47 protein-coding genes, 12 tRNA genes and 1 pseudogene (1 of these 60 running past the window's edge) are annotated in these 57671 nt (G+C 43.8%); 18 read left to right on the top strand and 42 right to left on the bottom strand.

Annotated features, from left to right (window positions below; all coding sequences use genetic code 11):
- The 3 genes from H539_RS0104735 to H539_RS0104725 form a co-directional block, all read right to left on the bottom strand.
- On the bottom strand, nt 1-425 hold the 5' end (the start) of the coding sequence (locus H539_RS0104735) for an arsenic transporter (RefSeq protein ID WP_026692582.1). Its footprint begins 874 nt before the window's first position; 425 of the gene's 1299 nt are visible here — the first part of the coding sequence; its start codon is at nt 423-425; its stop codon lies off the left edge, out of view.
- Between the two features lie 17 nt (nt 426-442).
- Nucleotides 443-787, bottom strand: coding sequence for an ArsR/SmtB family transcription factor (locus H539_RS0104730; RefSeq protein WP_026692581.1), 345 nt, complete (start codon nt 785-787; stop codon nt 443-445).
- A 187-nt stretch (nt 788-974) separates the two neighbouring features.
- The gene (locus H539_RS0104725) at nt 975-2390 is read right to left on the bottom strand and encodes a SpoVR family protein (protein WP_026692580.1); all 1416 of its coding nucleotides are present in this window, start codon (nt 2388-2390) and stop codon (nt 975-977) included.
- 1458 nt (nt 2391-3848) lie between these two features.
- On the opposite strand from H539_RS0104725, the gene H539_RS0104710 reads away from it, so the two are divergent.
- Entirely contained in the window at nt 3849-4088 is a 240-nt protein-coding gene (locus H539_RS0104710; protein ID WP_026692579.1) for a YhdB family protein, read from the top strand.
- 130 nt (nt 4089-4218) lie between these two features.
- Here the strand turns inward: H539_RS0104710 and H539_RS0104700 are convergent, their stop codons facing one another.
- The 3 genes from H539_RS0104700 to H539_RS27730 form a co-directional block, all read right to left on the bottom strand.
- Nucleotides 4219-5955, bottom strand: a complete 1737-nt coding sequence (locus H539_RS0104700; protein WP_026692578.1) for a phospho-sugar mutase — start codon at nt 5953-5955, stop codon at nt 4219-4221.
- 141 nt (nt 5956-6096) lie between these two features.
- A complete protein-coding gene (locus tag H539_RS0104695; RefSeq protein ID WP_155889942.1) occupies nt 6097-7641 on the bottom strand; it encodes a bifunctional GNAT family N-acetyltransferase/carbon-nitrogen hydrolase family protein in 1545 nt (514 codons plus the stop codon).
- Between the two features lie 259 nt (nt 7642-7900).
- Entirely contained in the window at nt 7901-8320 is a 420-nt protein-coding gene (locus tag H539_RS27730; RefSeq protein ID WP_051348436.1) for a DUF5365 family protein, read from the bottom strand.
- A 188-nt stretch (nt 8321-8508) separates the two neighbouring features.
- Between H539_RS27730 and H539_RS0104685 the strand changes: the two genes are divergently transcribed.
- Nucleotides 8509-9414: an RluA family pseudouridine synthase gene (locus H539_RS0104685; RefSeq protein ID WP_026692576.1), complete on the top strand. Its 906-nt coding sequence runs from the start codon at nt 8509-8511 to the stop codon at nt 9412-9414.
- 132 nt (nt 9415-9546) lie between these two features.
- Here the strand turns inward: H539_RS0104685 and H539_RS0104680 are convergent, their stop codons facing one another.
- A complete protein-coding gene (locus tag H539_RS0104680) occupies nt 9547-10110 on the bottom strand; it encodes a GNAT family N-acetyltransferase (RefSeq protein WP_035321938.1) in 564 nt (187 codons plus the stop codon).
- Between the two features lie 156 nt (nt 10111-10266).
- On the opposite strand from H539_RS0104680, the gene H539_RS0104675 reads away from it, so the two are divergent.
- The 3 genes from H539_RS0104675 (at nt 10267) to H539_RS0104660 (ending at nt 15575) form a co-directional block, all read left to right on the top strand.
- Complete coding sequence (locus tag H539_RS0104675) at nt 10267-11490, top strand: ATP-grasp domain-containing protein (protein ID WP_026692574.1); 1224 nt, start codon at nt 10267-10269, stop codon at nt 11488-11490.
- 106 nt (nt 11491-11596) lie between these two features.
- The gene (locus H539_RS0104670; protein WP_026692573.1) at nt 11597-13564 is read left to right on the top strand and encodes a hypothetical protein; all 1968 of its coding nucleotides are present in this window, start codon (nt 11597-11599) and stop codon (nt 13562-13564) included.
- Between the two features lie 241 nt (nt 13565-13805).
- On the top strand, nt 13806-15575 hold the full coding sequence (locus tag H539_RS0104660; protein WP_026692572.1) for a hypothetical protein: 1770 nt from the start codon (nt 13806-13808) through the stop codon (nt 15573-15575).
- A gap of 58 nt (nt 15576-15633) precedes the next feature.
- Here the strand turns inward: H539_RS0104660 and H539_RS0104655 are convergent, their stop codons facing one another.
- The gene (locus tag H539_RS0104655) at nt 15634-16287 is read right to left on the bottom strand and encodes an SDR family oxidoreductase (protein ID WP_026692571.1); all 654 of its coding nucleotides are present in this window, start codon (nt 16285-16287) and stop codon (nt 15634-15636) included.
- 884 nt (nt 16288-17171) lie between these two features.
- Between H539_RS0104655 and H539_RS0104650 the strand changes: the two genes are divergently transcribed.
- Nucleotides 17172-18713, top strand: a complete 1542-nt coding sequence (locus H539_RS0104650) for an ATP-binding protein (RefSeq protein ID WP_026692570.1) — start codon at nt 17172-17174, stop codon at nt 18711-18713.
- Between the two features lie 113 nt (nt 18714-18826).
- Here the strand turns inward: H539_RS0104650 and abc-f are convergent, their stop codons facing one another.
- A complete protein-coding gene (abc-f, locus tag H539_RS0104645; RefSeq protein ID WP_026692569.1) occupies nt 18827-20620 on the bottom strand; it encodes a ribosomal protection-like ABC-F family protein in 1794 nt (597 codons plus the stop codon).
- Between the two features lie 595 nt (nt 20621-21215).
- Here abc-f and H539_RS0104640 point away from each other — a divergent pair.
- The 4 genes from H539_RS0104640 to ald all read left to right on the top strand — a co-directional run bounded on the left by H539_RS0104640 (nt 21216) and on the right by ald (nt 25550).
- Nucleotides 21216-21839, top strand: coding sequence for a DUF47 domain-containing protein (locus tag H539_RS0104640; protein ID WP_026692568.1), 624 nt, complete (start codon nt 21216-21218; stop codon nt 21837-21839).
- Nucleotides 21840-21853: 14 nt separating this feature from the next.
- Complete coding sequence (locus H539_RS0104635; RefSeq protein ID WP_026692567.1) at nt 21854-22852, top strand: inorganic phosphate transporter; 999 nt, start codon at nt 21854-21856, stop codon at nt 22850-22852.
- Nucleotides 22853-22961: 109 nt separating this feature from the next.
- Complete coding sequence (locus H539_RS0104630) at nt 22962-24233, top strand: PucR family transcriptional regulator (RefSeq protein ID WP_245602129.1); 1272 nt, start codon at nt 22962-22964, stop codon at nt 24231-24233.
- Nucleotides 24234-24416: 183 nt separating this feature from the next.
- Nucleotides 24417-25550 (top strand): alanine dehydrogenase, encoded by a 1134-nt coding sequence (gene ald / locus H539_RS27725; RefSeq protein WP_035321937.1) that lies wholly within the window; start codon nt 24417-24419, stop codon nt 25548-25550.
- A gap of 68 nt (nt 25551-25618) precedes the next feature.
- Here the strand turns inward: ald and H539_RS0104615 are convergent, their stop codons facing one another.
- The 3 genes from H539_RS0104615 to H539_RS0104605 are packed head-to-tail and all read right to left on the bottom strand — an operon-like array spanning nt 25619 to nt 29128.
- Nucleotides 25619-26701 (bottom strand): Ger(x)C family spore germination protein, encoded by a 1083-nt coding sequence (locus tag H539_RS0104615; protein ID WP_026692564.1) that lies wholly within the window; start codon nt 26699-26701, stop codon nt 25619-25621.
- Nucleotides 26698-27777: a GerAB/ArcD/ProY family transporter gene (locus H539_RS0104610; RefSeq protein ID WP_026692563.1), complete on the bottom strand. Its 1080-nt coding sequence runs from the start codon at nt 27775-27777 to the stop codon at nt 26698-26700. Before H539_RS0104610 ends, H539_RS0104615 begins: the two co-directional genes overlap by 4 nt.
- The gene (locus H539_RS0104605; protein ID WP_026692562.1) at nt 27770-29128 is read right to left on the bottom strand and encodes a spore germination protein; all 1359 of its coding nucleotides are present in this window, start codon (nt 29126-29128) and stop codon (nt 27770-27772) included. The genes H539_RS0104610 and H539_RS0104605 overlap by 8 nt, the downstream gene beginning before the upstream one ends.
- Before the next feature lie 522 nt (nt 29129-29650).
- Between H539_RS0104605 and H539_RS0104600 the strand changes: the two genes are divergently transcribed.
- Together H539_RS0104600 and H539_RS0104595 are read left to right on the top strand one after the other, a co-directional pair.
- Nucleotides 29651-31021, top strand: a complete 1371-nt coding sequence (locus H539_RS0104600) for a peptide MFS transporter (RefSeq protein WP_026692561.1) — start codon at nt 29651-29653, stop codon at nt 31019-31021.
- A gap of 189 nt (nt 31022-31210) precedes the next feature.
- Nucleotides 31211-31798 carry a DNA-3-methyladenine glycosylase gene (locus tag H539_RS0104595; RefSeq protein ID WP_026692560.1) on the top strand — a complete coding sequence of 196 codons (588 nt, stop codon included), beginning with the start codon at nt 31211-31213 and terminating at the stop codon, nt 31796-31798.
- A 79-nt stretch (nt 31799-31877) separates the two neighbouring features.
- Here the strand turns inward: H539_RS0104595 and yhbH are convergent, their stop codons facing one another.
- The 7 genes from yhbH to queG all read right to left on the bottom strand — a co-directional run bounded on the left by yhbH (nt 31878) and on the right by queG (nt 39792).
- Nucleotides 31878-33047 carry a sporulation protein YhbH gene (gene yhbH / locus H539_RS0104590; protein WP_026692559.1) on the bottom strand — a complete coding sequence of 390 codons (1170 nt, stop codon included), beginning with the start codon at nt 33045-33047 and terminating at the stop codon, nt 31878-31880.
- Between the two features lie 352 nt (nt 33048-33399).
- The gene (locus H539_RS32390; RefSeq protein WP_169816025.1) at nt 33400-33570 is read right to left on the bottom strand and encodes a hypothetical protein; all 171 of its coding nucleotides are present in this window, start codon (nt 33568-33570) and stop codon (nt 33400-33402) included.
- A 92-nt stretch (nt 33571-33662) separates the two neighbouring features.
- Nucleotides 33663-35558, bottom strand: a complete 1896-nt coding sequence (locus tag H539_RS0104580; RefSeq protein ID WP_026692557.1) for a PrkA family serine protein kinase — start codon at nt 35556-35558, stop codon at nt 33663-33665.
- 517 nt (nt 35559-36075) lie between these two features.
- Nucleotides 36076-36825, bottom strand: a complete 750-nt coding sequence (gene nfsA, locus H539_RS0104570; protein ID WP_026692556.1) for an oxygen-insensitive NADPH nitroreductase — start codon at nt 36823-36825, stop codon at nt 36076-36078.
- A 321-nt stretch (nt 36826-37146) separates the two neighbouring features.
- Nucleotides 37147-37620 (bottom strand): tRNA (uridine(34)/cytosine(34)/5-carboxymethylaminomethyluridine(34)-2'-O)-methyltransferase TrmL, encoded by a 474-nt coding sequence (trmL, locus tag H539_RS0104565; protein WP_026692555.1) that lies wholly within the window; start codon nt 37618-37620, stop codon nt 37147-37149.
- 72 nt (nt 37621-37692) lie between these two features.
- The gene (locus tag H539_RS0104560) at nt 37693-38544 is read right to left on the bottom strand and encodes an amidase domain-containing protein (RefSeq protein WP_026692554.1); all 852 of its coding nucleotides are present in this window, start codon (nt 38542-38544) and stop codon (nt 37693-37695) included.
- Nucleotides 38545-38652: 108 nt separating this feature from the next.
- Nucleotides 38653-39792, bottom strand: a complete 1140-nt coding sequence (queG, locus tag H539_RS0104555) for a tRNA epoxyqueuosine(34) reductase QueG (protein ID WP_026692553.1) — start codon at nt 39790-39792, stop codon at nt 38653-38655.
- Between the two features lie 92 nt (nt 39793-39884).
- On the opposite strand from queG, the gene H539_RS0104550 reads away from it, so the two are divergent.
- Entirely contained in the window at nt 39885-40553 is a 669-nt protein-coding gene (locus tag H539_RS0104550; protein WP_026692552.1) for a B3/B4 domain-containing protein, read from the top strand.
- An 86-nt stretch (nt 40554-40639) separates the two neighbouring features.
- On the opposite strand, the gene H539_RS0104545 is transcribed toward H539_RS0104550, so the two are convergent.
- From H539_RS0104545 to H539_RS0104510, 7 genes are all read right to left on the bottom strand, one after another.
- Nucleotides 40640-40713, bottom strand: a tRNA-Gly gene (locus tag H539_RS0104545).
- 233 nt (nt 40714-40946) lie between these two features.
- Complete coding sequence (locus H539_RS0104540; RefSeq protein ID WP_026692551.1) at nt 40947-41378, bottom strand: general stress protein; 432 nt, start codon at nt 41376-41378, stop codon at nt 40947-40949.
- 602 nt (nt 41379-41980) lie between these two features.
- Nucleotides 41981-42877: a carbohydrate ABC transporter permease gene (locus H539_RS0104530; RefSeq protein ID WP_026692550.1), complete on the bottom strand. Its 897-nt coding sequence runs from the start codon at nt 42875-42877 to the stop codon at nt 41981-41983.
- Between the two features lie 25 nt (nt 42878-42902).
- Nucleotides 42903-43775 carry a carbohydrate ABC transporter permease gene (locus H539_RS0104525; protein WP_026692549.1) on the bottom strand — a complete coding sequence of 291 codons (873 nt, stop codon included), beginning with the start codon at nt 43773-43775 and terminating at the stop codon, nt 42903-42905.
- Between the two features lie 77 nt (nt 43776-43852).
- Nucleotides 43853-45127: an extracellular solute-binding protein gene (locus tag H539_RS0104520; RefSeq protein WP_051348445.1), complete on the bottom strand. Its 1275-nt coding sequence runs from the start codon at nt 45125-45127 to the stop codon at nt 43853-43855.
- Between the two features lie 153 nt (nt 45128-45280).
- Nucleotides 45281-46063 carry a response regulator transcription factor gene (locus H539_RS0104515; RefSeq protein WP_035321935.1) on the bottom strand — a complete coding sequence of 261 codons (783 nt, stop codon included), beginning with the start codon at nt 46061-46063 and terminating at the stop codon, nt 45281-45283.
- A 13-nt stretch (nt 46064-46076) separates the two neighbouring features.
- Nucleotides 46077-47807, bottom strand: coding sequence for a cache domain-containing sensor histidine kinase (locus tag H539_RS0104510; RefSeq protein WP_026692546.1), 1731 nt, complete (start codon nt 47805-47807; stop codon nt 46077-46079).
- Between the two features lie 198 nt (nt 47808-48005).
- Between H539_RS0104510 and H539_RS0104505 the strand changes: the two genes are divergently transcribed.
- The gene (locus H539_RS0104505; protein WP_026692545.1) at nt 48006-48635 is read left to right on the top strand and encodes a YesL family protein; all 630 of its coding nucleotides are present in this window, start codon (nt 48006-48008) and stop codon (nt 48633-48635) included.
- Between the two features lie 29 nt (nt 48636-48664).
- On the opposite strand, the gene H539_RS0104500 is transcribed toward H539_RS0104505, so the two are convergent.
- The 3 genes and pseudogenes from H539_RS0104500 to H539_RS0104485 all read right to left on the bottom strand — a co-directional run.
- The gene (locus tag H539_RS0104500) at nt 48665-49294 is read right to left on the bottom strand and encodes a polysaccharide deacetylase family protein (protein ID WP_026692544.1); all 630 of its coding nucleotides are present in this window, start codon (nt 49292-49294) and stop codon (nt 48665-48667) included.
- A gap of 260 nt (nt 49295-49554) precedes the next feature.
- On the bottom strand, nt 49555-50538 hold the full coding sequence (locus H539_RS0104490; protein WP_026692543.1) for an aldo/keto reductase: 984 nt from the start codon (nt 50536-50538) through the stop codon (nt 49555-49557).
- A gap of 103 nt (nt 50539-50641) precedes the next feature.
- A pseudogene (locus H539_RS0104485) lies at nt 50642-50845 on the bottom strand (hypothetical protein); the annotation flags it as partial.
- A gap of 275 nt (nt 50846-51120) precedes the next feature.
- Between H539_RS0104485 and H539_RS0104480 the strand changes: the two are divergent.
- The 4 genes from H539_RS0104480 to H539_RS0104465 all read left to right on the top strand — a co-directional run bounded on the left by H539_RS0104480 (nt 51121) and on the right by H539_RS0104465 (nt 55705).
- Nucleotides 51121-52281, top strand: a complete 1161-nt coding sequence (locus tag H539_RS0104480; RefSeq protein ID WP_245602128.1) for an ROK family transcriptional regulator — start codon at nt 51121-51123, stop codon at nt 52279-52281.
- A gap of 291 nt (nt 52282-52572) precedes the next feature.
- Complete coding sequence (locus H539_RS0104475; RefSeq protein ID WP_051348435.1) at nt 52573-53337, top strand: polysaccharide deacetylase family protein; 765 nt, start codon at nt 52573-52575, stop codon at nt 53335-53337.
- Nucleotides 53338-53425: 88 nt separating this feature from the next.
- On the top strand, nt 53426-54583 hold the full coding sequence (locus H539_RS0104470; protein ID WP_026692539.1) for an endo-1,4-beta-xylanase: 1158 nt from the start codon (nt 53426-53428) through the stop codon (nt 54581-54583).
- A gap of 129 nt (nt 54584-54712) precedes the next feature.
- Nucleotides 54713-55705 (top strand): glycoside hydrolase family 43 protein, encoded by a 993-nt coding sequence (locus H539_RS0104465; protein WP_026692538.1) that lies wholly within the window; start codon nt 54713-54715, stop codon nt 55703-55705.
- Nucleotides 55706-55933: 228 nt separating this feature from the next.
- Here H539_RS0104465 and H539_RS32730 read toward each other — a convergent pair whose 3' ends face one another.
- The 13 genes from H539_RS32730 to H539_RS0104405 all read right to left on the bottom strand — a co-directional run bounded on the left by H539_RS32730 (nt 55934) and on the right by H539_RS0104405 (nt 57666).
- Entirely contained in the window at nt 55934-56131 is a 198-nt protein-coding gene (locus tag H539_RS32730; protein ID WP_026692537.1) for an N-acetyltransferase, read from the bottom strand.
- A complete protein-coding gene (locus H539_RS32725) occupies nt 56094-56318 on the bottom strand; it encodes a GNAT family N-acetyltransferase (RefSeq protein WP_245602127.1) in 225 nt (74 codons plus the stop codon). Before H539_RS32725 ends, H539_RS32730 begins: the two co-directional genes overlap by 38 nt.
- 249 nt (nt 56319-56567) lie before the next feature.
- Nucleotides 56568-56648 (bottom strand) — tRNA-Leu (locus H539_RS0104455).
- An 8-nt stretch (nt 56649-56656) separates the two neighbouring features.
- Nucleotides 56657-56730: transfer RNA gene (locus tag H539_RS0104450), tRNA-Cys, on the bottom strand.
- An 11-nt stretch (nt 56731-56741) separates the two neighbouring features.
- Nucleotides 56742-56813: transfer RNA gene (locus tag H539_RS0104445), tRNA-Gly, on the bottom strand.
- Between the two features lie 4 nt (nt 56814-56817).
- Nucleotides 56818-56892 (bottom strand) — tRNA-Gln (locus H539_RS0104440).
- A gap of 19 nt (nt 56893-56911) precedes the next feature.
- Nucleotides 56912-56987, bottom strand: a tRNA-His gene (locus H539_RS0104435).
- An 8-nt stretch (nt 56988-56995) separates the two neighbouring features.
- Nucleotides 56996-57069, bottom strand: a tRNA-Trp gene (locus H539_RS0104430).
- Between the two features lie 4 nt (nt 57070-57073).
- Nucleotides 57074-57157, bottom strand: a tRNA-Tyr gene (locus tag H539_RS0104425).
- A gap of 8 nt (nt 57158-57165) precedes the next feature.
- Nucleotides 57166-57238, bottom strand: a tRNA-Thr gene (locus H539_RS0104420).
- Between the two features lie 5 nt (nt 57239-57243).
- Nucleotides 57244-57319 (bottom strand) — tRNA-Phe (locus tag H539_RS0104415).
- 51 nt (nt 57320-57370) lie between these two features.
- Nucleotides 57371-57446: transfer RNA gene (locus H539_RS0104410), tRNA-Asp, on the bottom strand.
- A 146-nt stretch (nt 57447-57592) separates the two neighbouring features.
- A tRNA-Met gene (locus H539_RS0104405) sits at nt 57593-57666 on the bottom strand.
- Between the last annotated feature and the right edge of the window lie 5 nt (nt 57667-57671).

Here is a 57671-nt window from a genome sequence, read left to right as displayed (position 1 = left end):
AACGGAAAAATAAATGTATCTTCCAGCTTTAAGTTTCGAACCATGGCTAAAACAATAGGAGTTAAAATCAGAGCTGCACCGTCGTTCGCAAAAAACGCTGACACAAGTCCTCCTAAGATGCTGACGTAGATAAACATCTTAATGCCATTCCCTTTGGCTGCCCTTGCCATATGAAGAGCGGCCCACTCAAAGAAGCCGATCTCGTCCAAAACTAATGAAATAATAATAATGGCTATAAACGTAAGTGTTGCATTCCAAACGATATGAGTTACGCTGACAACATCATGGAAGTCAACGACTCCAGCCACAAGAGCAAGTATAGCCCCGCCGCAGGCAGTCCATCCGATCCCCAGCCCCTTTGGCTGCCAAATGACAAGCGTCAAAGTGATCAGGAAGATCACACACGCTAAAATTACAGAAACCACTATATGTATCCTCCTATTTAGTCACAGCAGATCCGTTTTGCTTGTGCTGCTAATTCATCTAATTTGTATGTCTGATTCGGAATCCGTTCAATGATGGAACGAACAAACCCAAACTGTGGATGGTCAGAATTCAAGGAATAGAAAATCCATTGCCCTCTTCTCGTTTCCCTTACTAACCCTGCATCCTTTAATTTTCTTAGATGCTGGCTGACGGCAGGCTGGGTCATCTGAAAGAGCTCCACAAATTCACAAACACAGCATTCCTGTTCGGAAACGACTTTCATGATGCCTAGACGGGTTTTATCGCCCAACAGCTTTAATAGGTTCGCGGCCGTTTCAATATCAGCAGAAGCTGTTTGCATATAGTTCACCTCCATATAAGCAGATCATATTTTCCTGGAGTTATTCCGTTATCATTATATAAGTATATGCTTATTTATTGAAATTTGGAAAGTAAAGGAGTCACTGCAAGACACGGGCAGCGCTCTCCCCTGCAAATAAAACAGCGGCAATAAGGAAATGTTCCTTATTGCCGCTGGATTCATACGTTTAAATATACTTCCGATGAACACCCTTGCCCTCATAACTGAACACGATATTCCTTCCCTCAAAAACACTCTCCATGTGGACCGTCCTTCCCCAAAGCTGATGCAGGTACGGCAGCACTTTTTCTAGGTATTTAACATCCAGTTCAATATCCTCATACCAATGCTTCAAATACAGCTCCCCATTTTTTAAATAATCCCCGTCATTGACGGTTATATAAGGAAAACCGCCATTCACGCGCATGCCTACAAGCTGGTCCCTGACATGCTCCCATTCCTTGTCAACCACTTTGTATTCCTTGCCCTGTTTTTGGAAGAGATACATATCCTCGCGCATGACGAGATCTTTGGTCAGGTAATTTCTTAGGAAGGAAATATCTGATTCAATCTCCCTCACTTCGAACATTTTTTCCCGGCCAGATCCCTCTTTAACGCCTCTTTCCTTCATTTGCTTGGTCGGCTTATCATACCGCTCTTCAATGTCTTCAAATATCTTAAGCCCCAGATAATAGGGATTAATACTGGTTTTAGAGGGCTGTACGACTCCGGCGTTCAGCTTGGCAAATTCAATTGATTCGGAGCTGGTAAGGTCAAGCTCCCTTAAAATCCTCTGATGCCAGTAAGAAGCCCATCCTTCGTTCATGATTTTAGTTTCGAGCTGAGGCCAGAAATACAGCATTTCTTCCCGCATCATCGTAAGAATATCACGCTGCCAATCCGTCAGTTCGCGGCCGTACTGTTCTATGAAAAGAAGAACATCTTTCTCAGGCTGCGGTGGGAATTTTTTTATTTTTTTCTTATCTTGATTATTCTTGCCCCTCTCATCTATAGACCATAAATCATCATAAGGAGTTGCTGGGCGGGCATCATCATCCTCTTCTTCTACAGCATCCTTCAGGGTCCATGAAAGCTTGGGCCTCATGAGGGAAGGATCAATATGCTCCTCCACGGCAAGAACTGCATCAAGAAAAGATTCCACCTCGTCCTTCCCATGCTCTACCTCATACTGCCTGACCCGGTCAGCCGTCGCAGCCATACTCTCTACCATATCCCGCTTCGTATTCTGGAACCGGATATTATTCTTGAAAAAATCACAGTGAGCAAGCACATGAGCCACAATCAGCTTATTCTGGATCAGCGAATTCGAATCCAGCAAAAACGCATAGCAGGGATCCGAATTGATCACAAGCTCGTAAATCTTGCTTAATCCTAAATCATAATGCAGCTTCATCTTATGAAACTGCTTGCCGAAACTCCAATGGGAAAAACGAGTAGGCATTCCATAAGCACCAAATGTATAAATAATCTCAGAAGGACAGATCTCATAGCGCATCGGATAAAAATCCAGCCCAAAACCTGTAGCAACCTCCGTTATCTCATCAATCGCATACTCAAGGGCCCTTTGATCAACCTCTTTCAACAGCCTCTCCCCCTCTTCTCTCCTTACCACAATGTATGTGAAAAGATAGAGATAATACCACTAAAAGCGGAAAGCGGTGCCTTCCTAATGTTACTAGTCAGAAGAATAATGCTGCTGAAAACCATTAGGAAATTAACCTAAGAGGAAGGCAGACACCTGACAGGCATAAGACAAGCGGCACTAAAAGGCGCTTTTTGCCTTTAAGTGGCGATTGGCTTATGACCGAAGGTGTCAGCTTGGAGCTGGATACCTAAAAGCGGAGAACGGTGCTTTTCGAATAAAACAAATGTAAAGCAGGATGATGTATAGCTTTTTTAAAAACACGACTCTTTGAAAAGCAGCCTTCCGACTAGCATAAGACGGGGTGGCTATGGGAAGTGCTTTTCCTTCCCATAGACAGCCTGGCTTATGACGGGAGGGAGGCAGTTCGCAGCTGGATAATACCACTAAAAGCGGAAAGCGGTGCCTTCCTAATGTTACTAGTCAGAAGAATAATGCTGCTGAAAACCATTAGGAAATTAACCTAAGAGGAAGGCAGACACCTGACAGGCATAAGACAAGCGGCACTAAAAGGCGCTTTTTGCCTTTAAGTGGCGATTGGCTTATGACCGAAGGTGTCAGCTTGGAGCTGGATACCTAAAAGCGGAGAACGGTGCTTTTCGAATAAAACAAATGTAAAGCAGGATGATGTATAGCTTTTTTAAAAACACGACTCTTTGAAAAGCAGCCTTCCGACTAGCATAAGACGGGGTGGCTATGGGAAGTGCTTTTCCTTCCCATAGACAGCCTGGCTTATGACGGGAGGGAGGCAGTTCGCAGCTGGATAACCCTAAAAGCGGAGAACGGTGCTTTTCAAAAGCGGACAAGTACGCAGCAGGATGTACATTAGATTATTTTCATTTTAATAACAATTATTGAAAAGCAGAGACCTGAAAAGCATAAGATGAGCGGGCCGTGGGAAGCGCCCTCCTTCCCATGGACTGATTGGCTTATGCTCGAGGGTCTCAGTTCGGAGCTGGATAACCCTAAAAGCGGAGAACGGTGCTTTTCGAATAAAACAAATGTAAAGCAGGATGATGTATAGCTTTTTTAAAAACACGACTCTTTGTAAAGCAGCCTTCCGACTAGCATAAGACGGGGTGGCTACCGCATATGGCCTCATTTGGACAACTTTGAACCCTAAAAGCTGTCCGTATGCGAGGGCCTTTCGGACAGCTTCTCCTGCCGAACCATTTCAAATACCGTCTTCATACCTAATTCCAAATGCCGCCCCATGCACACATACATGCACACATATTGGTATCTCCCGGCCATCCAGTCATTAAAATTCCCTGCCAGCAGCCATTCTACTCAGCCAAAAATAAGCAATGCCCTTTTGCCGGGATGTCAACATTTTCTGTGAAAGCATTGCAAACAACCGCATACACTAGTAACAACTCCTTTAAAGGAGGAACCAACATGGGTAAAGTGGATTATGATCGTGCTTTGTATTATACTCACCGATCTGAGTGGGATAATCTCCTTATTTTGATGGTGAGGACCAAGGATCAATTTTTATCCAAGAAAATTGAGATGTTCCTTCACTCCTACCATTTTGAGAAGGATTATTCCATTATTGAAAAGCACCTTTACGGGCTGCTGAGATATATTGATCATGCTTCAGCGCAGTTAACCGGCTCCATTGCTTTATACGGGTGATCTTCATGCTTCTTCGGCATCCGAGCTTAAGCTGCTTCATATAAATGAGTTGGCACTCCCTTATGCCTCGTTTGCGAAGGAAAGCCAATTTAAAAAAACTCAGCTGGACCGGAGCCAGCTGAGTTTCATTTTATAGATAGCGGGAGATTGCAGGAAGGCCGATAAATGCGCTTTCGAGCTCTTTTATCTTTTCTTCTGCTGCTGCCCTGGATGAGTCTTTCACACCAAAGTAGAATTTGATCTTTGGTTCAGTGCCCGAAGGTCTTAGGCAGATCCATGATCCGTCTTCCAGGAAGTATTTCAGTACATTGGACTTCGGAAGGTGGATTTCATCTTCTGTCTTGTTCTCAAGATCATAACGCAGGCTCTGCTTATAATCCTCCATAGCCGTTACCTTGAGGCCGATCAGTTCCTCTGGCGGGCTCTGGCGGAAAGAGGATAAAATCTCCTGGATCTGCTGTGCCCCGTCTTTTCCTTTCAATGTCAGTGAACGAAGTCCCTCAAGGAATGTTCCATACTTTTCAAATATCTGCAGGAGGGCTTGGTACATCGTCATTCCCTGCTCTTTATAAAACGCGGCCACTTCCGCGGCAAACAGGACGGCCTGGACAGCGTCTTTGTCTCTCGCAAAATCACTGATTAAATAGCCATAGCTTTCCTCATATCCAAAAAGGAAGCTGTGATCTTTTGTTTCCTCATAGCCTTTGATTTTTTCAGCGATGAATTTGAAGCCGGTCAGGACATCCTCGGAGGCCATTCCATAGGCTTCAGCAATAGCCTTGCCGAGATCTGAGGTCACGATGGTTTTCAAAACAATGCCATTGGCAGGGAGAGTGCCTTTTTCCTGCTTTTGGGAAAGCAGGTATTCCAGAAGGATGGCGCCGGTCTGATTTCCTGTCAAAACCTTGTATTCCCCGCTCTCATCCTTTACTGCAACCCCAAGGCGGTCAGCATCCGGATCTGTCGCAATGAGGATATCCGCATCCACGTCTTTGCCTTTTTTGATCGCCAGTTCAAATGCTGCATGCTCTTCAGGATTAGGAGAGGCCACTGTGGAAAAGTTTGAATCCGGCTCTGCCTGCTCGTCCACAATGTAGACATTCTTAAAGCCCATAGATTCAAGTCCTCTCCGTACTGGCAGGTTCGCAGTTCCGTGAAGCGGTGTAAATACAATTTTGATATCTGATTTTTTTGCGAGCTCTGGATTCTGAGAGATGGTCATCAGTTTCTGATTATAAGCTTCGTCCAGCTCGCTGCCCACGATTTTAATCAGCCCTGCTTCCTTAAGCCCTGACTCTTCTTTCACCGAAATGGTCAATTCATTTTCAATGCTGTTTACATGGCGGATGACTTCATCAGCTTGAAGCGGCGGCAGCTGGGCTCCATCCGGCCCGTATACTTTGTATCCGTTATATTCCGGAGGATTGTGGCTGGCCGTCACCACGATGCCTGCATAGGCATTCAATTCCCTGACTGCAAAAGAAAGTTCAGGTGTCGGTCTGAGGCTGTCAAATAAATATACCTGAATTTCGTTGGTAGCCAGGGTTTTGGCTGCCTCCATGGCAAATTCGGGAGACTTGCGTCTGGAATCATACGCAATGACAACTCCCCTTTTTTTCGCTTCGTCCCCAAAAGAAGCGATATAACGGGAAAGTCCTTCAGTGGCTTTGCGGACCGTATAGATATTCATTCGGTTTGTCCCGGCTCCGATTTCCCCTCTCATGCCTCCTGTGCCGAATTCCAGGTTCTTATAGAAGGCATCCTCCAAGCTTTTCTCGTTTTCCTTTAGGATTGCAAGCTCACCTTTTATTTCCTCGTCCAGTCCAGAAAAGGTCTCCCATTGCGAAGCTGTTGTTTTGTAATCCATCCAAATCATCTCCCAGTATAAATCGTTTTCATATTGTCTATTATCCTATATAAGTGCTCATTTGATAAAGCAGAAACCCCTTAAAAAAGGAAAGAAATTAGAATGCCAGGAAGAATGGTGGAATCCACCCTTCCCAGCCGGTCATTTCTTTTTATACTGAACTTTATACACATCATGGCGGCGGTCTTTCAACTGATTGACTGTTCCAGACTGGCGCTGGCGGCGGAGGATCTCAAGATCAACATCCCCAATCATCACCATTTCAATATTCGGATTGGTCTCCCCGACAATGCCATCTCTTGCAAATTCAAAGTCTGAAGGAGCAAAGATTCCCGATTGGGCATATTGAATATCCATATTTTCTGTTTGCGGCAGATTTCCGACCGTCCCGGAAATGACGGTATAAATCTGATTTTCCACTGCCCTGGCCTGGGCGCAGTATCGCACGCGCAGATATCCCTGCCGGTCCTCCGTGTTGAATGGCGTGAAGATAATCTTCGCCCCCATGTCTGTAGCGATGCGGGCAAGCTCCGGAAACTCGATATCGTAGCAGATTTGGATGGCAATCTTTCCGCAGTCGGTGTCAAATACCTTGACTTCGTCTCCAGGGCTGATTCCCCACCACTTTCTTTCGTTCGGTGTAATATGAATTTTATATTGTTTCTCAATGGTTCCGTCTCTTCTGAAGAGATAGCCGATATTATAGATATTATCATCGTCCTCCATGACAAAATGGGAGCCGCCGATAATATTAACGTTATACCTTACTGCGAGATCTGTGAACAATTCAATATACTGCTCTGTATACTCCGTGATTTTCCTTACCGCCATGCTCGGCGTTTTTTCGCTGAGGAAGGACATAAGCTGGGTGGTAAATATTTCTGGAAAAACAGCAAAATCGGCACCCGCATCTGAAGCTACATCCGTAAAATATTCTACCTGGTTCGCAAAATCATCAAAGGATTCAATCTGGCGCATCATGTACTGCACCACACAGATCCTGACAGGCTGCGATGTCTTGAAGAATCTGTTTGTTTTCGGGTGATAGTCAATATTGTTCCATTCCATCAATGTCGCATATTTCCCGGATTGCTTGTCGTCAGGCAGGTAATTGGGATTGATCCTCATCAGTCTGAATTCATTGAGGAGCTGGAAGGACAGCACAGGATCATAAATTTTATGAAGGATGACTTCCTGAACATATTCCCGCGGGGTATATTCAGCAGCAAATTTGTGGTAATTAGGAATTCTTCCTCCGATGATGATGCTCTTCAGATTCAACTGTCTTGCAAGTTCTTTTCTCGCTTCGTACAGCCGGTGGCCGATCTTCATCCTGCGGAAATCCGGATGGACCATGACTTCGATGCCATACAGATTATATCCGTCTGGGTTATGGTTGGTAATATATCCGTTGTCGGTGATATCATCCCATGTATGGCGGTCATCATATTCATCAAAGTTAATAACCAGGCTGGAGCAGGATCCAATAATTTTGCCCTCGAATTCCGCACAGAACTGCCCTTCCTGAAATAAATCCAGGTGACTTTCCAGGTGCTCCCGCTTCCATGGAGTCATTCCAGGAAAACACAGCTGCTGCATTTCCAGGATTTCATCTATATCCTCTAACTTTATATTTCGTATAATCAGCTTTTTTTCAAATTTATGCAAATCAAGCTCATTCATTATTTTTCTCCCCTTAAATCTTTAAAGTTCTTCATAAATACATTAAATACCCCCTGCAGGGATGATTAAAACTATGCAAAAAGATGGCATCCATACTATAATTAGACTTTCCTTTAAAGCGTTTTTTATTGACTCAGTTTCGTACTATCATTCATACATAGAATATGACCTTCCATCCTCTTTCGGCCTGATCTTACAATGACAAAAAAAAAGACGCCCTGCACGGCAGGACGCCTTTAAAGTTCCGTGTCTATTTATCATGTCAAATAAGCAGCTGATTAGCAGGAGCAGTGAATAAATTCAAATCTTTTGCTGGATTATGTAAATAGCTGAATTGATCGAAGGAAAGCGGAAAATAGATTCCGTACTTATTCAGCAGACTGGCATTGGTAAAAAAAAGCTCCTCCAAACGGTCTTCAGCACAATCCAGGTTATCCAGGTTCATTCTCTTTTTTTCAAGGACTGTCAAAATGACATTCAAGCTGGTCATTACATGAAAAGCATCTTTCAAGGTACCGAAATAATCATATGTCTTTGTCGTCGTCTGTAAAACACCCATCTCTTTAAACTTCATAATGTCTTTTTTGGTAAAATAAAGCGGGAAAACTGATTCATAAAAAAATTGGACAAGTTCAGCAATTTCCTGTTCCTGTTCAGTCGTAGAAGCATAAACCACTCTCACGAAAAAAACCACCCTTAAGCATATTCCTGTTTTTTCTGTATATTAAGATTCCTTTTTTCAGGATAACATAAAACCATTCAAAAGTAGGGTGGAAATTTAAACCACATGGGAATTTTATAGTCAAATAGACTCTAAAACCTGGTATATATCTGGTTATTTATTGACTTGTTCAGGAAAGGAGCGGCAGCATGATAAAGGCAGTAAAAAAAGGCCCGATACTCGAAATAACAGTGCCCAAAAAATGGGCGGGCATCACACTGAATCATCTCTTCCAGGATGACTGGCATGCACCTAAGAAATTGGTCCACGAATGGAGGATGTCCAGGACCGCCGGAATTAAGGGGCGTACAGAAGGATGGGAAGCCCCTCTTTCACCAGGTGACATCATTCAGCTCCCTCTTTTCTATTCAGAGCAGCCCCCCGATTTTGCTGAATTTATGGACATAGATGTTCTGTATGAGGACGATTTTGTGCTTGTTCTAAATAAACCGGCAGGTATGGATACGCATCCCTCCCAGCCGGGAGACAAAAACTCGCTGCAGAACGCAGCTGCCTTTTACTTGATGATGAAAGGTGAACCCATCCTTCCCTTTCACATTCATAGACTGGATAAAGATACGACTGGAGCCATATTATTCGCAAAGGATCGTTTATCAGCTGCTATTCTCGACCAGCAGCTGGAAAAAAGAGAAGTGAAACGGACCTACCTTGCCCTGGTGCACGGTCTTATGAAAAAAAAGCAGGGTACCATCAAAGAGAAAATCGGGAGTGACCGCCATCATGGTTCAAGAAGGCGGGTTTCTGCTTCAGGAAAAGATGCAGTTACCCATTATGAGGTGGTTAAGCTCTTCCCGGAAAAAAATATGACGCTTGTCAAGTGCCGGCTCGATACAGGCAGGACCCATCAAATCCGGGTGCATTTAAGCTTTATCGGGCACCCTCTTGCAGGGGATGTCTTATACGGAGGCAGGCCCATACTTCCCCGGCAGGCTCTTCATGCCTGGAACCTGAGGTTTCCGCATCCTCTAACGGAGGAATGGATCGAGGTGCATGCGCCTGTTATGGATGGGATAATCCCAGAGGAACAAAACTAAAAAACTGGATGGCAGCAAAAAAGGATCCTCATGCTGGATCCTTTTTTGCTGTTTGCATAACCTCGCCTGCAGTCCTATTGTTCAGTTATTTAATGGGTTTTACAGCTTCTTCACAAATGGCAAACGCTTACATTATTTAGCTATCTTGTACCTGTCAGTCTTAAAGGATAATACCTCTGACGCAGGCTGCATTTTTTTCCCGTATACCTCTTCTGCTTTATGGCAATGTATCTCCGAATATATCTCTCTCATTTTCGAATAAATCCATTCCTCGCTTTTTCTCTGGGGTGCCCAGCAATAAATTTCCATGTCATTCAGTTCATCGGTTATCACATGCCTCCGCTGATACAGAATGGTGCCTGCCCGTTTAAAGCCGTTGCGTTCATAAAACTGGATCCGTTTTTTGGAATCCTTATCTGTGTCATTCTCTGGTTCTACTTCCAGCAGGATGGGTTTATTTTTCTTTTTTAAACGGCTGATCAGGGAACTGCCCATCCCGTTTCCCCGGTATCGCCCGCTGATCAGAATATAATCCACAAAAATAAAATCTTCCTTTTCCTGATAAATCAGTACATATTCCGGCCCTGCATCACGCTTATATGTTTCATTATCTGCAAATAGCTGCAGCATCTGCTGCTCTGATTTCATCTCTCTTTCCGGAAAGTATTCCCTAAGCTTCGCATACCAATCGGCCATAGTAAGGTGCACTCCTTAAAATGTTTTTTCACTTTTTACATACCTTTTATATCCAAAAAGTAAACCTCTTACATTTTGAAGTTTAGAATTTAGAAAAAAAGGAAATATAATCCTCGTTATCTATCTTTTACTTTATAAAAAGGCAGGGACTGTGGGATGGCAAATAATCAGGATGGAAAAGTAACGGCAATACTCGGGTGGAGTCTGCCCGCTATCGAGGCAATCGATAAACTGGACAGGCCATACGTGGTTGTAGGCCCTCCAAGCTTCCAGGAGTTTGCGGATAAGAATGGGATCCAGTTCATACCCTGGGATTTTGAGCAGCTGAATGAGCGCTCCATTGAACTCTCAGAAAAGCTTGCAGCTTTAAATACAAAGGTGGCTGTACCGATTTATGAGGAGACCGTAGAATGGGCGGGGGCTGTAAACGCTTATTTAAATGACGATCCCCGGATTTTCAATCGTTCACTTCTCTTAAGAGATAAAGGTCTGATGAAGCGCAAGGCACAGATGGCCGGCATAAGAGTCGGAGTTTTCGAAGAGGCCTACACGAAAGACGATGTGTTCCGCTTTTTAAAGCGAATGAATGAAGCCTTGATTAAAATGGACGGGGATGTGAATGATCCCATCCATGTTAAGCCTCTCAATAAGGCTGGAACTGTAGGACACCGTCTAATCCGCGATGCGCATGATATTGATTTAATGAGCGAGCAGGAGTTTCCATGTTTGATGGAAAGCCATCTTGATGGCCAGGAATTCTCCTGCGAAGCCTTTATCCATGAAGGAAAAATCATGTTCTTAAATATTACGGAATATGTCCAGCTTGGCCATTCCAACTTCATTCCAGCCTCCCCGGCCCTTGAAGAGTGGCGGCCGCAAATCCACCAGGAGGTGCAGAAGCTTGTCGATGCTTTTGAAATTAAGTATGGAGTGATTCACCCCGAATATTTCATCGCAGCTGACGGTACGCTTAACTTTGGCGAAGTTGCCGCACGGGTTCCGGGCGGACACATTTTTGAATTAATTGAACGCGCTTACGGCTTCAGCGCTTTTCAGGCACAAATCCTCTGCAGCGATCCCGAGACTGCCCAGGAGGAGCTCCAGGATTTCTTCCCTGAGGAGGTTACGTCTGCAAAAGGCTATGCCGGAAGCCTGATGGTATATCCCCGCGTAAAACTGATCGAAAAGCTTAATGTACCTGAGGAGCTCAAATCCAATCCATATTTTGAGCGTCACGATATGTTCATTCCTGTCACCTCAAAGGTTGCAGAACGAGTCGGCTTCGGGAACCATTACGGGACCATCTTCTTCTTCGGCCAGGACAGCGAGAAAATGCGCGGCCTTTTGAAGCAGTATGAAAAATATGACTTCTATCTATAAGAAACCTGCTTGGAAACTGTTTTTAAAAATACGATTGCCAAGGATAAAACATTTATTTACCACAAACCATCCAACTTTACTTATAGCGAATGGAGGACATGAACCAATGGGCACTGAAACTATGAGTGTGGCCGAAAAATTCCAAGCAGCCCTTGAATCTCTGCAGCAGGCGAAGCCGTTTGCAAAAAGCATGTATCAAACCAATGTTTTTCAATTGGCCATTGAGCTGGCAGAAACCGATGAGGGACTCGATATTCTTTATCAGCAAGCTCCGATGTTTGACGAAGCCGGCGTATTCCACAGCGGTCCGTGGGAAGATGCTTCCAAACTCCAGCCGCCGCTTGTAGGAGGCTCCCTTAAGGTAAAAGGCGTAAACTCAATCATCGAGCTGTTAAGTGAAATGAGAATGCTCTCCATTGCAAAAGGAGACTATGAACATAGCAGTCTATCCCAGGAAGAAGCTAAATCGTTCCTGAACGAAGTACTTGCCCTGAATCTCGACCTTCTTTTCCCTCCTGAAACAGAAGCCGCGCGTGTAGAAGGCGGAGAGCATATGCAGCGCGCAGAGAGGCTTTTTAAATACTTAGGTTCTGAGCTTTCCTATAATGCAATAGCTGATAAAATTGTAGGAGAAATTGAACGCCTGACTGTACAGCGGCCGATCATGGTCGACAAGATCAAGCATATGATCGTTATGGCAAAAAATATGGTGGATTCCAATATTGATGAAGCGGTCAAAGGGTCACTCAAGAAATTCCAGAAAGCCATCGATGCACCTACACCTTTGAGCGAAGAAGCCGAAGGGATCCGCGAATATCAGAGCAGCTTAAGAAATATGGAGGCATCAGATCTGGAAAGTGAAGCAAAAAGCTTTGCCTCTTCCATTCGTGAAACCGGGCTTGTATCACCCTACCATGCAACCTTTATCCGATTTATTAACCGGGCAGATCCCGGCTTGATTCCAGCAGCTCTTGGTTTATCTGAAACAGGCACCGCGAGCTTTAATCAACAGAAGGATTTAGTGCATGACATCATCCTTCTGGCCATATTCCCGCAGACGTGCCAGGCCATTTATGGTCTCGGAAAAATGCTCGACAGGGGTGTGCTGACCCAGGATCCAATTGTTCCGGCTCTCCGCCGCTTATTGGAGCTTGATATTCACCAGAGGGTCAAAAGGGTCCTGTTAAAACCTGAATTCAGGAAAGCAGGCATTTCCGCAAACGGCATTCTTGTTGCTGGAACGATCAGTGCTCTCGGACAGCCCCTCGGGGTTGGCCAGGGTTTAAATCCTACATGTCAATCTGCAAGGGCAATCAGTCTTTGGGCCCAGCATGGAATCGGCCAGCTTCTTGAAAACATTGCCCGAGGAGCCCGCGACAATGATATCGACATGACTTTTGAAGGAGAGGTCATCCACTCCAGCGAACTGGAGGATGGTGTCGCCGGCGGAGACATCCACCAGGATTTAGATCCTGTTTCCAAGGTCCTAGTCCCGCATCTGGATAAAATCTACAATGAAATGATGAAGAAAACTCTTTTGCGCGGAGAAGACGGCCATAAATGGGTGAATCCTGAATTTTATGGAGAATGGATCCCTAGAGGCTTCTTGAATTTGATTGATCCTATAACCGGCTATGTAACCGAGTTTGACGCATTTGTCCGATTGTTTTATGCCACCCATCATCCCGACTATAACGAAGGCTACCAATTGATTTATCCGAACCCGGTGGGTATTTATATCACAAATGTTCACGCAAGCCTGCTCGGGCTCCATGCAGTCTCCATCCAGCGTATTGCTGAGGATCCGTCAGGGGAATACAGGATTTATTTCTACAATCCTAACAATGACAGCGGGCAGAATTGGGGGCAGGGTATTGAACCGAGCGTAGCAGGAAATGGAGAAAATGAGGGCGAAGCCTCTCTTCCGTTTCACCAATTTGTCTCCCGTATGTATGCCTTCCACTATAACCCGTATGAACAGGGCGATACCTATATGGTCGAGGACAGCATCGTCGAGGAAATTAAAAATATTGCGAAGGAAAGCTGGGGCGAATCCTATACATGGGCTGAATAAAAGCCAAACTTTATATGGCGGCAAAAGGGTTCAGAATGAGACCATTCTGAACCTTTTTCTTTTTCTTTTTATAGGAACAAAGGAATTTTCTTTAACTGCTTTGGCAAGTCTTCTTACAGGAGACTTGCTTTTTTTAATCAAGAAAAACATAATTTAGGAATTATCAGAAAATTCTCCTGTAGATTTTCTCTGCGTGATGTCTATAATATAATAACCTTCCAACTGAAAGGAACGAATTCTAATGGGCCTGAACCAATTCCGGGAGGAAGAACTCCCTTATCTGATAAACCTATTCATAACGGGAAATGGGCCCCATCGCATTCGCAATCAGATTCTTGCTAAAGCCCATGAACTCCTCCACAGCCGTTCAGGAATGGAAATTCTTTATAATCATGCTCCCGAGCTGGACCGCCATCATTTCTTTTCGGGCACTCCCTGGCATGATATAAGAAGTCTGAATCCTCCACTTGTCAGAGGCACTTTGGAAGCAGATACAGCAGACTCAGCCGCAGAAGTTATCAGCAATCTTAGGATTCTCGCAATTGCCCTGGGCGCATACAGCCATCACACAGTTTCGCCGGGGGAAGCCCAGCTTTATCTTGATAAAGTGATCGCACTGAATATAGATCTTCTTTTTGAAAAGGAAACAGAAGAAGCAAGAGTTAAACAAAAGGGGCAAAGGCATCCCGGACGGCTCATGATGGAGTTTATTACGAAACGGTATTCCAGCCTCGAAGTCTTAAACTCAATCATAGAAGAAATAGAAAAACTGGAAGTACAAAGGGGAATTACAACAGCGAAGATCGAGTCCCTGATTTATTCCGGCCTGGAAATGCTGGATAAGGGCCGTGACTGTCCCGAAAAATTCATCAAGTATGCAAAAGCAGTGAGTTCTCGTTCCGCCTCTTTTTTGACTAAAGAAGAATTCAAGATGGAGGCCCTGCACTGCAGTAAATCCATGCTGGATACAGGAATTGTGTCAGCAAGCCACGTGTCCCTGATCCAATTTATTAATGTTCAGTACCCGGATCTTCTCCCTGATGCCCTGGGTTTGACTTCATGGGGAAGGGATAACCTTCAGAAGAATATCCCTCTTATCAAAAAACTGATAACTTCTGCGGTTACTGTGGATACAAAACAGACAGTTTATGCTTTATCAAGAATGCTGGAAAGAGACATTTTGACGGATGAGATGGTTTCCCTTCTTGAATTGCTCCTGATCACGGCTCCCTGCTCCTCTGTTAAACATCGTTTAGAACTCATATATAGAAATGAGAAAAATGCTGATATTCACGCACATCTTGTTTCAGGCATCATTCTGGTTCTGGGCCAGCCGCTTGGTGTCGGGCAGGGGTATAATCCATCCTGCCAATCGACACGGGCAATCAGTTTCTGGTCTCAGACGGACCCCGTCCATTTGGCTAGGCTTTATCTCAAAGCCATTTCTGACAATGAAATCAGCCTCTTCTTCGAGGGGAGCCTCCTTCTCTCCTCCCAATTAAGAATGGAAGAATTAAATTATTCGATCCCAATGGACCCGGTTTCAATCGTTCTGCTCCCGCATCTTAATGCCCTGTATGGGGAGTGTCTGAGGCTGGCAGGATCCCGGGATGAAGATCCCCATAAATGGGTCAATCCTGCTTTTTATGGCCCTGGAGTATTGGCTGGATTTGCTGATTTGCACAGCTGCCCTTCCTTTTTGACTCTTTTTTATCGATACTACCATCCAGCCTCCTTAGAAAACATCCAGCGCATGCTTCCGCAGCCAGCCGGGATCTTGATTTATGATAGGGACGAGAAAGCATTGGGAGCTCATGCAATTCTGATTCAAAGAGTAGCTCCAGACCCTGAGGGAAATATAAGAGTTTATTTTTATAATCCGAATAACGACAGCTCACAGGTTTGGGGCCGGGATATGGAAGTTCAGGTGCAGGGACATGGCGAACTGCCTGGCGAGGCTTCCCTGCTTTATTACCACTTCACTAGATGCTTGTATGCATTTCATTACTAATCATTCAAAAAAGAGGCTATTCCTCAGGGTAATGCCAGAAGAACAGCCTCTTTCTTATTTATTCCTTTTTAAAACTCTGTAAAGCTTCCTTAATTGCCTTCCCGCCATTTATAAGATCGAAGGACGCATTGTATACGGCTTCCTCATCAAGGGCCGCCATGATCGTACTGGCCACATCATCCCGTGATATCGTTCCCCGCTCAAGGTTTTCAGCTGCTTCAATCAATCCTGTCCCCGGCTCATTCAAGAGTCCTCCCGGACGGATAATTGTATAAGTCAGATTACTCTGTTCCAGAACCTTGTCCGCATAATGCTTTGCGACGTAATATGGCTTTATATCCTGATTCCAATTTTCCCTCTTATGTGCCTGAAAGGCACTGACCATGATAAAGCGGCGGATACCTGCCTGCTCAGCGGCTTCTATTGATTTTACTGCTCCATCCAAATCAATCAGAAGAGTTTTATCGTAGCCTGTTTTCCCGCCTGATCCTGCGGTAAAGATGACGGCATCGCAGCCTTCCATCGCCTTTGCCAGCTCCTCAGGCTTCCCTTCTAAATCTGCAAAAACAGCCTCTGCGCCAATTCCTTCAAAGTATTCTGCCTGTTCCTGTTTCCTGACCATAGCACGGACTGAATGATCCTGATTTTCACTGAGCAGCCGCATAAGATGCTGCCCGATCTGCCCATGGGCTCCTATCACTAACACCTTCATGGATTATGCCTCCCCTTCTCTCGGCCAAGCGATATCGGCCGCGAACTTTCCTGTTTATTTTTATACAATCCCGAAATATTATCAGCCTTGTATCAGCTTTGGGACATTATTAAGACATTCTTTTTCCAATACCCTGTCATTCCCTTCCTATAAACATACAGAGAAGGATGGAATATTTTGAATTGACACTACTATTTGAAGTACTCCACTATTGGATAGTCACCTTTAACCAAAACGATAATAGTTTTTAATACATTCTTACACAGCAATACAAATTGAGAGAACCTGTTGATTGGAGTGGAAGGTGCGAAGACTCCTTGATCCAGCTGCGAGACTTTAGACCCTCGAGTCATAAATCAAACAGGCCATGGGAAGGAAAACGCTTCCCACGTCCTGCTCGCCTTATGCTTGTCGGGTCTCTGCTTTTCAACATGTGATATTTTCTAATTAATTTACATGTTCATCCTTCCCTCCATTTATATGGTTAGAAAAGCACCGTTCTCCGCTTTTCTCAGCGGGATTAGGGACAGGTGAGACCCCGCAGGCGCTTGCGGCGAGGAGGCTCACCGCCCGCCCCGCGGAAAGCGAAGCATCTGGAAAGGAGATCAACAGCTCTTTTAAATGATCATACCAGTCTGTTTTAGGAATTCTTACTTATCGTAGTTTAATATTGATTTAAAATTCTATAAACCATAACAAATCCAAGTAATCCTTATCAGTATAAAATCTGTTACCTTCTCTCCCGGCAGCATGGGAGAAAAAGTGCCTTTTTTCCTTATAAACTAAAAATAAATCTGCGACTTTTGAAATAGAAGAAGGTATTTTAGGTCTTCTTGTCTAACTAGGAGGATGATAGACTTTTATGGTTTGGGGGAGGGAACAGAATGGATTATCAATCTAGTTTGATTGGTAAAAAAATCAAAAAAAACAGCAGGCACTTGGCCGAAAAAACCATGGAAGTTCCAATCGGGGGGATTATTTGCAGCCTTATCAATATTAAAATCAGCGACAGGGACTCTCTGCTTGAAGAAATGTTTTATCATATCGGGGATTATATGATTTCCCGGGATATAGAGGTTAGAAATTCCCTGGCATCCTGGGCGGATGTCCTCGGGCAGAAGGCAATCAGTTCTGATGTCTCGCTTGATCTATTAACTTCTTTTGGATCATGCATCCGTTCAATTCTTTTAGACCTTCTTGAGGAAGAAGCCGCGTCCATGCGGATTTCCACAAAGGCTCTCTTTGATGTCATCCGCCAGGCTGATTCATTAATTGAACTTGTGGCGGGGACCATTACAAAGCTGTACATAGACCGCTTTTCCACGACCAAATTCGCATTGGATGAATCAACCGAGGATCTTAATATAACGCTAAAGGAGCTGGCAGATTTTAAAAATGCCTTAAATGAGGCAACCATCTTTGCCATCACTGACAGCCTGGATGTGATTACCTATGCGAATGAAAAGTTTTGCGAGATTACTAAATATTCAAGAGCAGAGCTTATTGGCCAGGAGCATGAAATTCTAAATTCCGGCTTTCATCCTCCCTCTTTTTTCAAGGAAATTCGAAAGTCCATTACAGAGGGCAAGCCCTGGAAAGGAGAGATTTTGAATAAAGCGAAGGATGGGACGCTCTATTGGGTGGATACCACAATTGTCCCCTTGACAGACATCCATGGAAAAACCTATCAGCATCTATCGATTCAGTATGATATCACCGAGAAGAAGCGTACAGAAGAAATGCTGAGGAAGGCGGAGAAGCTTTCACTTGTCGGTGAATTGGCAGCCGGAATTGCCCACGAAATAAGGAATCCCCTTACAACCGTTAAAGGCTTTGTCCAGCTCCTTAGCACGTCCCATTCTGAAAAAAAGCTGCTGTATGCCGATACCATCCTTGAGGAGGTAGACCGCATTAATTTTATCGTCAGTGAATTCATGGTATTTGCTAAGCCTCACGCCACTAATTACAGTGAATGCAGCGCACCTGAAATTCTCCGGAGCGTCATCAAGCTTCTTGAAGCCGAGGCTGCATTAAATGCAGTGATTATCAGCAGCGACCTGCCTGACGAGAACATTTACATATATGGAGAAAAGAATCAATTAAAGCAGGTATTTTTAAATATTATTAAAAATGGAATTGAGGCACTTCCGAATGGCGGAAATATTATCGTCTCAGCCGCCAAGACTTCTTCTGAAATGATCATCTCAATCAGGGATACCGGGATTGGTATGACACCAGAGCAAGTCAAAAAGCTTGGCGAGCCATTTAATACAACCAAGGATTCCGGCAATGGGCTCGGCCTTATGGTCAGCTATAAAATTATCCAAAACCACCAGGGAAGAATATTAGTACATAGCGAGATCAACAAAGGAACCACCTTCCAGATCATTTTTCCTGCTGTCAATGGGAATCAGATTGTGAATTGATTGATTCATATGTAAAATTGGAGCAGTCCTCCAGCCTGGAATTAAACTTCATTCTTAATGAAAAATGTTCTTTTTGTAAACATAGTCACTCGTTTACAAAAAGAGCATTTAGGTTAACGTAATTTATTTAGCTGAACAAGCTGTCTTTTTACAGCCAGGACTGCCTCCAAGTTTTCTTCTTCATCACTCAGCAATTCAGCGAGCTTCAGTTCCAGGAGAATTTTCTCATTGGTACGCTCCTGTTCCCTGGCATCCCTTTTTTCATACTTTTCCCATTCTTTATAGCCGCCTGTGAAATCCTGTAAGTTCCCTTGATTGATGTGAAGAACCCTGTTGGACACTTTGCGCAGCAGATACGGATCGTGAGAGACCATGACCACTGAGCCGTGATACCCCATCAGGGCCTCTTCAATCTGTTCTCTCGCATGAATATCGAGATAGTTGGTCGGCTCATCGAGGACAAGAAGGTTCGCGTCGGAGAAATACAGCTTTACAAAGGCAACCCTGCACTTTTCTCCCATACTGAGCGACTCAATTTTTTTAAAAACATCATCTCTTCTGAATAAAAAGCATGCCAGGATGGTCCTTGCTTCTTCCTGGGTCATTTCTTTTATACCCAGGATTTCTTCAAGGATGGTATTTTCTTTTGACAGTCCCTCAAGCTCCTGCATAAAATAGCCAATTTTGAGCTGGGGATTCAGGATAATGATTCCCTTATCCGGCACAAGTCTTCCAGATAATAGCTTAAGCAGGGTAGTCTTTCCTGAACCATTCCGGCCGGTTACGGCTATCCTTTCTCCGCGATGGATATATAAATGAATGTTTTCAAATAAAGGAGACTCATTATAAGAGAATGTTACATCCTTGAAAGCAGCCATCTGCTTCCCGTCAAATGACTCGCTTTCAAACCCGGCTTCAATTTTCTTTTTTTCCCTCGGCTTTTCAATCCGGGCCTGGTCCAATTTCTCAAGCGCCTTCTCCTTTGCCTTTACCTGTGCTGCCTGCCTGCCCGCCTGCTTTTGGGCGTAAGGATCCCTGACACTCGCTGCACCGGATGCCTTTTGATAGTACTGCTTATATTGCTGGATGATTTCAATCAGCTTTTTACGCTCCTGCTGCTGCTTCTGATAAAGCGATTGAGCAGTTTTGATTTCCTCATCCTTCAAGGTACGATATGCCGAGTACCCTCCATCATAGCGATGTGTGCCTGTTTCGGTAAGTTCATATACAGCCGTAGCAGTCTTATCAATAAACTCCCTCTCATGCGAGATAAATAACACGGTGCCCCTGTATTCATTCAGCCAGCCTGCCAGCCACTCCACTGATTCAACATCCAGGTGGTTGGTGGGCTCATCCAGGATCAGGAGCTTAGGCCTCAATACCATCAGCCTTGCGAGCTTTACCCGGGTTTTCTGCCCTCCGCTCAAGGATGAATAGAGATTTCCCCAGAGATCTTCGCTTACTTTTAATTCTTTTAAAATACGCTCTATGGATAGCTCCCAGTCATATCCATTTACATCACTGTACTGCTGGAGAAGATCATTATATTCCTCAATAAAGAGTTCGTCCCCGCTTCTTTCCGTCCATTGGGTGTTTAATTGCTCAATTCTTTCCTTCAGTCTGGAACAGGTTTCATTGCCTTCCCGCATAAAATCCATGACAGTTCCTTCAAAAGGATGATCGTCATCCAGCATGAGGCCTATTTCCTCCGCGGACAGCTCCCTGGATATCGTCCCTTTCGCTATCGGCAGCCTGCCCAGTATAGCAAGCAGAAAAGTGGTTTTTCCAATTCCATTGCTCCCAATCAAAGCAATCCGCTCTCCCTGGCGGATATGAAGGGCTGCATTTTCTATAATTTTCATTCCGTTCAATTCTACGGTAACATTTTCGGCTTTTATCAAACTCATATCGATTCCTCCCGTCTTTCTTGTTTTTCCTTAAAAAAGGGAAAAAGCACAGGCTCTGCCTGTGCTTGGTTTGATTAGACGGGTAATATGCCTATGCAAAAAAATGCAAAAGGCTTCCATTACATGAGGTGATGTGATCTAAAAATAGACATATTGGTCCCGCTGCTCTGACCACAGGCAGAGTACTTTATTGCTATAAAATTCACAGCTAAAAAGTTATCGGATATCCATAGCGTCTATTTTAGATGCCTCCTCACGTTTGTTATTTCTATTATATACAAATCCCCTAATAAAGGATACCTTTTTCCATTTTTAGCTTCCCATTTTATCCGGTCTCCGGCAGGAAGCTTTATTTTTTCTAATGTGTTTATATGGCAGGTATAGGGGAAAGTTTTAGATAAAAGGCAAGTAATCCTTTGTAATACCTCCCGGAAATGTAAAGCTTATGTAAATATACGAAATTTTCTGTCCCCTGAATGTTAAGATTGTGTAAATTTTTTGTCGAAAGCTATCTTTTTTGTCGACGGATTATATAAAATAAGTTTGCAAATACTAGCATTACAATTCTTTGGATGAAAAAACGGGGGTAAATAGTATGGTTTTTAAATCAAAACAGGATAAGTTTGCAGCACTGCTTATTAATATTTCGGAAAACCTTAAAGTAAGCGCGGATTATTTCGCCGACTTCAAGCTGAATAACATCAGCGACCTTAAGGTATTTTCAGACACCATGAAAGATTATGAGCACAAAGGCGATTCCTTTGTCCATGAAACTATCAAGGAATTAAACAATGCTTTTATTACTCCAATCGAGCGTGAGGATATTCTCCTTCTTTCGATGACAATGGATGATGTACTGGATGGACTTGAAAGTACATCTGCCCTATTTGAGATGTATTCAGTCATTAATGCTGATGAATACATGCTGAAATTTGTGGATGCGATTAAAGATTGTGCTTATGAAATCGAGAAGTCCGTCAGCCTCTTAACGAATAAAAAGAAGTTCACTCAGATCCGCGAGCATGCAATTAAAATTAAGGATCTGGAGTCACACTGCGATACCATCCTTAGACAATCCATAAAAAATCTGTTCACAGTTGAAAAGGATCCGATCCGCATTATTCAATATAAAGAGATTTATGAAAATCTTGAAGATATTGCAGACAACTGTCAATCAGTCGCCAATGCACTTGAAACCATTGTCATGAAAAATGCGTAAGGAGCTTTAACTCGATGAATACTATGTTAATCTTAACGATTTTGATTGTCATTGGCGCATTAGCTTTTGACTTTATCAATGGATTTCATGATACCGCCAATGCCATTGCAACCTCTGTCTCAACAAAGGCATTAAAGCCTAGACATGCGATTATCCTGGCAGCCGTAATGAACTTTCTGGGTGCCATTTCGTTTACTGGGGTTGCCAAAACCATTACATCCGATATTGTGGATCCATTTTCCCTGCATAATGGTTCAATCGTGATCCTGGCGGCATTGATCGCAGCGATTGCCTGGAACTTGATCACATGGTACTTTGGCATACCCAGCAGCTCATCACACGCCATCATTGGCGCGATTGCCGGAGCTGCCATTGCAGCTGAAGGATTTGGGATATTAAAGTGGAGCGGTTTCGGAAAGATCCTTGAAGCCCTTATCATTTCCCCTATCCTGGCTTTTGGATTAGGTTTTATTGTCTACAGTATTTTCAAGGTCATTTTCAAGGGAGCCAACCTGCCAAAGACCAATCAAAGATTCCGTCTGGTTCAAATAGGAACAGCTGCCTTGCAGTCATACACACATGGAACGAACGATGCCCAAAAAGCCATGGGGATCATCACCATGGCCCTGATTGCCAATAAATATGTATCTAGTACAGAAATTCCGCTTTGGGTTCAAATTGCCTGTGCCACAGCCATGGGTCTTGGTACATCGATTGGCGGCTGGAAAATCATTAAGACAGTCGGCGGCCAGATTATGAAAATACGCCCTGTTAACGGAGTAGCGGCTGATCTGACAAGTGCAGCGATCATATTCGGAGCAACGTATATCCACCTTCCTGTCAGCACGACCCACGTTATCGCCTCCTCCATTCTCGGTGTGGGTACCTCCCACCGTGTTAAAGGGGTTAAATGGGGCACTGCACAGCGGATGATCATTACCTGGGTAATTACCCTTCCTATCTCAGCAACCATTGCAGGATTAGTATTTTTCCTGCTTGATTTAATCTTTTAAGCAGCTTTAAGCCCGGATTGTTTTTCCGGGCTTTTTATATAGGGATAAAAGCCTGAATAATTAATAAAATATGATACAATGATTAGGAAACTTAGCACGGGGGTTTTTTATGCCAAATAAAGAAAATATGCAGGCCCTCTTTCAGGGGCTGCATGGAGATCTTGAGGATTTTGCCGACAGAGTCAGCACATACTTAGGCTGCCCTATTACAATAGAAGATGCGAACCACCGCCTGCTGGCATACAGCATGCACGATGACAGGACGGATAAAGCCAGGATTTCCACGATCATCGGCCGGAGGGTGCCTGAAAAGGTCATTAACAGTCTGTGGAAGGATGGAATCATTCCCGCCCTTTTAAAAAGCCCCGATCCAGTTAAAGTACCGGCTATTTCAGATGTCGGCCTCGGGAACCGGGCGGCTGTGTCGATTTGGAAAAACAGGGATGTTATTGGCTTCATCTGGGCGCTTGAAGTCGATAAGCCATTTACCAAAGAAGATCTAGAATTTCTTCAATATGCAGCAAAAGAGGCAAAAAACCAAATTCTCCAGCTGCAGACAAGGAAGCACCGTAGACTCGCCAGTGACCAGGAATTTCTTTGGCAGCTCCTCACTGGGCACCTTCAAGACCCAAAAGAAATAAAGGAACAGCTGATCCAGCATGCCCATGTCATTCCTCAGGCATTTTCGGTACTCGTTTTTACATTTCCCAGCGATATCTCTTCCGAAGGAGAACGCCAGATTGCTTATTTGCTCACTACTACCCAAAAAATAAGGCCGATTCTTTATACCACAGATGATAACAAGCTGATTCTTTTTGCCTCTCTTGAGGAAGATAAGGGCGCTGCATTATCACTCTCTTCCTTTATTTCCAGTTTTATCAGCCAGATGGACAGCAGATTCCAGGTCCAGCCTATCTTCGGCGCATCGGGCCAGGTCTATTCTGAATTTTCCTTGGTGCAGCAGAGTTATCTTGAAGCCCAGGAAGTCCTGTCTATCAAACATTTATTTCCTGTTGAGACGGAAGGCATCTGCTTGTACAGCCGCCTTGGGATTTATAAATATCTTGCATTTTTGAGCAGGCAGAAAAATAAAAGCTCAAAAAGCGACCAGCTTGCCCGGATCCTTCTCTATGACCAGAAGCACCAGACCAATTTGTTTCAAACCCTGAGAATATATCTAGAGAAAGACTCCAATCCAAATGAAGCGGCCAAAACCCTTCATGTACATGCCAATACTCTTACATATCGTTTGAAGAGAATATCAGAAGTCGGTGATATTAATTTAAAAGATTCCGTTCAAAAAACAGGCTTATTCATCGAAATAAAGCTTCTGCAATATGAGGAAGCCCAAAGCCTTGCCTCCCTGGATTTTGGGGAGTGAATTTCCTGTAAAGCGCATTTGTGGAATTTCACAAATGCGCCTTTTTAATTTCTTCGCTTCACACAAACAAAACAAGAGTGAAAGCGCTTATACTGTTTGTACAATGTATGATTTGTTTCAAATAGGAATCCCCTATTCATATACCAATGGCCGTCTAAACAGGCCGTTTAGGAGGAAAAATCAATGCGAATCGGTGTACCTAAGGAAATTAAAAATAATGAAAACCGTGTGGCTCTGACTCCAGCTGGTGTCCACACATTGACAAGAGGCGGACATGAAGTGCTGGTAGAAAACAATGCAGGTCTTGGCAGCGGATTTACGAACGAGCAGTACCGCTCAGAAGGTGCAACCATTGTCGAGTCAGCTGCAGACGTCTGGAAAGAAGCAGAAATGATCATGAAGGTTAAAGAACCGCTGCAGAGTGAATATCAGTATTTCCGCAAAGATCTGATTCTGTTCACCTACCTGCATCTTGCTGCAGAACCTGAGCTTGCCAAGGCTTTAAAAGAGAGCGGAGTATTCTCCATTGCCTATGAAACCGTATCCGTAAACAGGACCCTTCCGCTTCTTACGCCGATGAGCGAGGTGGCCGGAAGGATGGCTGCACAGATCGGTGCCCAATTCCTTGAAAAGCCGCACGGCGGCAAAGGCATCCTGCTTGCAGGCGTCCCGGGGGTAAAAAGAGGAAAAGTAACTATAATCGGAGGCGGTGTAGTAGGAACAAACGCTGCCAAAATTGCTGTAGGTCTTGGTGCAGATGTGACCATTATCGACTTGAGCCCTGAACGTCTCCGCCAGCTGGATGATATTTTTGGCAGCCAGATCAAAACGCTTATTTCCAATCCATTCAATATCGCAGAAGCAGCAGCAGAATCTGATTTGGTCATTGGTGCTGTATTGATTCCAGGAGCAAAGGCGCCTAAGCTGGTTACAGAAGATATGGTGAAAGCAATGAGCCCGGGCTCTGTCATCGTGGATGTCGCCATCGATCAGGGAGGAATCTTCGAAACGGTCGACCATATTACCACCCATGATGATCCGACATATGTAAAGCACGGTGTTGTCCACTATGCTGTTGCCAATATGCCTGGTGCAGTCCCGCGTACCTCTACCATCGCTCTAACCAATGTGACTGTTCCATATGCGCTGCAGATTGCCAATAAAGGTGCGAAACAGGCTGTCCTTGATAATGAAGCCCTTGCACAGGGAGTGAATGTCGTGAACGGCGAAGTGACCTTCAAGGCAGTCGCTGACGATCTTGGATTTACCTTTGTGGAATTAAAGGATGCATTGGATAAGGAATTTGTTCAGGCATAAGAAAAAGCAGGCACGGATGATATCTCCGGGCCTGCTTTTCTCTTTTTTTGATTCTTAAAATGCATTAATTAGCGAATGATCCCTGTTGAATGGATCTTCACAGTAGTGCGGACTTCAAATTCCGCTTTGGGATACATCCTGGACCAAGCCTCCCTCTCCCTTTTGCTCCAGTGCGTCGCCTGATATCGGAGCCCTATTCCCAGGGGATCCACTCCATGCTTTTGGAATTTTACCAAAGTGGATTTTATGCGTTTATTTAAACTCTTTTCAATAATTTTGCTTGCTTGGATTTCCTTGTCCTTATCAAAAAAACCCGGCGTCCGGTCTTCCTCCAGGACACCATTTACTTTTACTTGAAACTCGATTTTTGGACGCGTACCTGAAATGATTTTATATTTAGCCTTTGAATTTTCGGAGTGGATCGTATATTCTATTTTTCCCTTTACCCTCGCCGTATAACTGGATGCTATATTTTCATTGGCAAGCAGGTTGTAAAGCCTGGTTTCATCCGGGGTCAATTCCGCCATAACTTTATCGTCGTTCATCAGTACGGCCCTTTCGATCACTAATTTGTCTTTCTCTGCCTTCACAACTGGCAATACTGGGTCCCACCCATACTCCATGATCTTTCGCTGGAGATCAAATAGGTATTCATTGACGACAAAAGGAGACTCACTGCCTTCCCGGCTCATAAGGTTTCTGAGATATCCTGCCGGGCTTCGCTCAGAAACAGGCTTTACGGCAAGAACATCTTTTGCTGTCGGCTGCCCAAGCCCGATATAGGAAATCATTTGAATATCCCTTCTTCTTTGCGCCCAGAATATAACCGGTCTAACATTTTCCCTCAATAGGTCCCTGCCCAGGATTATTACGCTCGTATGACCGAAATCAAGCTCCTTATCCAATCTGGACTTAGCGATTCTCACAGCCTCTGCCACACTGCCTGCCTTCACCGTAACAACTGAAAACTGATTCAGACCGGCCTTAGGATCTCCGCTTGGCAATGCCGTTTTAAAGCTCACTAATACCTTATCTTTTTCTTTGGCTTTGTCGACCCCGAGTGTTACTACAAAGGCCCGCTTTTCGACATCACGGATATTACAGCCCGACAATAATATCATTACACAAATGCTTACTATAACTTGTTTCATGCTTTTTTTACCCTCCGTACTGCGTAAAATAGGACAAAAAGCAAAAAGATTTCTGAGAAAAAACGTATTCGGATAAACCAGGTACCAATTTGCAAGAAAGTGAATTGATCAAGACTGACCATATAGTATGCAAAAGCTGCAAATACCCCTAAAAGCACGTAATTTTTCAGTTTAAACTCATTGGAAGTCTTTTTAAAGAAAATGCTCTGCAGCATCCTCAGACCTACATGCCAATAAAGAATGATTGCCGTCAAGGCAATGGTTATGTAAAAAAGATAAAAGACGAACAGAAGGCGTTCGATAATGGAAAACACAACCCTGACCGAATCGGCCGTACTGATCCATGGATAGATTAGATGTCTTGACCCATGTATGCCGTTATAACCGATCGGAACCAGGAAAGACAGCAATAATAGCAGAAATCCCACCAGGGAAATGATCCATAGTTTTTTGACTTTCAACTCTTTAAAAAGTCTGTTAAAGACCACCAGGTTAATATATCCTGTAAACACAAAGGTACTCGCGGCAATTGAACTGTAAGGCGGTATATCCGCTGAATTGGTTATAACCTCCATGACCGTTTCCCAGCTGAACCACTCATTGATCAGCATTTTAATGAAAAAATAAAGGATGAGCGGAATATTGATGACCACAATGGTCTCAGCCATGGATAATACGGAATATGATTCTATCTGGCAGGCCAGGATGACCAAAAGAAGGAGCCCGGTGGTCAGTACATACTGATTCACATCAGGGGTAATGAATCGGTGCGTGATATCTACCAAAGAAACCAAAGTAATAGCCCCGAAAATATACCAATGCATGGAGAAGATCAAGATCAGCCCATTTTTAATCAGTTTGGGAAAGACTGGCGTCAGTATCTCTGGCAGGTCCATTCCCGGGAAGTGCCTTATGAGTTTCGTGAAGAAGTATATTAACAGAGTCCCAATCACCACTGATATAATGATGGCCACGAGGCTGCCATCATTATTAATCAGTGTTCTCGGTATAAAATTTATGGAATTTACAAGCGCGTTCAAAATCAAAAGATAATAAAAGTATCGATTATTAACCATACGTCTTACCCTTTCGGCTGTCAGTATCAGCAAGCACATTGAAATAAGGACGGTTATAACTTCTTAATTCAGATAAATAGGCAATCAGTCCGACAAAACCAAGGACAATCCCAACCAGCCCAAAAAAGAAGCCGAGCGCCAAAAATCCGTATCGAAGAACCCTCACAGTAAAGTTCATCATGTTTATGGGAATAACAAAATTCGTGATGGCCACAGCTGAAACGAGGATGATCATAATACTGCTCACTAGCCCCGCCTCCGTTGCCGCCTGCCCTAGAATCAATCCCCCTACGGTTGTGGCGGTTGGGCCAATCGTTTTAGGAAGCCGGATACTGGCTTCAATGAGGAATTCAACCATTAGCAGCATAAATAGCACTTCCATGATCGCCGGGTACGGAACGTTGGCCCGGCTTCCCGCAATCATCAGTGTGACCTGCACCCTCAAAATTTCCGGATTATAAGAAGAAAAGGCAACATAAAAAGCAGGCAGGGTCAGGGTAGCTGTAAGTCCAAGATATCTGATTCCCTTTAAAAAATAACCGACTAACGGAAGCTGGATCCGGTCATCCATGGCTGAAAAGAAGTCATAAAAGATGGAAGGCGCGATAATGGCAAATTTAGTTTTGTCTATAATCACCCCAATCTTTCCTTTTGAAATGCTCTTAACCATCCGGTCGGGCCTTTCCGTTACAAGCGATGTAGGAAAGATATCTAATTTCCTTCCGGACAGTTTCTGCTCAAGCTCACCGGCAGCTATCAGTACATCTACCTCAATATCCGACAGCCTTTTTTTCAGTTCCTTAAGCACCTGATTATCCACCTTAGTAGAGTCGTACATAAGGGCTATATTGGTCTGGGACAGGCTGCCAATCACCTGGATCTCGGCCTTTAGGTTCGCTGTCTGATACCGATGCCTGATTAAATTCATGTTTACTTCAATGTTTTCCGTAAAGGCGTCCGGAGACCCCTGAACATTGACCTCTGCTGTGGCTTCTGTTACAGCACTTCCTGCCACCTTTTTCATTTGAATAACAAATATGTTTTCCTCCGTAAAGATGGCCGCATACCCTTTGAGCATATTTGAAAGTATTTTATGCTGATCCTTAGGTACCTCTTCTCCGGGAAAAGACCGGACATAATCCTCAAACTTTTTTATATCCTTGATTTCAAAAAAAGGACTGATCACATACCGATAAATGATGTTCGAGTCACATACACTTTTCATAAATAGGAGCTGGGCACTCTTATCATTGACGCTTAGCTGCCTATCTTCCAGATCCACACATTCACTAAGCTGTTCTCTGATCCAATCCGCCTGCTTTTCGATTTCAGTTTTAGTTTTTATAGCCATGAAAACCCCTCCAGACAAGAACATGAGCTGTCCTCGAGAAAATACTTTCCTTAAGGTTCCCTCAACATCCCAAAATACACTAAAAAAACAGCTTTATTGAAAAGCTGCTTTTTTAGTGTATACTTTCTTGTTCAAGAAGATGCTGCAGCAACTCCTCCCCCCTTTACTAGCTTTCAAAAACTATTCTTAATGCCAGTTCTTCTAGAAAACCGTTATTGACGTCTTTTAATAAGAACTCTCCCGAATGAGCATAATAAATGATGGATTATTCCCTATCGTTATATTTATATAATAATTTCGAAAAGAAATAATTCTATAACTAGTTTATCTTTTAAGGATTACAAAGAAAATAATCCTTGTTTTATATAGTCATTTAACTGTTTTTTATCTAATAGTCAAAACTTTCTAATTGACCGTTATATTATAAACAATTATATTAGTATAAGTATTCGCGATTGAATTAAACGAATTATTCAGAAAATTTAAGCACGAAGCCATACTAAAACTCAGGAGGAAACATCCATGGAAGCTGCTATACAAAAAAGACAAAAGCATCCTAAGGGCTTATATTTGCTGTTTTTCACAGAGATGTGGGAAAGATTCAGCTATTATGGAATGAGGGGAATCCTTGTTCTTTATCTAACCAAGAAGTTTGTAGAAGGCGGACTCGCCATGAACGAGAGCTACGCCTTATCTCTCTACGGGTTTTTCACAGGAGCCGTGTATTTGACACCGCTGATCGGCGGCTGGCTGACTGACCGCTTCATACCAAAGAGATTAGCCATCACTATCGGCGGAGTGACCATGGCTTTGGGGAACATCGCGTTGTTCTCAAGCCAGACTTATACAGCCTTTTATATCGGACTTGCCTTATTGATTATCGGGAATGGCTTCTTCAAGCCGAATATATCCACCCTTGTCGGTGAGCTGTACAAGCCTGATGATGCCAGAAAAGATGCTGCATTTACGATTTTCTATATGGGGATCAATCTTGGGGCGTTCATTTCTCCACTCTTGATCGGCTATTTTGCGGATGATCTTTTTGCTTATAAAACAGCCAATGGTACGCTTGTCCACGCTTATAACTATGGATTCCTGGTATCTGCGATCGGTATGATTATCGGACAGATTTTATTTAATGTCCTTGGAAACCGTTATTTAGGAAATATCGGGAAAACTGTTGTTGCAAAAGATAAAACAGCCGCAGGTCAATCTGCAGCTGCTGATAAACCGTTAACTAAAAAAGAAAAACAGCGCACCACTGTAATTGTCATTCTTACTGCATTTGTTGTGTTTTTCTGGGCAGGCTTTGAACAGGCCGGAAGCTCATTGACCATTTATACAGATAAATTTATCGATAGAAGTGTGTTTGGCTGGGAAGTTCCCACTGCCTGGTTCCAATCCATCAATCCAATTTTTATCATCATTCTTGCGCCAATCATCTCTTCTCTTTGGCTGAGCCTTTCTAAATCCAAGCGCGGCGATCTAAAGATCCCAACAAAGATGGGACTGGGAATGATCTTGCTGGGAGTGGGATTTGTCGTATTGATTCTGGCTATCACAAGGACGGGAAGCGATCCGGATCATGTGATCCACAAAGCCAATCTTCTCGTGATCATCCTTACTTACTTCTTCCACACAGTCGGGGAACTTTTCCTATCACCTGTTGGACTATCTCTGGTAAGTAAAATTGCTCCAGTGAAGCTGGCATCCCTCCTTATGGGGGTATGGCTCGCCTCTTCAGGTATTGCCAACATTCTTGCAGGGCAGGTCGCTTCTGTAACCCAGTCATTGGGCTATCTGGAAGTCTTTGCGGTTATAGGCGGAATGGCCATTCTACTTGGCCTAATCCTTCTGGCGATCTCTAAAAAACTGAATCAAATGATGGAATAAAAGCGGACCGCCTCCCTTTGGAGGCGGTCTTTTTTCATTTGGTCTGTTTTCTAAAGCCTTTATACTTAGGGACAAAAAGGAAGAATCCCGGTTTCGGGACCCCTGCGGACTGAAAAAAGATTAAACACTGTGATGTTAGGTTAAATATAAGAATACACAATTGGAGGCCGAAAATAGGAAGGTAGAAGAATGGAAAGATATAAACCGCTTGATTTTGAATTTTATACCCAGCCAACCCTTGAATTGGCTCGCAGCCTGCTTGGCTGTCTTCTGGTTAAAGAGACTGCTAAAGGAACGGCTTCAGGCTATATTGTAGAAACAGAGGCCTATGCCGGCCCGATGGACCGGGCTGCACACAGCTATAATAATCGCCGTACAAAACGCACAGAAATCATGTTTGGAGAGTCGGGTTCTATTTACACCTATGTGATGCACACGCACTGCCTCGTCAATGTGGTCTGCGGCGGACTGGATAAGCCGGAAGCCGTCTTAATCCGGGCTGTCGAGCCTGTGGATGGAATCGAGCTCATGTTTGACAGAAGGGGAACTTCCACCCTGAAAAGCTTAACCAGCGGCCCGGGAAAGCTCACAAAAGCCCTCGGCATCACCATGGACGACTACGGAGGCACCTTCACAATGCCTCCCCTTTACATAACAGAAGGCATAACCCCCGATTCCGTATCCATCGGGCCAAGAATTGGCATCGCCAACTCCGGCGAAGCAGCCTCCTACCCATGGAGATTCTGGATCACCCGAAACCCATTCGTATCCAGGTAATCGGGGACTGTCCCTAACCCGGGACCAAACCTTAAAAATACCAAATGGGAAATGGGGACTGTCCCCATTTCCCAAACTTTTACGCATACATTTTGCTATCGTCTTTTTTGAAGAAGCTTTTCATGGCGTTAAATACATCAGATTTTTGTTTGAGGATATAGTAGTTGAATTTCTCATTGTTGATGTTTTTGTAGGCTGACATGAGTGTGGAGTGTCTGTTGTATTGGTTGACTTCTCCATACCCGAACATGTTGGACAGCTTCATGATTTCATTGACGAGTTTCACACAGCGGGCGTTATCCGAAGTGAGGTTATCTCCGTCTGAAAAGTGGAATGGATAGATATTAAATTTCTGGGGGCTGTATTTAGTGTCAATTAATTCCAGTGATTTCCGGTAGGCTGAAGAACAGATGGTTCCGCCGCTTTCTCCTTTTGAAAAAAAGTCCTCTTCGGATACTACCTTCGCTTCTGTATGATGGGCAATAAACTCTATTTCCACCGTTTCATACTTCGTGCGCAAAAAGCGGGTCATCCAGAAGAAGAAGCTTCTCGCCATATACTTTTCCCAAAGTCCCATAGAGCCCGAGGTGTCCATCATGGCCAGGACCACAGCCTTGGATTCAGGCTTCACGACTTCATTCCAAGTCTTAAATTTCAGGTCATCCTTAAGGATTGGATGGAAACCCGGCTTTCCGCTCATGGCATTTCTCTTAAAGGCTGTCATCATCGTTTTCTTCTTATCTATATTTCCCATTAATCCGGTCTTTCGGATATCATTAAACTCAATATTTTCGACTGTATTTTCATCTAGTTCTTTCTTCTGCAGGTTGGGCAGCTCAAGCTGCTTAAACAGGGCTTCTTCAATTTCCATCATAGAAACTTCTGCTTCATAATAATCCTCTCCAGCCTGGTCGCCTGCGCCCTGCCCTTTCCCCGGCCCCTGCTGCTGCTCTCTTCCATCTCTAGCTACGACATCACCAATCTGACTGTCACCGTCTCCCTGGCCTACATGTTTATTTTTATCGTAATTGTATCTTATTTTGTATTCATCAAGTGAACGGATGGGTATCTTCACAACATCCCGGCCATTTGACATGATGATGCTTTCTTCAGATATTAAATCCGGGAGATTATTGCGGATGGCGTCCTGCACCCTTTCCTGGTGCCTTTGCTGATCGTCATAACCTTTGCGGTGGAGGGACCAATCTTCCTTGGAAATCACAAACTGGCGATTAGGGTCAACTGTCATAATCATTTCCCCTCCTAACGTTTTCGCTTGCTCATTAAATGATTAAAAATACGAAAAAACTGCTTTTTCATAATCCTGAATCCTCTGGATAAAAAGGGATTGGATTACTCTATCCTATGCGGCTCCAGCTAGAAATTTACAAATTATTTCGACAATTAAACACTAATCCATGCCTGTTTATTTTCCGGTGTGACAGCCCTATTTTGAATTCTGATCATTCGAGTAACCCTTGCTTTCAAGTCCTTTCTATAATCTATTAGCCTGGCCCTGTTTTTATGTACATCATAGTGCACAAATAAAAAAGCACCCTCATCAAGTAAGGCTGCTTTACATTGAATCCATACAGGACAGGTTACCGGCTGTTCAATTCTTCCTCATGCTGGACGGGATCCGGTCTTTTTCCGTATCTCACAAGCTCTTCATTGCTTCTCATGTTTTCCATCTGTTTACCCAGATTCTTCATTTCAGCAAGATTACTGGCCATAGAGCTATTTTCCGGTACAGGCTCAAAAGATTTATTCATTGCCTTCACCCCTTTTCCTTCATTTACCCGGGGTACGCAGCGAATAAACTTTATAAGGTGAAAAAAACACCTGCTCTAGGCAGGTGCAGATATTATCTATTGAGCAGGCTGCCGACATAGCGGAGAAGCTCATTGGCAGATGTCGTGTTGTAACCATGCTCATCAACAAGCCTTGCTACAACTTCATTAATTTTCTTCAGCTGCTGCTCATCCGGGGTCTTGGATGAAGTGGTGATTTTCACCACATCCTTTAAGTCGGCAAACAGCTTCTTCTGGATGGCTTCTCTCAGCCGGTCGTGTGAATTATAATCAAATCTCTTCCCTTTGCGGGCATAGGCAGAGATACGGATCAAAATTTCCTCCCGGAAGGACTTCTTGGCATTTTCCGATATTCCAATCTGTTCCTCGATGGATCTCATCAGCTTTTCGTCCGGGCTGATTTCTTCCCCGGTCAGCGGATCGCGGAGCTTCGACTTGTTGCAGTACGCTTCCACATTATCCAGATAATTATCCATCAGCGTTTTTGCACTTTCCTCATAAGAATAAACAAACGCCTTTTGAACCTCTTTCTTTGCGATACTGTCATATTCCTTGCGGGCTACAGAAATGTAGTTCATATACTTTTCCCGCAATTCGCTTGTAATCGATGGATGCTGGTCAAGTCCTTCCTTAAGCGACCTTAATACATCCAGTGCATTGATGGACGGAACCTCTTTCCTGATTATGGTGGAGGAAATCCGGTTGATTACATAGCGGGGGTCGATACCGCTCATTCCCTCATCTTGATATTCCTTTTTCAATTCTTCCAAATCTGCAGAATTGTAGCCTTCCACATTTTCGCCATCATACAGCCTCATCTTCTTGACCAGATCGATATCGCCTTTTTTCGGATCCTTCAAGCGGGTCAAAATGGAGAACATGGCTGCTACTCTTAATGTATGCGGCGCCACATGGACATTCTGAACATCGCTCTCATGAATCATTTTGTCATAAATCTTTTCTTCTTCCGTCACTTTTAAATTATAAGGGACAGGCATTACGATAATCCTGGAATGCAGGGCCTCATTCTTTTTATTGGAAATAAAGGTCCTGTATTCCGTTTCGTTCGTATGCGCGACAATCAGTTCATCCGCGCTGATGAGCGCAAACCGGCCAGCCTTAAAATTCCCTTCCTGAGTCAGGGAAAGCAGATGCCAGAGAAATTTCTCATCACACTTCAGCATCTCCTGGAACTCCATAAGTCCCCTGTTCGCTTTATTCAGCTCGCCGTCAAAGCGATAGGCCCTCGGGTCTGACTCAGACCCAAACTCCGCAATCGTGGAAAAGTCGATGCTTCCTGTCAGGTCTGCAATATCCTGGGATTTCGGATCAGATGGACTGAACGTACCGACCCCAACACGCTTATCCTCTGAAAGAAAAATCCGTTCAACCTGTACATCCTCAATTCTTCCATTGTATTCCTTTTCCAGCTTCATTAAATTCAATGGCGATAGATTTCCTTCAATCCTGATTCCATATTCTTTATAAAAATCATCCCGTAAGTATTGGGGTATTAGATGGAGAGGGTCCTCATGCATCGGGCAGCCTTTTATGGCGTAAATCGAGCCATTATCTGTCTGTGAATATTTTTCCAGCCCCCGCTTCAGCATGGCCACGAGCGTTGATTTCCCGCCGCTGACCGGTCCCATTAAAAGCAGGATTCTCTTTCTTACATCCAGCCTCTTGGCAGCAGGGTGAAAATATTCTTCAACAAGGCGCTCTAATGCTTCTTCAAGTCCGAACAGCTGGCCGCTGAAGAAATTATATTTTCTCTTGCCGTCTACCTCTTCAACCCCTGCATCTTTTATCATGTTGTATACCCTGGAATGTGCAGACTGCGCGACCCATGGCTTTTCTTTAAGAAGCTCCAGGTAATCCGCAAATGTCCCTTCCCATTTAAGCTTGTGTTCATCTTCGCGGTATTTTTCAATCTTTTTTAATATATCCATTAGGGGATCCTCCTCTGTTCTTTCAGACGATTACTTCAATGTATGCAAAGTCGCCTAATAAAATGAGCCCAAATGAAAACCAGCCCTTCCCGAAACCCAGCTTCAACCCGGCAGACAATCAGCTCCACGCATCCAATCCCTGACGAAATCACCCCATACCTGCTTTGTCCAACATCTGGCCCAACAACAGCCTGTAAGCTGCTGTTTTGCTTAGTCTATGATGAAGATCAGCCAGAAAGAACAGTGATAAGCTTTAGTTTTTCATTCACACCCAAACCAGTCTGGGTTATAATAGCTGTATAACTGGGACAGTATCCAGATTTGGATATTCCTCTCATTTAAGGGGAAGAGAAAATAGCGGGAGAAAGAGGCAAAGGAGGATTTACAAATGAACACAGTACTTATTATTGCTGTTATCATCACATTCCTGATTTCCATCTTTACAGCGGGCTACAATGACAAACCAGGTGTAAAATAAGCAAAAAAAAGCTGCCCTGCCGGCAGCTTTTTTACGTCATTATTTTGTATTCAGCTTTTTCGATTCCACAAAATCCTTCATATACATTCTTCTAGGCACGGAAAGCATCTTGGCCATCTGGCCAGTCCATGTATCATTGCGCCTGCCTCCAGTGCGGCTGCTATAATAGTCGGAAATCATTTCATTATAGCCTTCAAGCTGCTTTTTGTAAGCTTCCTTATCCTGCAGATACTCTTCCTCCATGTACACATGCTCCATTGGAAGCCGAGGTTTAAGATCATTGACTTCATCAGGATAGCCGATGACCATCCCAAAGAGCGGGATGACCCTTTCAGGTGTTTTCAATACTTCAGCGACTCCCTTAAGGTCATTCCGGATTCCCCCAATATAGCAGATTCCGAGCCCCATGGATTCAGCTGCGATTGCAGCATTTTGGGCAGCAAGTGAAGCATCAATGCAGGCAACCATGAACTTCTCCGTGCTCAGCAGTGATTCCTCCGCGTCTGTCTGCTCCATTTCAGAAATCAGTGTATGGCGGTGTAAGTCCGCACAGAAAACTAGCAGATGACCGTTATTCGCTACATAGTCCTGAGAGCCAGCAAGCGCGGCAAGCTTTTTCTTTTTCTCAGGATCCTTGACTCCAATAATGGAATACGCCTGGATAAAGCTTGATGTCGAAGCTGCCTGGGCGCTCTGCACGATGGCTGAAATCTGCTCGTCACTCAAAGGACGGTCTTCAAAGGATCTTTGAGATCTATGATTTAAAATCGTTTCAATTATCTGATTCATACAAATCTCCTTTATGATATGTCATTTCCATATCATTTTACACTTATTATCAACCGGAGCAAAAAAATTAGATTACGTTGTGGTTACATAATTCTTTTAATGGTAATTTGTTATATTATTTTTCATTAACAAACTAATTATTATTACTAGGTCGATTTTATAAATCTAAGTTGATCTACGTTCCAGGCACGAAGACTCCTGCGGGAGCAGCGGGACAGGTGAGACACTATGCTCACCGCCCGCCCCGCGGAAAGCGAAGTCCTGTAACGGAAATCAACGATCCCATTTAAACTCAAAAAAATGAACCGCCCTATAAGGCGGTCATAATAAATCGGCATATTCCTGCTGCCTCAAGGCTTCATACACCAGGACGGCGGCCGTATTCGACAGGTTCAGAGACCTGATTTTGTCTGTCATAGGAATTCTCAGGCACCGATCCATATTGTTCTGGATCAGGTCCTTGGGAAGTCCGGTAGTTTCCCGGCCAAAGATGAAATAATAGTCTTTTTCCCTGCTGTGAAAATCAAAGGTCGAGAAGGTCTTCTGTCCGAATTTCGTGATATAAAAGAACTCTCCGTCTTTGTTTTTTTCGAAAAATTCCTCAAGGGAATCATAATATGTAATCGATACGTGTTCCCAATAATCCAGGCCAGCCCTTTTCAGCATTTTATCATCTGTTGAAAATCCAAGCGGCCGTATCAGATGGAGTGCCGTGTCAGTCCCTGCGCAGGTTCTTGCAATATTGCCGGTGTTTGAAGGAATCTGCGGCTGATATAAAACGATATGATTTGCCAAATCTGTCACCTCTTAATAACTTACTATCAGTTATTATATACTCTTTTGAGCAAATCATAAAATATACTAGCTTTAATCGATAATTGTAAAGAAAGCATACCTGATATTCGGGGTATATGCACTGGAATCCTCATACTTCCAATACCTCATCCTGCTATTGGTGGTATGGGCATTCACAAGCGGCTCCCCATAGGCATCCTTCCCTGTCACCATCGTATTATGATTGAATCGTCCATCCCCTTCAAAATCATAGCAAATAATATCCCCGATCTTAAGCTGTTCCGGGGAATTCACTTTTCTGGTCTTAAGCCCTGAAGAACTCTGAAGATAATTTTTAAGAGCATGAGCGACGGCCCAGCTGTAGCTCCAGCTTTTCCCTGAGTACCACCAGCCCTTGGAGCGGTTCGGGCTTCCCCACATGGGGGCGCTTCCTGCCCTCAGGCATTGGGAGATAAAGCTGGTGCAGTCATCTGTGAATTTTTTATAAGCAGGATTGAATTCATTCCACCATCTTTCGGCATACTGTACCGCTTTCAGCCGGTTATATTTGTAACTAATTCGTTCTCCCTTCCTGCTGAAATCACCATCTGCCGGTTCAGCTGATGGGATATAGGGAACTTCCCGGTCCTCAAAAAGAATATCCCCCCTGGCCAGGGCTTCCCGATGTTCAATTTCTTCCTCTAAATACATGAAGCCTCTCTGCTTGATCAAATACTTAAAATGAATGTCGTATTTTATGGAGGATACCCCATCCTCTTCATGTACAGATTGAACATACCCCTTAGCTTTGACATTCACTATTTCAGCCTTCCTATCCTTTAAGGACCGGACTTTTCTATCTGTCTTTGTATTTTCTGCCCGCAGTTCCGGAGAAACATATATTTTCACTCGTTCTTCCAGCAGCTCTTTTAGAATCTCCCTCATTACCAGCCCTCCCATAACCATCCTTTGTTATTTTTATGACGGGAATGGGAAGTTCATTAGTGGGAGCCTGAAAAAAGCTTGAAAATAAAAAAACCGGCAGGGCCGGTTTTAGTTGCTTTGAGTCAGGAGCTCAAGGCCTTTATTTATTTCAATCAATACCTCTTCATCCAATTCATTTGATTTTGCTTCCTTAAGCATGTCCTCTGTCCGATTTCCGCCAATCTTTCCGATGGCCCAGGCAGCAGTGCCCCGGATGACAGGACGCGGATCCTTCTGCAGAACTTCTTTTAAGTGAGGTAGCGCGGCTTCTTCTTTATAATGGGCCAAGGCCAGGATGGCATTGCGCTGAAGCGGCTTTTTCCCTCTCCAGGAACCAGAAATCCGGCCGAAGCGCTCCTTGAATTCCTTATTGCTCATTTGCAGCATGGGAATCAGAAGCGGTTTAACAACCTCCGGATCAGCCTCCATTTCTTCATGAAAATGAAAGTCCTTTCCTTTGTTCTCTGGGCAGACTGTCTGGCATGTATCACAGCCATAGATCCGGTTGCCTAATTTTGTACGGAATTCATCAGGCAGGAATCCTTTGGTTTGAGTGAGAAAGGCAATGCATCTTTGGGCATTCAGCTGCCCGCCCTTCACAAGGGCGCCTGTCGGACAGACATCCACACACTTGTTGCAGCTGCCGCAGCGGTCTTCCATAGGAGAATCAGCCTCAAGCGGAAGGCTGGTGATCATTTCCCCAAGATACACGTACGAACCAAACTCAGGAGTGATGATCGAACAGTTTTTTCCGCTCCAGCCAATACCCGCCCTCTGGGCAACAGCACGGTCTACAAGCTCCCCTGTATCAACCATAGACTGGCATCGGGCATCGGGGACCAGCTTCTTGATATACTCCTCAAGCTTTCTCAAACGGTCCCTTAGTATGACATGATAGTCCTCTCCCCAGGATGCCCTGCAGAATATCCCCCGTCTTTCTCCCCGTTTGCCTTGCTTTGCATTTTTTAATTTCGAAGGATAAGCTAAGGCGATGGAAATGATTGACCGCGGCTTATCATGAATAAGTGCTGGATTCACCCGTTTTTCAATATCCGGTTCCTCAAAACCCGACTGATAGCCCAGCTCCTGCTGCCTGATCAGCTTATTTTTCATATCATCAAATGTCGCTGCTGTCGTAAAGCCAATTTTATCAATGCCAATTGTCCTGCTGTATTCAATGATATCCTGTTTAAGTTTTGTATAATCCATGTGTTTGCCTCCCTTCTCAAGGCGATGTGCCGGTTTTTAGAGTTTCTATATGATAAACTGTTTATAAATTTATTTAGGTGGAGGGTTTAACTATGCAAAGCAAAATCAGTCCTCAGCTCGGAGAAAAAGTTCCAAATTTCAAGGCTGGTGTGATTCACTACCGGGATATTACGATTGGCGCCTCTCCGCAAATGATAAAGGGACGTCTGCAGCTTTTTCAGGAATCTCTTTATTTCGACCTGCTGGAAAAAGAGCTCTCAGAATTTCCGGGAATAACCGAATGGAGAAAGGTGCTCAAACAGGCAGGCACAGATCCTTCCAGGTACCGTCATTCAGCTGAAGCCCTGTATCGGCGTGTAAAAAAGAGCAATTATCTGCAATCAGTCAATTCTGCAATCGATTTAAATAATTTTTTCTCGCTTCAATATGAAATACCTTTTGGCATCTATGATGCAGACACCATCCAGGGAAATATCGAACTCACGGTTGGAGACTCAGCCGATGCCTACACAGGGCTTAACGGACGGGAAAACAACCTAGAAAATATGATTATCGTAAAGGATGAAATCAGCCCTTTTGGATCGCCTTATGTGGATTCTGAAAGAACGAAAGTCACGGAAGCGGCAAAAAACGCCCTGCATATAATTTATTTTAGGCCCTCAATGGGTATAGACGAGGCAGAAAGCCTTGCCGATGCCGTGAGGAAGATGTTCACACAGGTTCATGGCGGCAGCTCTGAATATAGTCTTGTCACTATATAAAGGGGCTGCCCTTTTTAATGTTTTTTCACATTAAAAAACGCAATGCCTCGTACTTTTAAACGAAACACTGCGTTGTGACCTATGTATGGAGCGGGTGATGAGAATCGAACTCACGACATCAGCTTGGAAGGCTGAGGTTTTACCATTAAACTACACCCGCATATGAAGTTTGTCGAAATTTGTAATATCAACTTACAAGCTCAATTATACACAGGTATTTACCGTTTTGCAAGTCTTTTTTTATAAAAATTAGTCTACCCAGATTCTTTTCTTGATATACCCTCCTAAAACCTCCGTGCAAAAAAATAACCAGCGCCCTTCGATTCGAAAAATAGGCGCTGGTATATGCGATATGCCTTTAACAAGAACAGGGTTCCATCAATGCAATTAGGATTACTCCTTAACCGCAACAATGATCTTCCCGTTTTTTATATCATCCTGGTATTGGCGTGATTCTTCTTCACTGAGCCCTAAATCCTGAAGGGCCTTGGTCAATCCCCCGGCGTTGGTAGCCATGCCGGCCACAGCCCCGCCCAATACAGAAATAATCGGACCGGCAGCTAAAATTGGCCCGATTCCAGGGACCGCAAGATAGCTGAGACCTAAAAACAGGCCGGTCAAGCCAACCGCCCCTCCGGTTGCCGCACCCGCAATCATACCGTCTGATTCCTTCGGCTTCACTTCATCCGCAGCTTTCCCCAAATCTTCTATATCTTTCGCTACTATCGAAATATCTTCGTATTTATATCCTTTATTCTGCAGATCCTCTACAGCTGCCTTCGCCTCATTCGCATTCTCATATACACCCACAACTCTTTTTTCCATAATTATTATCTCCTTTTACTTGATGTACTAATTAAATACCCTATCTAAAAAAATTCAATCTGGAAAATTGAGTGTGAACTATAAAATGGCAAAACAGGTGTGGTAGAGATATGCTTGACACCGTTCAGCAATCCCAAAGAGTATGTCTTTGTTGAATGAATAGCTGGTAGGCCAAGATCAGCAGAACAAGGGAGTGCTGAATGATTATGATCCGGAATGTAAAAATAATGATCCGTTTTTTCACTTTTATGATCCGATTTTTTTGTTATTGATCACTAAATTAATGGAATGATCCGGATAGCCAAAATATGATCGAGGATTCACCTAAACGATCCTATTTTCTACTCAATGATCCCGAAGCTGATGTAATGATCCTTTTTCCCGCTTAATGATCCAATTTTCTCTTTAATGTGATGCAGCACCATTTAACTTCTGCAATCGGCAGGAGGCTCACCGCCCGCCCCTCGGAAAGCGCAGCGCATGGAATGGAACTTATGCAGCCTCATTTTCGAATCAGACTAAAAAACTGCAGGCAAACTCAATTTTCATCAATTTTGCCTGCAGTCTATACCGGACTCTTATCAAGCCCCATTTTTAATTTCTTATCCTTTTACAGATCCAGCGGCAATTCCTTCTACAATCCGGTCGCTCAGGATGAAGAAGGCAATCAATACCGGGATGATGCTGATTATGAGGGTTGCACCGATTGCGCCCCAGTCTGTTAAATACTGTCCAACAAAGTTATTCACGCCAACCGTGATGGTTTTCCATTTATCAGAGCTGATAAATGTGTTCACGAATACAAATTCATTCCAGTTATAAATCATGTTGATAATGATGGTCGTGGAAAGGACAGGCATCGTCATAGGAAGTGTGATCTGAAAGAATATCCTATGAATGGAGCAGCCGTCCATGACAGCCGCTTCCTCGATTTCGCGCGGCAGTGTCCTGTAAAATCCGGAAAGAATCATGATCGTAATCGGCAGATTGAACGCCACATACGACAGGATAATGGACAGCGGGTTGTTGATTAAATGAAGCGTTTTGAAAAAGCTGAATAAAGGGATCAGCGTAGAATGAAGCGGAATCATATACCCTGCCATAAATAAGCCGAGCACCAGGCCGCTTAGCTTCCAGCTCATCCGTGTAACCGCAAATGTCACAAAGCTTGCCAGGATCACCGTTAATACTACTGCTATGACGGTATACAGGACACTATTGAAAAAGTAAAGGTTGATGTGCCCCTGGGTCCATGCCTTGGCATAGTTTCCCCATTGCGGATCATGCGGAAAGGAAAATGGGGACATCCCAAAAACTTCTTGATTCGTTTTTAGTGAAAAAAGAAACAGCCATATCAAGGGATAAATCTGCACTACCGCAATAATGCCCAATATCAAATAGAGGATGCCAAAGCCAATTCGTTTTCCTAGTGTGCTGCTGGTTTTATAGGAATTGGGAACGGTTGTTTTCGTTTGTAAATCATAAGCAACATTACTCATCCTGTTTCACTCCCCTTGTTTACATTTAAAAATCTTCTTTTGATGATAAAAGCTTTTGGATCAGCCAGGTCATGATCAGGCAGATTACAAGCAGGCCAAATCCTATGGCGCTTCCGTATCCAAAATTATATTTGGTGAAGGCTTCGGTATACATATAGGATGCCATTACCTCACTGGCATGGTTCGGTCCGCCTCCGGTCAAGACAAAGATTAAATCGAAGTATTTCAAAGATCCTACGATGGCGAGAATCACCATGACCTTAATAACTCCTGATATCAAGGGAATCTTAATCCGATAGGCAATCTGAAATGGATTGGCGCCATCAATTTTTGCTGCTTCGATGAGTTCTTCCGGAATATTCTTTAATGCTGCATAGAAGATAATGATATAAAATCCTGCATACTGCCAGACAATTGGAATAAACAGGGCGTATAATACGAGCTTGGAATCTGCCAGCCAAAGAGGCGGATTATCCACTCCAAACATCATGAGCAATCGATTGATCATACCGTTTGAAGGGTCAAAGATTTTAGCCCAGAGCTGGGCAATTGCAACAGATGATAATAGCATGGGGACTAAATAGATCTTCCTTAATATATTGGCTCCCTTGATTTTACTTGCCAAGATCAATGATAAAATCAGATAGCCAATGAGGCTGATCGTGGAGAATATACCTAAAAGCAATGAATGCCAGGCGCTTTCCCAGAACATCTTATCCTTTACCAGATTGATGTAGTTCTCAAGTCCAATGAACTTCGCCTGCCCAATTCCATTCCAGTCTGTTAATCCATAATAGCCAGTAAGGACGATCGGGATATAAATGAGGAGCAAAATAAGGGCTAATGCAGGAAGTACATAAAGGCTGATTACTAATTTGTTTGACATAACGCTTTTCATTTTCTATACTCCCTTCAAAATAATATAGAGGGCATATCCTGTATGCCCTCTATACCGAGAAAATGGAATGCCGGTTATTACTTTTGTTCCTTTGCAAGGGCGTCTGCTTGTTGTTTAGCGAATTCTTTTGGTGTCACTTGCTTTCCGAAAAGTGCTGTCATCAGGTCATGATGCAGCTCGGATACAGCCGGGCTTGATTGAGTATCAAAATAAGTGGTAACGTTTGATGCACTGCTTAGATCCTTGAGGATTTCCACATACATCGGAGAAAGCTTCAGACTGGCTGTATCAACCTTTGTTGCAGGGATGACGCCAGCATCAGTGACAGATTTCTTGCCCCACTCTTTTACAAGATAACCAACAAAGTCTTTGGATTCTTTCTTAACCTTTGAATCCTTGGCTACGAATAAGCCTACACCAGGACCGCCTACATAGCTGTTGATGTCCGTCCCTTTTCCGCCTTCATACGTCGGGAATTTAAAGTAACCGATTTTATCCTTGAATTCCTGCTTTACATCAGGGCTTGTTGTATAGTTCGGCAGCTCCCATGTTGCAGTCAGGAACATCGCTGCTTTTTCATTCATAAAGTAGCCTTTTGCATCTTCATTGGACAATGCGCTGCTTCCTTTTACAAAAGCCCCCATATCCACTAGGTTTTGTATTTCCTGTGCCGCTTTTACAATCGAAGGATCCGTCATTTTTGCTTTTCCATGAATGACGTCAGTCAGGATCTTAGGTCCGCCGATACGGTCAGCCAGATACATGAACCAGAATGATGCCGGCCATCCATCTTTTGCTCCTACAGTCGCAGGGATGACGCCGTTGCTTTTAAGAGTCTTTACAGCACTTACAAATTCTGAATAAGTCTTCGGCACTTCAATGTTGTATTTTTTGAAGATTTCTTTGTTATAGAAGACATAAGAGATATTTAATTCAAGCGGTAAACCATATGTCTTTCCGTTCACAGCGTAGGATTCCTTAACTCCAGGGATAAACATATCCTTAAGCTGTGAGTCAGCAATATCATCTAATGGCTCAAGCATATTTCCTTTTACATAAGGCTGAATGAATCCGTCTGACCAAGTCATCCCTATATCAGGCAGCTCATTGGATGAAGCTAAAACCTTTAATTTATCTCTATATTGATCGGGACCAAGTATTTCTGTTTCAATCTTAATATTCGGGTGCTGCTTTTCATAATCGCCGATGATATTCTTTACGATGGAAAACTGAGCGTTAGAGCTTCCTTCCGGCCATAGGTGCATGAATTTGATTACTTTCTTGCCATCCTTGCTGGCATCTGCAGAGGAATCTGAAGAAGAACAGCCTGTCAGCGCTGCTGCTGCAAGCATAAGAACTGCCACCAGTAATGAAATCGTTTTCTTTTTAAGCAATGGTACGCCCCCCTATAATCTTTCTTTCATATTGTTTTTGTGCACATTTTTAGTCTATCATCTGCCGAAATTTTAAAAAGGGCACAACCATTAGGAAAAATACTATTATTTTTAGAAAGCCCTTTCATTGTTGTTTTTCCGGTATGCGCTCGGTGTCACACCCTCTAATTCTCTAAATATCTTAATAAAATACTTTGCTGTTTTATAGCCGGCTTCCTCTGCAATATCCGCTACAGGAAAATTGGTGGCGACCAGAAGCTCCTTTGCCCTTTGGATCCTGCGCCTTGTAAGGTACTCGCTGAAGGTCACCTTGGCATGCTCTTTGAATAAAACACTAAAATAGCTGGGATTCAAGTGCACATGATCCGCTACCTCCTTTTGGCTGAGTTCATTCTTTAAATTGCGGTTCATGTACTCCATAGCTTCGCGGATTGGCTCCCGGGCAGAGTAGTTTTGAGAATTGGCATAAATCAGCTTATCATCCGCCACTTTTTCCATGATTCCTGCCCTTTCCCGCTTCTCACCCACCTGGACCGCTTCTTCTACTGCCTCGATTAGCCCTTTTTTACTGATTGGCTTCAGCAGATAATTGATGACCCCTAGTCGGAGGGCTTCCTGTGCGTAGGTAAATTCAGAATAAGCCGAAATCGTAATAATGACAGGGGAAAGCTTCATCTCCTTGATCTTCTTTAATAATTCAAGTCCTGTAATTTCCGGCATCAGAATGTCTGTTAGTAAGATGTGGACTTTTTGCGCCTGCATGATTTCCAGTGCTTCATTGCCATTTGAAGCGGTCAAAATTTCATGTTGATTTTCCGCCCAGCTGTCCAGTGTCTTTTTAAGCCCCTGACGCGTTCTCGGTTCATCATCAACAATTAATATCCTTTTTCCCACTGGCTCTCCCTCCTTAATTTGGTATCACAAAAGAAACGGTTGTCCCTGCGTTTACCTCACTAACAATCTCAAGTCCCTGCTTTAATTGAGTCTGATAGTATAATTGAAGCCGTTTTTCTACATTGGCAAGGGCTACTCCATTCCCAGACGAGGAAGGACTGCCCCCTCCGTCCAGCGACTTTTTAATCAGCTCCAGCTTCTCTTTGCTGATTCCAGAGCCATCGTCCTGGACCATGACCTGCAGGAAGCCCTCTTCCCTATCCTGCTTGATCAAGACGGTGATCGTGCATGGATGCATTGTGTTCCCTGCTCCATGCAGCACGGCATTTTCCACTAAAGGCTGGATAATCAGCTTTGGAATTTTCACCCGCTCCAGTTCCTTCGACAGGATCAGATTCCATTTTAAATGGTCCCCGAATCTCATTTTAATGATTTCCATATAGTCCCCGATATGCTGGACCTCTTCCTTTATCGTCACCCAGTCCCCAGCTATTGGTTTGGTGATGGTATAGCGGAATAAATTTGCCATAGCAACAACAACCTCCGCAAGCTCCTCTTCCTCTTTATCCTCCAGCCACCATCTGAACGAATCCAGAGTATTGAAGAGGAAATGGGGATTGATCTGCGATTGAAGTGCCTTTAGTTCACTTAAATTGCGTGTGATTTCCTTTTGATACACCATGTTTATAAGATGGTTGGTTTCCTTTACCAGCTGATTATAGGTGCTGTTCAATTCACTTATTTCATTGGCAGATGGCACCTCTGGGTTTATGGCCAGATTGCCTGCACTCGCCTGCTGCATCGTTTTCGTCAGCTTTAATATAGGTTTAGTGATGATAGTCGTAAGGAAGAGTGAGCAGACAAAGTAAATGATAAATCCGATGATTCCGGAAATGATGATGCCCATCCTGAGCATCATTACCCCCTTTGTCAGGGCTTTATAAGACGTTAGGATAATGACAGTCCAGCCTGTTTCAGCCGACGTCTGCTTCGTGACCATATACTCCTGTCCATTTTGGGTAATGACCTGCTGTTTACTCCTAATGATAGATCCAAGAGAATGATGATAGTTTGAAAGAATCGGCTGCATTTGTTTATCCAGCAGAATGGAGTATTGCTTTTGATCTTTGGGCTTGTTTTGATTGGGAAATTGAAAATAGCTGGGATAAATGCTAATAAGCAGATAACCGCCCCTCGCATACTCATGGCTCATTAGATTGACCCTTCTTAAAGCCATCAGATAATGGGGGCTGTCCGGACTTTCTCCTATCCATACAAGCTGCCCCTTCGCTTGATCAGCCCGGTAGATCCACTCCCTGTTTATTTTGGCTGTTAAGTTGGTGTCATCCAGCGGCAATAACCGCTCCTGATCATTGGTGTATAGCTCAAAGGAAAATATCCCTTCCGAATTAGCCTGGATCCGATTCATAATGCCCATCAAAGCCTGCTGCTCTGAAAAGGAAATAGACTTGTTTTCATACTTATTATTCAATGCACTTTGGATGGAATTATTGGTCGCAACCAGCTTGGAGGCATTATTAATCTGCTCATAGAGAGATTCCAGCCTGCCGTTTGCCTCGACTGCCGTCTGCTGAATCTGCTCTTTGGCATTCTTTTTAAGCAGGCTCGAGACCTGATTGAATGTTAAAATGCTGATAATCAGTAAAACAATCGCCATAACAAATAAAAAGACTACTAGCATCTGATTTCGTAATGTGTTCCACTTTTTCATGGTTGAGAACATGGTAATCGCCCTTTATAGTAAGATAGCTAAACTATAGCTCATGGTGGATAGAGAGGTACATGGTTTAGGCTCTTTTTAAAAGTACTGTAACTGTGTCCCAGTTTTTTTAGTGCATGCCATATTCAAAAATGAATGAATGTTCTATAATTAGTGCAACAAATAATGAAAGCGCATAAATATGGAAGGGAAGTATGAATCATGTATAAACGATCAATGAACGGCCTCTTTGCCCTTACCGAATGGATTACCAGGTTTGCTTATGTAAATCTGCTTTGGATCGGTTTTTCTATAATCGGACTGGTCCTTCTTGGATTTTTCCCAGCAACAGCCGCCATGTTTACAGTCATAAGGAAATGGATGATGGGAGAGCGCGATATACCTGTTTATAAAACCTTTTTGGGTGCTTATAAAGGGGAGTTCCTAAGAAGCAATGGCCTGGGCTTTATTTTAGTATTGGCTTCCGGATTAATCATGGCGGACTTGTACTTTATGAAAAATAACACACAGATCGCAAGTATTTTTCATATCCCTCTCTATCTTTTTATGATCGCGGTAATCCTGACATCCTTATACGCCTTTCCAGTCTTCGTTCACTATAACGTCAAGTCATTCCAAATCATTAAAAATGCATTTTTTATCATGCTCATCAACCCAATCCACAATATCATCATGCTGCTTGGGCTTACAGCCATTTACTTTATTGTAAAAACTCTCCCCGGCCTGCTTTTCTTCTTTGGCGGAAGCATTGCCGCTAGCATCATCATGTCTTCCTGTTATCTAGCCTTCCAAAGGGTTGAGAGTAAAAAAAAGGAAACGCTATCCCTGTGATGGCGTTTTCTTTTATTCTGGCTCTGTTATTACTCCTTATTGCCTGCAAGTTTTAAAAGCTCACTGACTGTGACTAATTGATAGCCCTGTTCGATCAGCTCTTTAACGAGTATCCGCACTGCTTTTATGCTTTGAGACCGATCCCCATAGCCATCGTGGAAAATGAGGATGCTCCCATTCCCCACGCATTTCCGGGTGACAGATAGAATATGGTCCACACCAGGCTGATCCCAGTCCTGTGCTTCTGTATTTAAGGCCCCGATCATGGGGTATCCCTTCTCTTTCATAATGGAAAGGGTTTCCCCGCTATAATCAAGATAAGGCGGACGCAGGACAACAGGCTTCACACCTGTGAGTTCCTGTACAAGCTTCTCATTGCCTTCTACTTCAGCCAGGCATGACTCGGGGCTCAATTCAGAAAGCTTCGGATGGGTATAGGTGTGATTTCCTATTTCATGACCCAGCGCTGCGGCCTGTTTTACAAGTCCGGGATTTTCAGCCATTTGTTCACCGATCATAAAAAAGGTTGCTCTGCCCTGTACTTCCGAAAAGATTTGAAAAAGCTGCGGTGTAAAAATTGGATTGGGGCCATCATCGAATGTTATAGCAATGACCCTTTCTGAGGTCTGGACCTCATTGATCATTTCCACTTCTGCCATAGCCAGTCCCTCCTTCCCTTTTTGATTAGGCTCTTTTCTAAAAAGATTGTTGTTTTTAAAAGAGTCTGAAAGACAGTCCCATTTTTAAACAGGTTGATTGAAGCGTAAGGTGCAAGAATCCTGCGGGAGTAGCGGGACAGGTGAGACCCCGCAGGCGAATCTTTGGAGGCTCACCGCCCGCCCAGCGGAAAGCGAGCATCCTGGAGTGGAAATCAACCACCTTGTTCCAAAGAAACAAATTTTAGGAAAACAGCCTTTGATTAATAAGGTCCCTTGATAAAGCTTTTGACTTTAGTCTCATAATAGCTTTGAATTTTTTGTTTTTCATCCTCTGAAAATGATTTTGTCTCCAATGCTGAAAGATTATCCTGTACCTGCTTTACGTTTTTAAAGCCGGGAATAATACAGGAAATCTCCTCCTGATCTAAAATCCAGCGGAGGGCTGCACTTGCCATGGAACCTCTGTCTTCCGAAATCCATTTAAGCCCTTCTGCCAGTTCTACACCCTTTTGGAATCCAAGTCCGGCAAAGGTTTCCCCAATATTGAAGGCCTCCCCATTCTCATTAAAATTACGATGGTCATCTTCTTCAAAAACATGATCCCTCGAAAACTTCCCTGTCAGGAGACCGCTTGCCAGCGGCAGTCTGACCAGGAGCCCGACACCATTCTTATATGCTTTTGGAATCAGTTGTTCCAAAGGCTTCTGCCGGAACATATTGAAAATGATCTGCAGGCTTTTGACATTAGGATATTCCAGGCAAAGAAGCCCTTCCTCCACAGTCTCTACACTTACTCCGTAATGGCGGATCTTCCCCTCCTGCTGCAGGCGGTCCAGCACTTCAAATACACTTCCATCCCTTAGGATTTCCGTTGCCGGGCAATGTATCTGGTATAAATCGATGGCTTCCCTGCTCAGACGTCTGAGGCTGTCTTCACAATATGCCTTAACCCTTTCGTAACTATAAGTTTTGGGATCAAAAATGTCTCCCTGGCGGCAAAACTTTGTGGCTATATGAATTTGATCTTCCTTCCCTTTTGCAGCCTTGGCCAGCAGCTCCTCACTATGTCCGTCTCCGTAAACATCCGCCGTATCAAAAAAGTTGACCCCCTTCTCTATGGCAAATTCCAGTGACTTCAGGGCCTCTGAATCCGTCGTCTTTCCCCACGAACCCCCGATCGCCCAAGTCCCAAACGAAACCTCACTAATCTTTAATCCTGTATTCCCAAGTTCACGATAATTCATTTCACACTCTCCCCTTTCTCAATTTTTAATTTTTCTGCCTGCGTTCCCAATTAAAGCGCATTCTCTAAATCAGTTAGACCTGAGCTCCGCGCTTCTCATCCAGTCATAAAATGCTTGTTACCCCGCGCGGGTAGTACTTGCTTCCGGAAATGTTCCCTGAAATGATCTGGTCACTCCAGCTCCAGATGGATAATTCCGGATGAGTGAGCCAGGCCGCATGGGCTGCATCTGCCTGGGCTCCTTTTTCGTCCCATTTCCAGCCGAGAATTTCACGTGCGATAAATTGGCACAAGTAAATCTTGCCCAGGTGAGCTAAAAGCCTGCTTAAGTATGAAAGTCTACTTAATTTTTATGTAAGCGGATTCATATTTATATGAACGTTAAGACTAAACCCAGGAGGCGTTATCTCTTCTTGTAAAAAATAAAAATCCTTTACAAAATGGTTTTTTGTTTTCTATTTGTTCTATAATCTTTCATATAAGAGCTTTTTAATAAGCATAGTATATCACGCTAATAAACGTTTGTGTACCGGGTAAACTAAGTGAAGATCACAATTTAACCACTACGTTAGGAGAATAGGAAGTGCAGACAATTACTTGGAACCAGCAAGTTGTTAAAAGAAATAATAAATCTCTTGTATTACAGATGATTATGGAAAAGGAGCCTGTCTCACGGGCTGATATCGCGCAGATTACAGGATTAAACAAAGCGACCGTGTCTTCGCTTGTGAGTGAACTTCTCGAAGAAGATTTCGTCTACGAGTCCGGACCTGGAGAATCAAGCGGCGGCCGCCGCCCTGTGCTCCTCCATTTTAATAAGACTGCAGGATTTGCGGTAGGCATTGATATTGGCGTGAATTATATCCTGAGTGTCCTGACTGACTTAAAAGGCAATATTATTATTGAAAAAAATCAAGCCGTGGAGGATGTCTCCTTTACATCAGTCTTCCAGCTTGCTACTAGCATGGTCCGCTCTCTTCTGAAAGAAATGCCGGGCAGCCGCTATGGTGCAGTTGGAATCGGAATCGGAGTCCCCGGTATTGTAGACAAGGCCGGAACTGTACTGCTTGCCCCTAATCTAGGCTGGAAAAATATCTCGCTGAAGCAGGCATTTGAAGAAGAATTCCATTTGCCGGTCATTATTGAAAATGAAGCAAATTCAGGCGCCTACGGTGAAAAGCAATTTGGGGCAGGACAAACTTACGAGGACATTATTTATATCAGTGCAGGAATCGGAATTGGGGCAGGAATCATCCTTAAGGGAGAGTTGTTTCAGGGCAAGAATGGCTACTCGGGTGAAATGGGCCACATGATCATTGAAGCAGACGGTAAAAAATGCAGCTGCGGGAGCAGAGGATGCTGGGAAGTATATGCTTCCGAGCATGCGCTCCTTTCCATGTCCCAAAAAGAGAAACTCTCTCTTGAAACTCTGATATCCAGGGCAGAAAAACAGGACCCGGAGGCAATAGAACTGTTTAAAAAAGTGGGGGTTTATCTCGGAATAGGGATAAACAATATCATTAACACATTTAATCCTGAACAAATCATCATCGGGAACAGGCTCGCCCGGGCAAAAAAATGGCTGGAGCAGCCTATATCTGACACCATCCAAAGCCATACACTTCCTTTTCATCAAAAAGAAGTGAAGCTGCACTTTTCCAAGCTCTCTAGTTACTCGGCAGCTTTAGGGGTATCGGCATTTGCGGTGGAAGATTTTATCCGCACTGGCATAATATCTGCATAAGAAATAGGCCGTCTTTTTGACGGCCTATTTGAATTTCAGTTTTTGATGGCCAGACAAGGTATAGGCCTTTCAGTTTAAGTGGATATAGTCCCAATGATTCATTTTTAAAAATACTTTGTTTGTATACTATACAAACAAATATTACCTGTTATAATCGATTTTGCAGATGCAGATATTTTTTTAACTCTTCTTGAAAACCCTTACAAACTGCATGCGAGATTTAATAAGGAGGCTCAGAAAGTTAGCTTTACTATAGTTCCCCTATTTCTTCACAAAGACTAAGTTGAAAGGATGATCATTATCAAAAGGGCATTCGGTTTCCTCTTCGCTGTCTTACTGTTAGTTGTTTCCGGCACAGGCATCTCGGCATCAGCCAAATACAAGGAAAACATTGAAATTCCGGTCATGCTGTATCATGTTGTCAAGCCAGAAACTGATCCAGCCAATCCATATCAATATAACCTCTCAGAATTCAAAAAAGAAATGGCTTACCTGCACCAGCAGGGCTATCGCACCCTAACCATGAAGCAATACTTCAACATCCTGGATCATAAAGCTTCCATGCCAAAGAAACCAATTTTACTTACATTTGATGATAATTCAAGTGATTTTTATCAATATATCCTCCCTGTCTTAAAAGAATATGGGATGAAGGCAACCGAGTTTACCGTATCAAGCTGGATCAACGGCAGCTGGAACATGACGGCCAGCCAGATGCTTGAGATTATGGACAATGGAATCAATATCCAAAATCATTCTGTGACTCATTCCTTTATGGCGGATTTAAGCAAGGAGCAGCAATATGCAGAAGTAAACAATGCCGCTGCTGCCCTAAGAGATCTGACCGGTCAGAAGCCACAGGCGTTTGCCTATCCATATGGCAATTATAATACCGACACTATTGCGGTTCTCAAAGAGTCAGGTATTAAAGGGGCGTTCAAAGTAGGCGGCGGCATCAGCAATGATGCAAGCAGCCGCTATGAGCTGCCAAGGATTATCATGCTCCAAGAGCATACCCTGACCGACTTTATCAGAATGGTGAACACGGGCTATTAAGATTAGCTGATTGAATGGAACAACTTAGTAAAACATCTGCCAATATCACATTATTAAAAAAATAATTCATTTTAAAAGGAGAATACTCATGTTAAAAGTTTTGCGTAAACCTGTTATTGCCGGAGTGGCTTTAGCCATGCTCCTTCCTATGGGAGCTGTCAGCCAGGCATCAGCCTCTTCTGAACCGGTCAGTGCGTTAAAAGTAAAGCCGCTCGATGAAAGGTATAAAAAATTCTTTACAGTAGGGACAGCAGTGGAGCCGTATCAATTAACCGGCCAGGATGCCCAGGTTATAAAACGCCATTTTAACTCCATTGTTGCCGAAAATGTGATGAAACCCATTAATATACAGCCAGAAGAGGGGAAATACAACTTTACTGAGGCGGACAAAATCGTGAAGTTTGCTAAGGAAAATGGCATGGATGTCCGCTTTCACAACCTCGTATGGCACAGCCAGGTTCCCGACTGGTTCTTCCTTGATAAACAAGCAAAACCAATGGTGGATGAGACAAATCCATTAAAACGTGAGCAAAATAAAAAGCTGCTGCTGAAGCGTCTGGAAACTCATATTAAGACCATCGTTAAACGATATAAAAATGACGTGAAGTCCTGGGATGTCGTGAATGAAGCCATCGATGATAATCCGCAGAATGCTAAGGGGCTGCGTGAATCTCCTTGGTACAAAATCACTGGCACCGATTATATCAAGGTCGCTTTCAAAACAGCCAAGAGATATGCCGCCAAGGATGCTAAGCTATATATCAATGATTATAATACTGAAGTAAATTCGAAGAGAGACAACTTATATAATCTAATCAAGGATATGAAAAAGCAGGGAGTCCCTATCGACGGAGTCGGACATCAGTCCCATATCCAGATCGGCTGGCCTTCCATCAAGGAAACCGAGGATTCTATCAATCTTTTCTCAAGCCTTGGACTTGATAATCAAATCACTGAGCTGGATGTCAGTCTTTACGGCTGGCCGCCAGTACCTGCTTACCCTACTTACGGTGCCATTCCACAGTATGTCTTCCAGACCCAGGCAGAGCGGTACAATGCTCTGTTCGAACTGTATGAAAAATTAGGCGATAAGATCAGCAACGTAACATTCTGGGGCATTGCAGACAACCATACATGGCTGAACGACCGTGCAAAGCAGTATAATAATGGAGTGGGTGTAGATGCACCTTTCGTATTTGATACAGATTATAATGTAAAACCTGCCTATTGGGCCATCATGGACTAATAAAATTAATAGCCCTTATCTCCGGCTCTATAAGCAGCCGGGGAATTTTTTAGTAAAAGTTTGTTTGTTGACTATATTAAGTTTGCTATAATGAATGAGAACGACAAAACTAGCTATTGGAGTAGCGATATGAAAAAAAATAGTAAACCAAACGAACCATTAGTAGAACATATCTACACAGCTGACCCGTCTGCCCATGTATTCGAGGGCAAACTCTATATCTATCCCTCTCATGATTTGGATCACGATAACTTGTCCACTCATGACGGCGACCACTATGCCATGGAGGATTATCATGTACTTTCCATGGAGGATATCGATTCTCCATGCATAGACTACGGCGAAGCCCTTCATGTAAAAGACATTCCATGGGCAAGCAGGCAATTATGGGCACCTGATGCAGCCTTTAAAAATAATACATATTATTTATTCTTCCCTGCCAGAGACAAAGAAGACATCTTTAGAATTGGTGTGGCCACAAGCGCATCCCCTGCAGGTCCTTTCACTCCGATGGACAGCTGCATCCCTGGAAGCTTCAGCATCGATCCTGCCGTTTTGGTGGACGAAGATGAAAGGGCTTACCTCTTCTTTGGCGGCCTGTGGGGCGGACAATTGGAGAAATGGCAGACGGGCACCTTCCTTCCTGAAGCGGACGGCCCGGCAGAAACTGAACCTGCTATAGGACCAAGAGTTGCTGAGCTGTCGGAAGACATGCTGTCCTTCAAAGGAAAAGTCCAGGAACTACAGATCCTTGATGAAAACGGCAGCCCGATCTTAGCCGGTGATGAAGACAGAAGATTTTTTGAAGGCCCATGGGTCCATAAATTCAATGGAAATTACTATCTCTCTTACTCAACTGGAACTACCCATTGCATTGTGTATGCAATGAGCAAACATCCAATGGGGCCCTACACGTTCAAAGGAAGAATCCTTTCCCCTGTGAGTGGCTGGACCACCCATCATTCCATCGTCCAATTTAAAGACAAATGGTACTTATTCTACCACGACAGCTCCCTATCAGGCGGAATCGACCATAAACGCTGCGTGAAATATACCGAACTAACCTATAACGAAGACGGATCCATTCAGCCGGTCGATCCTTACGAAACAGACAAAAAATAACGGTGAACACAAAAAACAGCAAGGTTTCTTCCTTGCTGTTTCACTTTGCTCTTCATACGTCCATACTTGTGTCATGAAAGCACCAGAACTTTTTTGAGCAAAGTCATTACTCAGAGAATAGTTGAAACTTCAGGAATCACTTCTGCTATCTTTTTATCTAATTCCTGCAAAAGCGCTTCAATTAAAGTTCCATGGGCAGATTTCCATCAAATCCTGGACAGCCTGAATTTAAGAATGAACCAAAATCTTTTCAAAAAACTGATAAGGAAATTTACGGAATGAGTAGTGAATTTCCCCTACCACATGATAGCCGGTACGTTCATACATTTTTATTGCAGCTGGATTGGCTGTATAGGAATCAAGTCTAATGCTGGTATAACCCAGCGACTCAGCCCCCCTCCGCATGCAGAAGAAGCTGCTTGCCAATGCCTCTCCCCTGCGAATCCGGATGCACTGCTAACCGATGGATGACTGCAGTTCTCCCTTTTTGATCCAACCATGGCAGACCTGCGTATTTAGTGCTTTGGGTATCACTAACTACTACTGCCCCTATGAAAACACCATCATTTAATATGGCATGCAGATGCCCGCGTTTTAGATCCTTACTAATCACAAATCGGTTTGGGTAAAATCAGTCCCATTGAGTTACGCCACGTTTCCTTAGATCGCCAGTGACAGCAGTATTGATTTATAAATTTCAAATCGTTTATTGAGGCAGTTTTAATGTTCATATAGCTCACTCCTTCAATCATTTGAATGATTACTTTCCTTGGAAGATTGTTGTGCAATTAGTTGATTAAATGGGCATAAGAAAAAAGGTCCCAACATTTAAGTTGAGACCTTAATTCATAAGTATTTCGGATACCGGTGGCCGGGGTCGAACCGGCACTCCAGAGGAACACGATTTTGAGTCGTGCGCGTCTGCCAATTCCGCCACACCGGCATATTATTTGGAGGCGGCAACCGGACTCGAACCGGTGGTAAAGGTTTTGCAGACCTCTGCCTTACCACTTGGCTATGCCGCCAGATATATAAAAGCGGAAGACGGGATTCGAACCCGCGACCCCAACCTTGGCAAGGTTGTATTCTACCACTGAACTACTTCCGCATAATGGCTGGGCTAGCTGGATTCGAACCAACGCATGACGGAGTCAAAGTCCGTTGCCTTACCGCTTGGCTATAGCCCATTAATGAAAGATATTATTATGGGGCGACTGATGGGAATCGAACCCACGAATGTCGGAACCACAATCCGATGCGTTAACCACTTCGCCACAATCGCCATAATATTGGCAGGGGCAGTAGGAATCGAACCCACACCGGAGGTTTTGGAGACCTCTGTTCTACCTTTAAACTATGCCCCTAAAATGGTGGAGGGGGGCAGATTCGAACTGCCGAACCCGAAGGAGCGGATTTACAGTCCGCCGCGTTTAGCCACTTCGCTACCCCTCCATGATCAATGCCGGCAAGAGGACTTGAACCCCCAACCTACTGATTACAAGTCAGTTGCTCTACCAATTGAGCTACACCGGCATGAATGGTGGCTCAGGACGGAATCGAACCGCCGACACAAGGATTTTCAGTCCTTTGCTCTACCGACTGAGCTACTGAGCCATAAAATTTATTGTTTCGTTTGATGCCATCTTAAAAGGCTGTTCGTAAAAATGGCGGTCCCGACGGGAATCGAACCCGCGATCTCCTGCGTGACAGGCAGGCATGTTAACCGCTACACCACGGGACCACTGTAGATATAAAAATTCGTTATACTAATAGATCCTGCTTAACTGTCTCTTCCTCTTCCAGTATACTCACTGAAGTAAATCCGTCGAGACAACTCGCAGATGAGTCACCGCAGCATCGCTCGTCGCTACACCACGGGACCACTTATTGCGGGGACAGGATTTGAACCTGCGACCTTCGGGTTATGAGCCCGACGAGCTACCAGACTGCTCCACCCCGCGACGAT

Origin of the sequence: Peribacillus kribbensis DSM 17871 (assembly GCF_000430765.1) — a bacterium.
GTDB lineage: Bacteria > Bacillota > Bacilli > Bacillales > DSM-1321 > Paraperibacillus > Paraperibacillus kribbensis.
This window is presented reverse-complemented; position numbering and strand designations above follow the sequence as displayed.

Coding starts and splice junctions, on each gene's coding strand:
- H539_RS0104730 (WP_026692581.1), bottom strand. CDS start 787: ATGCAAACAGCTTCTGCTGATATTGAAACGGCCGCGAACCTATTAAAG.
- H539_RS0104710 (WP_026692579.1), top strand. CDS start 3,849: ATGGGTAAAGTGGATTATGATCGTGCTTTGTATTATACTCACCGATCT.
- H539_RS0104700 (WP_026692578.1), bottom strand. CDS start 5,955: ATGGATTACAAAACAACAGCTTCGCAATGGGAGACCTTTTCTGGACTG.
- H539_RS0104685 (WP_026692576.1), top strand. CDS start 8,509: ATGATAAAGGCAGTAAAAAAAGGCCCGATACTCGAAATAACAGTGCCC.
- H539_RS0104680 (WP_035321938.1), bottom strand. CDS start 10,110: ATGGCCGATTGGTATGCGAAGCTTAGGGAATACTTTCCGGAAAGAGAG.
- H539_RS0104675 (WP_026692574.1), top strand. CDS start 10,267: ATGGCAAATAATCAGGATGGAAAAGTAACGGCAATACTCGGGTGGAGT.
- H539_RS0104670 (WP_026692573.1), top strand. CDS start 11,597: ATGGGCACTGAAACTATGAGTGTGGCCGAAAAATTCCAAGCAGCCCTT.
- H539_RS0104660 (WP_026692572.1), top strand. CDS start 13,806: ATGGGCCTGAACCAATTCCGGGAGGAAGAACTCCCTTATCTGATAAAC.
- H539_RS0104655 (WP_026692571.1), bottom strand. CDS start 16,287: ATGAAGGTGTTAGTGATAGGAGCCCATGGGCAGATCGGGCAGCATCTT.
- H539_RS0104650 (WP_026692570.1), top strand. CDS start 17,172: ATGGATTATCAATCTAGTTTGATTGGTAAAAAAATCAAAAAAAACAGC.
- abc-f (WP_026692569.1), bottom strand. CDS start 20,620: ATGAGTTTGATAAAAGCCGAAAATGTTACCGTAGAATTGAACGGAATG.
- H539_RS0104640 (WP_026692568.1), top strand. CDS start 21,216: ATGGTTTTTAAATCAAAACAGGATAAGTTTGCAGCACTGCTTATTAAT.
- H539_RS0104635 (WP_026692567.1), top strand. CDS start 21,854: ATGAATACTATGTTAATCTTAACGATTTTGATTGTCATTGGCGCATTA.
- H539_RS0104630 (WP_245602129.1), top strand. CDS start 22,962: ATGCCAAATAAAGAAAATATGCAGGCCCTCTTTCAGGGGCTGCATGGA.
- ald (WP_035321937.1), top strand. CDS start 24,417: ATGCGAATCGGTGTACCTAAGGAAATTAAAAATAATGAAAACCGTGTG.
- H539_RS0104615 (WP_026692564.1), bottom strand. CDS start 26,701: ATGAAACAAGTTATAGTAAGCATTTGTGTAATGATATTATTGTCGGGC.
- H539_RS0104610 (WP_026692563.1), bottom strand. CDS start 27,777: ATGGTTAATAATCGATACTTTTATTATCTTTTGATTTTGAACGCGCTT.
- H539_RS0104605 (WP_026692562.1), bottom strand. CDS start 29,128: ATGGCTATAAAAACTAAAACTGAAATCGAAAAGCAGGCGGATTGGATC.
- H539_RS0104600 (WP_026692561.1), top strand. CDS start 29,651: ATGGAAGCTGCTATACAAAAAAGACAAAAGCATCCTAAGGGCTTATAT.
- H539_RS0104595 (WP_026692560.1), top strand. CDS start 31,211: ATGGAAAGATATAAACCGCTTGATTTTGAATTTTATACCCAGCCAACC.
- yhbH (WP_026692559.1), bottom strand. CDS start 33,047: ATGACAGTTGACCCTAATCGCCAGTTTGTGATTTCCAAGGAAGATTGG.
- H539_RS32390 (WP_169816025.1), bottom strand. CDS start 33,570: ATGAATAAATCTTTTGAGCCTGTACCGGAAAATAGCTCTATGGCCAGT.
- H539_RS0104580 (WP_026692557.1), bottom strand. CDS start 35,558: ATGGATATATTAAAAAAGATTGAAAAATACCGCGAAGATGAACACAAG.
- nfsA (WP_026692556.1), bottom strand. CDS start 36,825: ATGAATCAGATAATTGAAACGATTTTAAATCATAGATCTCAAAGATCC.
- H539_RS0104560 (WP_026692554.1), bottom strand. CDS start 38,544: ATGAGGGAGATTCTAAAAGAGCTGCTGGAAGAACGAGTGAAAATATAT.
- queG (WP_026692553.1), bottom strand. CDS start 39,792: ATGGATTATACAAAACTTAAACAGGATATCATTGAATACAGCAGGACA.
- H539_RS0104550 (WP_026692552.1), top strand. CDS start 39,885: ATGCAAAGCAAAATCAGTCCTCAGCTCGGAGAAAAAGTTCCAAATTTC.
- H539_RS0104540 (WP_026692551.1), bottom strand. CDS start 41,378: ATGGAAAAAAGAGTTGTGGGTGTATATGAGAATGCGAATGAGGCGAAG.
- H539_RS0104530 (WP_026692550.1), bottom strand. CDS start 42,877: ATGAGTAATGTTGCTTATGATTTACAAACGAAAACAACCGTTCCCAAT.
- H539_RS0104525 (WP_026692549.1), bottom strand. CDS start 43,775: ATGAAAAGCGTTATGTCAAACAAATTAGTAATCAGCCTTTATGTACTT.
- H539_RS0104520 (WP_051348445.1), bottom strand. CDS start 45,127: ATGCTTGCAGCAGCAGCGCTGACAGGCTGTTCTTCTTCAGATTCCTCT.
- H539_RS0104510 (WP_026692546.1), bottom strand. CDS start 47,807: ATGTTCTCAACCATGAAAAAGTGGAACACATTACGAAATCAGATGCTA.
- H539_RS0104505 (WP_026692545.1), top strand. CDS start 48,006: ATGTATAAACGATCAATGAACGGCCTCTTTGCCCTTACCGAATGGATT.
- H539_RS0104500 (WP_026692544.1), bottom strand. CDS start 49,294: ATGGCAGAAGTGGAAATGATCAATGAGGTCCAGACCTCAGAAAGGGTC.
- H539_RS0104490 (WP_026692543.1), bottom strand. CDS start 50,538: ATGAATTATCGTGAACTTGGGAATACAGGATTAAAGATTAGTGAGGTT.
- H539_RS0104475 (WP_051348435.1), top strand. CDS start 52,573: ATGATCATTATCAAAAGGGCATTCGGTTTCCTCTTCGCTGTCTTACTG.
- H539_RS0104470 (WP_026692539.1), top strand. CDS start 53,426: ATGTTAAAAGTTTTGCGTAAACCTGTTATTGCCGGAGTGGCTTTAGCC.
- H539_RS0104465 (WP_026692538.1), top strand. CDS start 54,713: ATGAAAAAAAATAGTAAACCAAACGAACCATTAGTAGAACATATCTAC.